Genomic DNA, 57,671 nt, shown 5'->3' with positions numbered 1-57,671 from the left:
CGCGATTTTTCGTCGATCTCGTAATCGCCTTCGCCCAGGGACGGGATCAGTTTGTCGATTGCGACATAGAGATTGGAAGTGTCCTGTGCCGGGCCCGATATGATGAGCGGCGTCCGGGCTTCGTCGATGAGAATGCTGTCGACCTCGTCGACGATGGCGAAATTGAACGACCGTTGGACCATTTCCTCAAGCCGGAACTTCATGTTGTCGCGCAGATAATCGAAGCCGAACTCGTTGTTGGTTCCATAGGTGACGTCGGCCGCATAGGCGGCCCGGCGCTCTTCGTCGCTGAGGCCGTGGACGATGCAGCCGGTCGAAAGCCCCAGGAAACCGTAGATCCGGCCCATCCAGTCGCTGTCCCTGCTGGCCAGATAGTCGTTCACCGTGATGACGTGGACGCCTTTTTCCGTCAGGGCGTTCAGATAGACGGCCAGCACGGCGACGAGGGTCTTGCCCTCGCCCGTCTTCATCTCGGAGATCTTGCCCTGATGGAGCACCATCGCGCCGACGAGCTGGACGTCGAACGGACGCAATCCGAGCGCACGCTTCGATGCTTCCCGCGCCGTGGCGAACGCCTCGGGAAGCAGATCGTCCAGCGTTTCGCCTTTATCCAAACGCTCCCGGAAGAGCCGTGTCTGGTCCTTCAGCGCCTCGTCGCTCATCGCTTCCATGGATGGTTCGAGCGCGTTTATGCGCGCGACATCCTTCTGCAAGCTCTTGACGACGCGATCGTTGGCGGAGCCGAAGAATTTATGGACAATCCCACCGAACATGCAACCCTCGGAGTATTGCGGCGCTATCACCGCTTAAAGCCTAGCAGACGTAAGTGCCCCTCCGCCGCGTTTCAATACGCGCCGAAGCGGCCGCTGTTCCCTTGTGCCGACCGGCGAATGCCGCCGCGCTGTTGTCGTGGCGCATATGGTCGACGGCGAAGACCCGCGACAAGGTTGCGGCACCATAATGCAAACGCACCCATGTGCCAATCGGCCATTCGATGTTGTCGGTCCAGTCTCAGATCGCTACCTGCGCGATTCACAGATCGTCCGTGCAGCGCCTCCTCCCTCCTGATCGCCCCGGGCGCAGCGCGGCACGGGAGTGACGCGCTGCAGACCCGGGGCCTCGCGCAGTAACTTTCCGGTCTGTCAAATGCGAACTGGGCTCCTGTGGCCCCGGTTCGCGCTTCTAATTGGGAGAGCTGCTGCTCGGGGTCCCGGTTCTGCATTGCAGCATTTCATGCCGAAATGCGCCCGGGACGATCAGGGTGTAGAAATCATCATTTCCACTATCGATCATTCCGCGGCCGTGGCGCTGGAACGGCGGCGGAAGGTCCGGCGGCGGCCGCCCGGCTTTCCGGCTTTTGCGCCGCCCGTTTCAGAACGATAGCGGGAGCCGGATCTGCCGGTGTCCCTGTTGGTATGATCGTCTTCGGAGCGCAATTGCAGGCGACGCTCGCCGCGCAATATGGCGCGGCACGAGTCGTCCAGACAGAGCCCGCGCTCGTTCTCGCCCGGCCTTATCAACCCCAGCGCCGCCAGTTGCCGGAGAATGCCCAGCCATTCGGAGCGGGCGGTATCCGCGCCAATGCCAAACAGGTTCAGCCGGTCATGGCCGCGCTCGACCACCATGGCGGTCTTCTTGCCCATCAGAACGTCGACGACATGGCCAGTGCCGAAACGCTGGCCGGTCCGATAGATTGCCGAAAGCGCCTTTTGTGCCAGGATGGTGGCGTCTCGCATCGACACCGGCCGGTCGCAGGTGTCGCAGTTTCCGCAGGGTCCGGTTTCGTCTCCGAAATAGGAAAGCAGATACTGGCGGCGGCACCCCGGTGCCTCGCAGAACCCGAGCAGGGCGTCGATGCGCTGGCGCTCGACGGCCTTGCGGTCTTCGGGCTGTTCGCTTTGCTCGCAGAAGGCGCGCAGCCGGTGGATATCGTTCATGCCGTACAGCATCCAGGCATCGCTGGGCAGCCCGTCGCGGCCGGCACGGCCGGTTTCCTGATAATAGGCCTCAAGATTCCGGGGCAGGTCGATGTGGGCGACGAAACGGACGTCCGGCTTGTCGATCCCCATGCCGAAGGCCACGGTGGCGACGACCACGATGCCCGGTTCGTTCAGAAACCGGTCCTGATGCGATTGGCGCATCGGTCCCGACAACCCCGCGTGATAGGCAAGCGCGGTCACGCCCTCGGCAGAGAGCTTGTCGGCGGTGTCCTCGACCTTGGCGCGGGACAGGCAATAGACGATTCCGTTTTCGCCACTGTGGCCGTCGCGGATGAACGACAACAGCTGCGAGAACGCAGAGCGCCGCTGGACCACCTGGTACCGGATATTGGGCCTGTCGAAGCCCGAGACGAATCGCCGGGCATCGCCGAGCGACAATCGCTGCACGATATCGTCGCGGGTCGGGCCGTCAGCCGTCGCCGTCAGCGCGACAAAGGGAACGCCTTTGAACCGTTCGCGGATGTGTCCGATTTCGAGATAATCGGGCCGGAAATCATGCCCCCAGGCGGAAACGCAATGGGCTTCGTCGATGGCCACCAGCGACAGACGGTCCGGGCCGAGACGGTCGATCAGGCCGGTGCCGACCAGTCGCTCCGGTGCGACATAGAGAAGGTCCAGTTCCCCTGACATTGCGGCGCCGATCACGGCACGCTGATGGTCGGGGTCGCCGTTCGAATGCAGGGCGGCCGCATTGACGCCGCACCGGTTCAGGGCCGCGACCTGGTCGTCCATCAAGGCGATCAGGGGCGAGATAACAATGCCGGTGCCCGGGCGGCAGAGGGCAGGGACCTGATAGCACAGCGATTTGCCGCCGCCCGTCGGCATCAACACGAGAGCGTCGTTCCCGTCGATCAGATGGTCGATCACGGAGCGCTGCTGGTCCCGGAATTCCTGGAATCCGAATACGCCGCGCAGGATATCTAGGGGATCGGTCATGAATTGGCGCTAAGCCGTTGGGGTGTCACCGTCCGGCCTATACAACATCTTGTGCGCCGCCGGACAAGATGTTTCCAAGATTCGGGCACCTTACGGTCCATGTATTGCCCCAATTTGGCTTGTATGCTTTATCTCGCATCACATCCGCGGTCTTCGGATCGATGCCCCGCCACCTGGCGAGGCTTCATACCGTTGTCCGGGGTCGATCGGCGGGCGCGTCGGACGTGGCCGCCAAACTGCACCAAGGAGCACTAATGATCGCGAGAACCGTTCGAAACGCCGCCCTCGGTACGCTGATTGCCGGCGCCATGATGGCCGGCACGACCGCTACCCCGGCACTGGCACAGGATGACCGGGTCGTTGCCGAAGTGAACGGCCAGGAGGTTATGCTGTCGGAGGTCGAGGCCGCGATGGCGGGACTGCCGCAGCAGGCTCAGCAGATGCCCCGGGAGATGCTGATCCCGATGCTGGCCGAGCAACTGGCGACCGGCAAGCTGATCGCCGAGCGTGCCTATGCCGAAGGCCTGGAAGACTCCGAGGCCGTTCAGGAACGGCTTCAGCAGGTCGAGGAACAGATCGTTCAAGAGGTATGGATCGATCAGGCCATCTCAGAGCGGATGACCGACGACGTGGTCCAGGAAACCTATGACACGATGATGGAGGCCAGCCCGCCGCAGGAAGAAGTCTCCGCACGGCACATCCTGGTCGAAAGCCGCGAAGAGGCTGAGGCCGCCATCGGCCGGCTGGACGAGGGCGAGGATTTCGCCGAACTGGCAGGTGAACTTTCCACAGGCCCGACAGGCGAAAGCGGCGGCGACCTGGGCTGGTTCGCACAGGGTGACATGGTGCCGGGATTCGCCGAAGCGGCCTTCGGCCTTGAGGCGGGTTCCTACACCGCGGAGCCGGTCGAGACGCAATTCGGCTGGCACGTAATCCTGGTTGAAGACAAGCGCACGGCCGAACAGCCCGCTCTGGACGAAATCCGCGCCCAGGTGGAACAGCAGGCCACCCGTCAGATCATCCAGGATGTGATCGCCGATCTTCAATCAGACTCCGAAATCATTCTCTATGATGGTGAGGGCAACGAAATCGACCAGGACGCCGCGCCGGCTCCGGCACCTGGCGCCGCGCCGCTTCCCTGATCGGGTCGACCGCGTGAAATGGATCCGGTCTGCCATCCGGGGTAGCGTTTCCTCGGTACCGTGATCGTGATCCATTTCCGCCGATAGCCTGCGCCCGGGTCGTTCTCCCCCGGGCGCAGGCATTTTTTTTGTTGAAGCGTTGTCGACAAGGCGCTTCTCTTTCCTGGCTGACCTGTTCGGCAGCACCCCTGTTGTCCAGCGCCCGTCTTATGGAGACCCCGTCATGGCCATGGTTCCACCCCGGTCGCCTCTGGCGCCTGCAAAGATGCCGGATTTGCCTCCAATCGCGGGCGTGACGCTTGCTTCGACGGCATCGGGCATTAAAAAATCCGGCGTTACCGATCTCCTGCTCGCCGTCATGGCGCCGGGCACCTCGCTCGCCGGCGTTCTCACGCGCTCGCTCTGCCCGTCGGCGCCGGTCGACTGGTGTCGGGCATGCCTTGCAAACGGCGAGGCGACAGGCGGGGCCAAGGCGATCGTGGTCAATTCCGGCAACGCCAACGCCTTTACCGGCCGTGCCGGCGCATCGGCCGCACGACGAACCGCGGTTGCCGCGGCCGAGCAGATCGGCTGTAAACCGGAAGATGTCATGCTGGCCTCGACCGGTGTCATCGGCGAGCAATTGCCGGACGAGCGCATCACGGCGGCGCTGCCGGGTCTGGTCGCCGGACAGAGCGGCGAAGCATGGCCCGAGGCGGCCGAGGCAATCCGTACTACCGATACATTCGCCAAGGCGGCGACAGCCAGCGCCGAGATCGGCGGAGTCACGGTCACGATCAACGGCATCGCCAAGGGCAGCGGCATGATCGCCCCCGATATGGCCACGATGCTGGGGTTCCTTTTCACCGATGCCGCAATACCGGCACCGGTCCTGTCCGCGCTGCTGACGGAGCTGACGGATCGGACGTTCAACGCCATCACGGTCGACAGCGACACTTCGACATCCGATACGGTTCTGCTTGCAGCGACGGGGCAAGCCGGCAACCCACCGGCGCAAAGCCCGGGCTCGCCAGCCCTGGCGGGATTTCGACAGGCGCTTGAATCGGTCATGCGCGATCTGGCCCAGCAGATTGTCCGCGACGGCGAGGGTGCATCGAAATTCATCCAGATAGCGGTGACTGGCGCGGATTCGGCGGCTTCGGCCCGCCGGGTTGCCCTTGCGATCGCCAATTCGCCACTGGTCAAGACCGCCATCGCCGGCGAAGACCCCAACTGGGGCCGAGTCGTCATGGCAGTCGGCAAGGCAGGCGAACGTGCCGACCGCGATCGTCTGACGATCGGTATCGGCGGCATCGCCATCGCCCGCGACGGCGAGAGGGTCGAGGGTTATGACGAGGGACCGGTTGCGGCGCACATGAAGGGCAGCGAAATCGAGATCGACGTCGATCTCGGCATCGGCGACGGCTCTGCTACGGTATGGACCTGCGACCTGACCCACGGGTACATATCGATCAACGCCGACTACAGAAGCTGAACCCGGCCATGGTGCAGGATCCATCGCAGCCCCTGCGGGAGGTGCTGGAGACAAGCCGCCTGGTTCTGCGCAGATACAGGCCGTCGGACGCCGAAGCCGTTCACCGTCTCATCGACGACTGGGAGGTGGTCAGATGGCTGGCTCAGGTTCCCTATCCCTATTCTCTGGCCGATGCCCGTGGCTGGATCGACAGGACCGTGCGTGACTGGAACAGTGGCATCGACCATCAATTCGCGATCCTGAAAAAGACCGCCGGCGGTACCGATCTGGTCGGCGCTGTCGGATTGCGGGCGGATCCGGCGCGGTCGCTGAGGGTCCGGGAACTTGGGTACTGGTTCACGCCCAACGTGTGGGGCCATGGCCTGGGTACCGAGGCGGCGCTGGCGATGCTCGACTTCGGATTTGGCGATATTGGCATGGAAATGGTCTGGGCGACGGCACTTCCTGACAATTCGCGCTCGCAACGCGTGCTGATGAAGGCCGGTTTGGTGGCCGACGGCGTTCAGACCGGGCATTTCGTGCCGATCGGCAAGACCGTCGAATGCCCGCGATTCGTGCTGAGCAGGGAGCGTTACGCGCTGTGGGTAAGTACCGACAGCGCCGGCGTATGCCCCACATGATCGGCCGAGCCAAAGAGTCCGATCGCAACGGGGGAACGCCCAGGCCGATGATCCTGGTGTCCGCCGTAGCCCTGGTCGATATCGACGGGCGCGTTCTGCTTGCGCGGCGTCCGCCCGGCAAACCCATGGCCGGACTGTGGGAGTTTCCCGGAGGCAAGGTTCACAACGGTGAGACGCCCGAACAGGCGCTGATCCGCGAACTGCACGAAGAATTGGCGATTGACACGAAAGAGAGCTGTCTGGCCCCACTGACATTTGCGTCGCATGCTTATGACGACTTTCATCTGCTCATGCCGGTGTTTGCCTGCCGACGCTGGTGGGGTACCCCAACGCCGTGCGAAGGGCAGGAACTGGCCTGGGTCAGACCCGCAAGGATGGGGGACTATCCCATGCCCGCGGCTGATATCCCGCTGGTGGCCATGATCCGGGACATGCTCTGAGACTCTGGTCGGTCCTGCTCGTTATTCCGTCATTCCCGGTCGCGGGCCGAGCGGATCGCCTGCTGGTATCTCCGTGGTCCTCAGCGCATCGGCCAGGCGGGAGCTTGCGGTTCCCGGCTGCAGGGGCTTGGGCTGGCTTTCATCGGGCGCCCAGCCGGTCAGGTAGAGGATCTGGAACGTCGCCGGGATGCGTCCGTCGGACCCGGCGAATTGTTCGGTGTAGCGCCGGGCGACCTCGGGCCAGAAAGTTCGGGGCGGAATGGCGGCATTGGCATGCAGACCCGCCTGCGTCTCGCCCATGCCACGCAGATCCCGGAACAAGGCGAACGCATTTTGATAGGTGACGGTCACGGTTTCGGCGTCGGCAACGGGCAGAGCGAATCCGCCCCGTTGAAGCAGCCCGCCGGCGTCCCGTATTTCCGCCAGGGGTGACAGACGCGGACTGACGCCGCCCAGCATGTCCATTTCGGTCCGAAGGATCGTCTCGCGCAGCTCGATCAGGGTGTCACCGCCGAGCATCGCGCCCATGAACAAACCGTCGGGTTTCAGGGCGTGATTGATCTGGACCAGGGCGCCGGGCAGGTCGTTGACCCAGTGTAGCGACAGCGCACTGACCGCGAGATCCATGGATTCGGGGGCAAACGGCAGCCATTCCTCGTCGCCGACGACGGTTGGCCGGCCGGTGGCGGCCGCGATCCCGGCCATCTTTGGAGAAAGATCGATCTGGAAGACGGTCTCGATGCCGCGGTGGCCGGTGAGCGCCTCTCCCAGGCCGCCATGCCGGGACCCGATATCCAGGGCGCGCCGGAAATCGCGGCGCACATCCAGAAGGCGATCCTTCAGCGCGTCGGCGACATGGTCGAACAGAAACGCAAAGCCATCGAACCCGGCTGCGGCCCGGTCACGATGGTGACGGACGCGACGACGGTCGAAGACGGCCATCTGAGCATCGGCCATCATGGAGTATGGGTCGGAAGATTGATCATGACGCCACTATGGTCAGTCGCGAGCACGCTTTCAATCATCTGCTCGGCAACAGCCGTAAAGATGCGCGTTAAACGCGAAAAACAATTTCGTAGCGAGAAAAAATGGTCGATATTCGACACCGGTGGCGATCGGAGGGAGGCGGATTGGAAAGGGGGCAACGAATGTTGTTGCCGCGCCGATGGGCGTGGGCTGCGATCGATTTTCTCTTTCCGGTTCGCTGTGCCATGTGTGCGGCAATCGTGACCGGTGGGCCCGGTGTATGTCCCGCCTGCTGGGGAAGCCTGTCGTTCATAACGTCGCCCTTTTGTGAAAGGTGTGGACTGGCTTTCGAGATCGCGGGCTTCCAGGGCGAGGTCTGCTGTGGCGCTTGCCTGGCCCGCCCGCCGCCCTTTGAGCGCGCACGGGCAGCCCTCAACTATGATGACGCCAGCCGGCGGCTGGTTCTGCCGTTCAAACACGGCGACCGCCCGGACATTGCGGCAACGGTCGCGCCATGGACCGCGGTTGCGGGGGCCGATCTGCTGGCCGGTGCCGACTGGATCGTGCCCATCCCGCTTCACCGATGGCGATTGTTGGCGAGACGCTATAACCAATCGGCGCGGCTTGCGGCGCGAATTGCCGACAAGGCCGGGGTGCCGGTCTGCTGGGGGAGCCTGACCCGCCGTCGGCGAACGACACCGCAGGGAAAACACAGCGCTGCCGGCCGCCGGCGGAACGTTCAGGGCGCCTTTGTCGTGCCCGACCGATATCGTCGTCTGGTCACGGGCAGCAGGATCGTGCTGATCGATGACGTCATGACGACCGGCGCGACGGTCGAGGCCGCAACACGAGCCATGCTTGCGGCGGGCGCGTCCGCTGTTGACGTTCTGACGGTGGCACGGGTGCCGCTGGCCAGCGGTTGAGCCCGGCCATTCGACGGGACCCGGCGCGGACACTCTTATGGCCACTGTTCCCGACCGGCGGTGTTTATTTGCCGGCCCATCGCGCCTATATATCGTAAGAGCAACCGATTTGACGAAAATGGAAAACCGACCTCATGGTACCTGTTACTGTCTATTCCAGCCCGTTTTGTTCCTTTTGCGCACGGGCAAAGAAACTCCTTTCCGACAAGGGCGTGAGTTTTGACGAGATCGATGTCTTCAGCGATGCCGGACGCAAGAAAGAGATGATAGACCGCGCCGGCGGCAAGCGGACGGTGCCGCAGATATTCGTCGGTGATGCTCATGTCGGTGGCTGCGATGAATTGTTCGCACTGGACCGGCAGGGCCGCCTGGATCCCTTATTGGCCGGCAGCACTTTGGCCGGCAACGCTCAATAGGTCCTGGTGCCAGGAAACGGCCAGGACGGGTGGATGTGGAATGATCAAGTTCTCGCTGAAATGCCGGCAGGATCACGAGTTCGACGGTTGGTTCCGCGATGGTGCCACCTACGAGACTCAGGCTGCGGCCGGTGTCATAGAGTGCCCGTCCTGCGGCGACCGGTCGATCCGAAAGGCGCCGATGGCGCCGAGCATAGCACGCCGCATGACACAGGACCGCGATTCCGGCCCGCCGTCTGATCTGCAGTCCGGCCATGAAGTGGCGGCGAGCCAGACCCCGGATGAAGGACGGCGATCGACCGGCCACAATACCGACTCCGTTCCTTCTTCGGGCGAAAAATCGCTGCGTGAGGGGGAAAGCGCGCGTTCGATGGTGTCTGGTGATCGGCTTCGCGAGATGCTGTATGCGATCAAGCGCCACGTCGAATCGAACTGTGACTATGTCGGCGACCGCTTTGCGGACGAGGCGCGGCGAATTCACCACGGGCAGGCCGACAAACGCGGGATCTATGGCGAAGCGTCCGCCGACGAGGCTGAGGAACTGGCAGACGAGGGAATCGAGATCTCGCAAATTCCATGGCCGACCAGGTCTGACTCCTGACGGCGGGCTATTGATGGCGTTCAGTAATCGCTGATCACGAGTGCGCCGCATAAGATGTCAATCGACGCGACATCTTATGCGGCATATTTTCGTATTTTTCGCGGTCTCGCAATCAGGCGGCGTCTGTCGATGCTTCTCTGACCACACGGTTGAGCGTTTCGCGCAGAACTTCGATATTGGCCTCGACGTCGCGGCCAATGCTCTTTGCGGTTTCGGCCCATTCCGTATTCCGCTCGGCCTCGCGAGCAACCTCGGCGATCCGGGTCGACACATCCGATGACGATGCGGCGGTTTCCGCAATTGTGCGGGCGATTTCGCTGGTGGCGTTGTCCTGCTCGCGCACTGCCGCTGCGACAGAGGCGCTGACATCGTCTATCTGACGAATGCCATCGATCATGGCCTTGACGGCATCGACGGCCTCCTGCGTTGTCGTTTGCACTTCGGCGATCTGGCGGCTGATTTCCTCGGTCGATTGCCCCGTCTGAGTCGCCAGGTTCTTCACCTCCTGTGCGACGACCGCGAAGCCCTTGCCGGCTTCGCCAGCGCGTGCCGACTCGATTGTGGCGTTCAGGGCCAGAAGATTGGTCTGCCCGGCAATATCCCCGATAATCGACGCGACTTCGCCGATACGTCCGACAGCCGATTGCAGCGACGCCATCGTCTCTTCCGCCGTCTGTCCGGTATGCGATGCCCTGCTGGTGAGTTGTGTCGTCTGCTCGATCTGGCGCGTGATCTCCCTGATCGAGGCCGTCAATTCCTCCGAGGCGCCGGACACGGTCGAGGCATTGGTGATCGACGTCTGCGAGGCGGCCGACACGCTCTCGGCATTGGTCGAGACTTTCTGCGCCGACGCCACCATCTCGTCGGCAGAATCGTTCAACCGGTTGGTCTTCTGAGCGATCTTGTCGACCGCCTGCCGGGTTTCCTGTTCGACGGTCGCCGCCATTCGTTCCATGGCTGCGGCCTTCTGTTCCTCGGCCTGTTCCTGCTGCAGGACCTGCTGGCGCCGCATTTCCTCGGCTTCGACGGCGTTGCCCTTGAAGATGTGGACCGCGCCGATGATCTCGCCGACCTCGTCCCGGCTGGTCGATGCCGGCACATCAACGGAAAGATCACCGCGGGCGAGACGGAGCACACTGGCCGTCAATTGCCGCAACGGCGTCACGGAGTGAATGATCCACCAGGCCAGCAAGCCGCCGACCGCGAGCGCCAATGCGGTGGCAACGATCATCAGGAACAGGAAGTTCTGCGCCACCGACCGTGTCTCATCAGCGATTGTGGCGTTCATGTTTTCCTGAAGATCGATGAACCGGTTGATGGCAGCCAGCCAGTCCACGAATGCCGGGCGGGCATCATCGATGAGAGTGGCGTGCGCGGTATCATGGTCTCCGCCGAGCCGCGCATCGATGACGGTCTCGATCAACGGCAGCGTCCTGGCCTCGATGGCTTTGATATCACCCAGAATGGCCCGCTCCCCGGCGGTCACGTCATCACGCTCGGCAAACATGCGGTCGAGGGAGACTGCGGCGTCGGCGTAGTTGGAGGCGAGGGCATCGATTTCGTCCAGAGCAGCCTGCCGGTCGGCTCCGTCCTCCATCAACACGACATCCCGCAATGCGATGGCGCGGTCGTGAACGCTGCCACGGAAATTGATAGCGTAACGCTGTTTTACGCTGTTGACGTCGTTGACGACCGCAAGACTGGTGGAAATCTGATTGACTTGCGAGATAGCGACGATCGTCAGAACAATCATCAGTGCGAGTATTGTGCCGAAACCGATCAGCAACCGTGCCCGGATTCGCAAATTTTTGAGGGCCTGCATCTTCTGGTCATTTCCTCTGCCGACGGATTGAACGGGTATGGCCTGACCCTGCCATTGGGAATTTCTGACAAGGAACACCCAGGATCGCTTTAGCGCCGAATTCGTTGAAAAAGAGATAATATCCAACGCGTTTCGGTGCGGTACCGCCCCGTTCCACACCCTTAGGCTAATCCGGCCTGGCCGCGGAAATCAGGTAGTTGACCGACATCGACGACCGCGAAAGCCGCCACTGGCGCCCGGTCGGCGTATCAGGGCGAAGCCCGGCCGTATCCTCCACCACAAGGCCACTGCGGCGCAGCATGGCGGCAAGTTCGCTCGGCTTCAGGAATCTGTTCCAGTCGTGGGTGCCGCGCGGCAGCCATCCCAGCGCGTATTCGGCCCCGACGATGGCGGTGAGAAAGCTGGTCCGGGTCCGGTTGAGCGTGCTCATGACGACCCGCCCGCCCGGCCGCACCAGCGACGCCAGTTCGTTGCAGAACCGGGCGGGGTCCGGGACGTGTTCGATAACCTCCAGGGCGGTGACGCCGTCGAAGTTGCCGTCCTCTTCGGCCAGAACATCTGCGGTCAAGCATCGGTAGTCGATCGCAAGCCCCTGATCCTGCGCGTGACGGCGTGCGACGGCGATCGCCTCGGTGCCGGCGTCGATGGCGACGACGTCGGCCCCCCACCGGGCAAGGCATTCGGCAAGCAGTCCGCCGCCACAGCCGACGTCCAGAAGCCGCAAGCCCGACAACGGCTGCGCGACGCCGGGTTCCGCACCCTCCGGCGAAAGGGGCGACAAGCGATCGCGCACATAGGCGGCCCGGGTCGGGTTCATGGCGTGCAGCGGCCGGAATTTGCCGCGCGGATCCCACCATTCTGCGGCAATGCGGTCGAATCGGTCGATCTCATCCTTGTCGACGGCGCCATGGAGCGGCGGCGCGCTCCTGGTTCTATGTGGGCGATCGGACGACATGATTTCGTATCTCCAGTATTGGGGGATGACGGCGGCGCTCGTCGCCGAATTTGCGTCGGCATTCCTTGTCACGCAGTGCGCGAACGGGTATGGATGAATCCCATCATTGCAGCGATGGATCACATTAGCGCAGTGGAGGCCGCATCGCATCCCACAGTGTCGGCTGGGATGCGTTGGTGAAGTCGTGCCGGCCGGTAGGGCATTGATCCTCCCGAACGTGAACCCGAACCAAGTCAGCGAAGTCCATGCCCCGTGTCGTGATGAAATTCGGCGGAACCTCGGTCGGCGATCTCGACCGGATACGCAATGTGGCGGCGCGCGTGAAGCGCGAGGTCGCCGCCGGCAACGAGGTCGCCGTCGTCGTGTCGGCAATGTCCGGCGAAACCAATAAACTGGTCGACTATTGCACCAGCATTGCACCGGTTCATGATGCGCGGGAATACGACGCCGTCGTCGCGTCGGGCGAACAGGTGACCGCAGGACTGACAGCCATGGCCATTCAGGCCGAGGGTGTACCCGCCCGATCGTGGCTGGGCTGGCAGATCGCGATCCGCACCGACGAGGTGCATGGCAAAGCGCGAATCCTTTCCATCGACAGCGAGGACCTGCTGAGCCGGATGGCAACCGGCGAGGTCGCGGTCGTCGCCGGTTTCCAGGGCGTGGCGGGCCGCAACCGGATTGCCACCCTGGGGCGCGGCGGGTCCGACACCTCGGCGGTGGCGCTGGCTGCCGCACTGGGAGCGGACCGATGCGACATCTACACGGATGTCGACGGCGTCTATACCTGCGATCCCAGGATCGTTCGGGCCGCGCGCAAGCTCAACAAGATTACATACGAGGAAATGCTGGAAATGGCGTCCCTGGGCGCCAGGGTGCTGCAGACCCGCTCGGTCGAAATGGCGATGAAGAACCGGGTTCGGCTACAGGTTCTTTCCAGCTTCAGCGATGCCCCCGGCACGTTGGTCGTTGACGAGGATGAAATCGTGGAACAGGAAATAGTAAGCGGAATCGCCTATAGCCGCGACGAGGCGAAGATCACCCTGGTGCAGGTGCCGGATCAGCCAGGTGTCGCGGCCCGGATATTCGGGCCGCTGGCTGAACACAATATCAATGTCGACATGATCGTGCAGAACGTCTCGGAGGACGGACGGTCGACCGACATGACGTTCACCGTTGGGGTGGAGGATTGCCAGAGAACGGTTGACCTGCTTCAGGGCCTTCAGGGCGACCTCGGATTCGCCCGGGTCGTACCGGATGAGCATGTGGTGAAAGTATCCGTCATCGGTGTTGGCATGCGCAGCCATGCAGGTGTCGCCAACAGCATGTTCCGGGCGCTGGCCGAGAATGGCATCAACATTCAGGTTATTTCGACTTCGGAGATCAAGATCAGTGTTCTGATTGCCGACAAATATCTGGAACTCGCGCTGCGAGCCTTGCACACGGCCTACGGACTGGACAACACTTGATACTTCAGGGGCTTGCCAGCCAGGATTCGGTAGCGAGGTTTGGTCAGGGGGAATTCCGGGACCAGGACAGCTCAATCAAGCGTACTGTCTTGCGGCAGACGTCCCGACCTCTCGATCCAGCCTATCTTTAAGGTTGCTTTTTTCCGGACGCGCCGCTTCTTTCGGTTGTTCTGCCCCGGCGAGTCCGGATGGCGTTCGGACGTAGCGAAGTGATGTCGGGGTAATCGACCAGCGGACGGGAGAAGCCTAATGATCCAGCTCGGCGGCGCCCGGTCGGGGCACGCGGTCGGCGGCAGAGCCAAAGCCAGGAGGCGCGGCGCCGTCCCGGCACCCGACATCGGGTCTGGCGCGGGATCGGGCGGCGGTTTCCCGACTGGCAGTGGTGCCGGTGGCAGCGGTTCGGGGGGCGGTTCCGGAGGCGGCGCGGGTGGCGGAGGCCATGGGCCCACGGCATCTCGCCGTCTGCTGGCGAGATTGCGCGACATCATGGCCGGATCCGGTTCCGCTCAGGAACGGCTCGACAAGATTGTCCGGATGATCGCTGCCGAAATGGTGGCCGAAGTCTGCTCTTGCTATGTCATGCGCCCGGGCGAAGTGCTGGAGCTGTTCGCGACGATCGGCCTCAATCCCGACGCGGTTCATCGAACGCGGCTGCAGGTCGGGCAGGGGCTGGTCGGTGAGGTTGCCGCGACCGCGCGTGCCCAGGTCATCGCAAATGCGCCGCAACATCCGAAATTCGTGTACCGCCCCGAGACAGGCGAGGATCCGTATCAATCCTTCATGGGCGTCCCGATACTGCGGGGCGGAAAGGTCCGCGGTGTGCTTGTCATCCAGAATCAACAGCGCCGGACCTATAGCGAGGAAGAAGTCGAAACGCTTCTGACGATCGCCATGGTCGTGGCCGAACTGGTCGCTGCCCGCGGGCCCTCGGGACCGGATCAGGCCGGCGGTATCGACGCCAACGAAGGAATGATGCCAGCCCGCATTGAGGGGGTCACGCTGAATCCGGGCCTGGCAATGGGAACTGCGGTACCTCACCGGCCGCAACTGACGATCCGCCAGATGGTTGCAGAAGACGCGGATGTCGAGCATAGCCGGCTGCGGGATGCATTGGCGGCGATGCATTCCTCGATCGATCATCTCGTGGCTGTTACCGAAGCGCGGGGCGACCCCGAAAGCCGCGATATCCTCGAAACCTATCGAATGTTCGCCGAGGACAGAGGCTGGCTGAACCGGATCAACGAGGCCATCAGCACGGGCCTGACGGCCGAAGCATCTGTGCAGCGGGTCCAGAACGACATGCGCGCCCGGATGGCGCATATGACGGATCCGTATCTGCGCGAGCGAATCAACGATTTCGAGGATCTGGCCAACCGGCTCTTGCTGCATCTATCCGGCAAAACGTCGGTTGCGTCGTCCGGTACGCTGCCGGAAGCCATCGTCCTGGTGGCCCGGTCGCTCGGCCCGGCCGACCTGCTTGATTACGATCAGGAAAAGCTGGTTGCGGTCGTGCTTGAGGACGGCTCGTCCGCCAGCCATGTGGCCATTCTTGCCCGGGCTCTCGGGCTTCCGATGGTGGCGCGGTGCGCCGACGTCATGCAGATTGTCGAGCCGTTCGACCAGATCATCGTCGATGGTGACAACGCTCAGGTTTTCGTCAGGCCCGCCGAAGACGTCCAGGATCTGTTCGCTCAGACGCTCGCCCTCAGGGCTGAACGGGCGAAGGAATACGCCGGTCTGATCGACAAGCCGGCGCTCAGCCGCGACGGCGTTTGCGTCAGCCTGCAGATCAACGCGGGGTTGATGGTCGATCTGGCCCATCTGCACGAGGTGGGGGCTGATGGCGTAGGGCTGTTCAGAACGGAAATTCCGTTCATGGTCCGATCGAGCTATCCCGATGTCGAGGCGCAGACGGATCTGTATACCGATGTTTTCGACCGCGCCGACGGAAAGCTGGTGAGCTTTCGGACCCTTGATATCGGGGGTGACAAGGCGCTGCCCTACTTCCCGCATGACGACCGGGAGAATCCGGCGCTGGGCTGGCGGGCGATCCGCATCGGCCTCGACCGACCGGCAATGCTGCGCCAGCAGATACGGGCCCTTGTCGGCGCTGCGCGTGGCCGCCCGTTCCGGCTGATGTTTCCGATGGTGGCCCATTGCGGCGAGTTCGATGCGGCGCGGAAGCTGGCGGTCATGGAATGCGAAAGGGCCAGGCGGCGGGGCCAGCCGGTATCGGCGTATATGGAAATCGGCGTCATGCTCGAAGTGCCTGCGCTGATATGGCAGCTCGACGATCTGCTGGCGCGGGCGGATTTCGTGTCCATCGGGTCCAACGATCTGATGCAGTATCTTTTTGCGGCCGATCGCGGCAATCCGCATATGGCAACTCGGTATGACGCACTTTGCGCGCCGATGATCGATGTACTGGAGGGTCTCGCGGCGCGCGCGGCGGCTGCGGGTGTTCCCATTTCCGTATGCGGGGAAATGGCTGGCCGGCCTCTTGACGCCATGGTCCTGGTGGCTTTGGGTTTCAGAACGCTTTCGATGTCATCAGGTTCGGTCGGCCCGGTCAAGGCAATGATCCGCAGCCTTGATGTTGCCGCGCTTCGGGCGTATCTCGAAACCATAAGGCGATTGCCGGGCCAGGGACTCAGAGAGAAGCTGCGTTCCTATGCTCGGGATAGTAAGATCGCGATATAGCCTTACTCGAATGGCCAACCGGCGTACACTCTTGCGCCGGGACCAGTTGGCGTTTATGAACGTGCCTGACCGCAGTTGGAAAGGCCTACTGATTCCTCGGTGCGGTTTTGGCCGTATCCTCACTCTACCCTTCATCCCAGCGTGGGGACGAACGGTACTCTGCTACTACGACGGCAAGGATCATGGCGCAGAGCAGGCATAATTTCAGCCATCGAGATGGCGGCGGTCATCAGTCCACCGGTTCCCGTAGCGGACGCGGCATCCATATCGAGCCCGTCAACGGGGCGGCGCGTCAGTATTATGACGATGGTCACGATCATGCGGGCAGTGATGTCGAGCCGGATGACGGGTATCATCATCCTTATGAAAGCGAGCGGCATCAGGCGAATGGCCATGGCAGATATGATCGCATCAACGAGGGCGACGTCGGCGGCCCACCGCGACACGAGACCGGATACCCCGAAACCGGATACCCCGAAACTGGATACCCCGAAACTGGATACGAAGTGAGCGGCGACCACCGCGACTACGAGGGACCGCAGCCGGCTGGCGGCCGCACCTCTGTCAGCGTTTTGCTCCGCGAAGCCCGCGAAGATGCCGGATACAGCTTGCGTGACGTATCCAGTATTCTGCGAATTCGCCTGGCACATCTCGAATCGATCGAGGACGGACGTTTCGATGATCTGCCGGGTACAGTCTACGCTGTGGGTTTCGTGCGTGCTTTCTCTGACCTCGTCGGTCTCGATGGCGAAGCGATGGTCAAGCGCTTCAAAGATGAAGTATCCGGTATACCCGACCAGACGGAGCTTCACTTCCCGACGCCGACATCGGACGGCCGGCTTCCGGGCATCGGGCTTGTGACGATCGCGGTCCTGCTGGCCGGGGTCGCCTATGGCGGCTGGTACTATGTCTCCGAGAGCGATCGCAATGTCGGCGATTTCATCCCGGCCATACCCGACAGATTTGCCGGCCTGCTCGAAGGCTGGAGCGGCGAGACACCTCCGATTGACGAGATCGGCGAGACAGCGGACGAGCCCGGTACGGACTCTGGACCCGATTCTGGCATCGGCCTTGCCGACACGGGTGACACATCAGCCGGACAGGCGTCGACCGGCGACGATCTGGGGCCAGGCATCGATTCCTCGGCTGTTGATGGGCCGGTGGCAGGACGTGACGTCGCACCACAAGACACGGGCGCGGGCGTCGCGGCCGGATCGTCGGAAGCCGGGCAATCGGACACGGGCCAATCGGACGCTGGCGAGACGGATTTGGGAGAGACTGCTTCCGAAGATTCGGGGCCTCAGGGGGCGTCGGCCGAAGAAATCCCGAACGAATTGTCGATTGTTGCCGATGACGAGGCGACGCAATCCCCTTCGGTTCTGACTGACGATACGCCATCGGACACGGCCTTGGCCGTTCCCGGGTACGACGAGCCGCCGTTGCCGGAGACCGCAGCAGAGTCCGGGCCAGATGCTGGTGGGGCCGGAGATGCCACCCCGGACAGAGGGCAAGAGGGGGGCTCGGATGGCGATCTGGAGGAGCAGCAGACCGCTTCGGCCGATGGCACTGCAGCGTCTGACGGCGCCGCGGGTGAGGGCGGTCGGCAGGTGACCATTCGGGCGGAGTCGGACAGCTGGGTGCAGATCAGGGACTCGCTGGGCTCGCTGCTGATGACGCGAGTGATGCGCGCCGGCGAGCAATACGAGGTGCCGGATGAATCGGGACTTACAATGGTGACCGGCAATGCCGGCGGCCTCTATGTCACAGTCGGGGGTGAGCCGGCCCCGCCGTTGGGCGGGGCGGGAGATGTCGTGCGCGGCATCAGCCTTGAACCCGAGGCCCTGCTCGAGGGGACGGCCGCACCATAGTAGCCAGCATCGGCGACGCTTGCCGGCTGCGGAGATGGATCGTTCCGGGAATCGGAGCGCGCGCGCCATCAAAGAGCCGGCTCCAGGCAGGTTAAGGGGCCAATTCCAGAATGTCGGTAAGACCTTATCGCGATATCGAGCGCCGCAAGAGCCGCCAGATCCATGTTGGCGCGGTACCGGTCGGCGGTGATGCGCCGATCACCGTGCAATCCATGACCAACGTCCTGACGACGGATGTTCAGGGCACGATAAACCAGATCCGGGCGCTTGAAGACGTCGGCGCCGACATCGTTCGCGTTTCATGCCCGGACGAAGAGAGCACGGCGGCATTGAAAGACATTGTTGCCAATGTTTCGGTGCCGATCGTCGCGGATATTCATTTTCACTACAAACGCGCGATCGAGGCGGCTGCCGCCGGCGCCGCTTGCTTGCGTATCAATCCCGGCAACATCGGTTCTTCCGCACGGGTGGCGGAAGTTGTCCAGGCCGCCAAGGATCACGGATGTTCGATCAGGATCGGCGTAAATGCGGGGTCGCTGGAACGGACTATACTGGAAAAATACGGCGAACCCTGTCCGGAAGCGATGGTCGAGAGCGCGCTCGGCCATCTCCGCATTCTCGAAGATCATGATTTCTTCGAGACAAAAATCAGCTGCAAAGCATCTGATGTGTTTCTGGCGGTCGCGGCCTATCAGCAACTCGGGGATGCCTGCGATTACCCGCTTCATATCGGCATCACCGAAGCTGGCGGTCTGCGATCGGGAACGATCAAGAGCAGCGTGGGACTGGGCATGCTGCTGTGGTCGGGCATTGGTGACACCATCCGTGTTTCCCTGTCGACGGACCCGATCGAGGAGATCAAGGTCGGTTTCGACCTGCTGAAATCACTCAACCTGCGGCATCGCGGCGTGAACATCATCTCGTGTCCGTCCTGCGCCCGCCAGCAGTTCGACGTCATCGAGACGGTCAAGGTTCTGGAGGAGCGCGTCAGCCATATCACGACGCCGATGACGGTCTCGGTCATCGGGTGCGTGGTCAATGGACCGGGCGAGGCTACCATGACCGATATCGGGTTCACTGGCGGCGGCAGAGGCACGCACCAGGTCTATATCGGCGGCGTGTCCCATCACCGGCTTCAGGACGCCGATGTCGTCGACCATCTGGTCGGCCTGATCGAGACCAAAGCCGCCGAAATTGAGGCCGCCGAAACTGAGGCCAATGAAAGAAAGCGCACGGCAGCCGAATAGAAAATTGCCTGTGCCGATGCGAACGTGAAAGCAGAACACTTATGAGCCTTGAAGAAAGCCTGGACCGCGTCCTCGTGCGGTTCAGCGAGTTGCGCGATACCTTGGCCTCGCCGGATTTGAAGCCGGACACGCTGGCTTCGCTCTCCAAGGAATATTCGGATCTGGAACCGATTGCCGACGCGATTTCACGGTTGCGGGCAGCGCGCGAAGAACTGGCGGATCTGGGCGCCATGGTTGCCGACACGTCCGGTGATCCCGAGATGCGCAATCTGGCTGAAGAAGAATTTTACGCTCTGAAGGCGCGGCTCCCCGAGATGGAGAAGGCCGTTCACAAGATGCTGATCCCGCGCGATGCGGCCGACAGCCGCAACGCGATTCTGGAAATCCGGGCCGGGACGGGCGGCGACGAAGCAGGATTGTTCGCGGCCGATCTGATGGAAATGTACCGCAAATATGCCGGCCTGAAAGGGTGGAAGTTCGAACTCATGGACTACCACGGCAGCGAAGTTGGCGGGATCAAGGAAGGTGTTTTCAAAATCGCGGGCGCGTCCGTCTTCGCCCGGCTCAAATTTGAAAGCGGTGTTCACCGGGTTCAACGGGTGCCGGCGACGGAGACCCAGGGACGGATCCATACGTCGGCGGCGACCGTTGCGGTGCTGCCTGAAGTGGCTGAGGTCGATATCGACATCGACGAAAAGGACCTGAGGGTCGACACCTTCCGCGCTTCCGGCGCGGGTGGGCAGCACGTCAACAAAACCGACAGTGCGGTACGCATTACGCATGTTCCAACCGGAACCGTCGTGGCCGTTCAGGAAGAAAAATCGCAGCACAAGAATCGCGCCCGCGCGATGACGATCCTGCGTTCGCGCATCTATGACGAGCAGCGCAGGGCGCTTGACCGGGAACGAGCGGACGAGCGCCGGGCGCAGGTCGGATCTGGAGACCGATCCGAGCGGATCCGAACCTATAATTTTCCGCAGGGCCGCGTGACTGACCATCGGATCAATCTCACGCTCTACAAGCTGGAGCAGGTTCTTAGCGGTGAGGCGCTGGACGAGGTTATTGACGCCCTCATCCGAGAAGACGAAGCCGCTCGGCTGTCGGAAATGGTGTGAGCGATACACTCGACAGCGTCGTGACGACGGTGTGCGACCGGCTCGCCGACACCCACGGTGCCGATGCGTGGCGGTTCGGACGCCGGCTGATCGCGGCCGTCCTTGATATCGACGGTGCTGTCCTGATCGCGGCGGGCGACATGGCGCTGCCGTCCGACAGGGTCGCGATGGTGCTTCAGGCGGTGGAGCGTGCTGCCTTGGGAGAGCCGATTTCGCGGATCGTTGGCCGCCGCGGTTTTTGGGATTTCGATCTGGAGATCTCGGCCGACACTCTGGACCCGCGTTCGGACACCGAGACCGTCGTTGAGGCCGCGCTTTGCCGGATTCCGGCTGACCGCCCGGCAACGGTCGCCGATCTGGGAACCGGTAGCGGCTGTCTGCTTCTGGCGGTGCTCGCCGAACGTCCTTTGGCGACGGGAATTGGCATTGATCTGAGTGAGGGGGCCGTTCATCAGGCGCGGCGCAATGCGGTGGCCCTTGACCTCGATAGACGGGCAAAGTTCATTGTTGGCGACTGGGCGGACGCGCTGTGCGGCTCGTTTGATGTCGTGCTGTCGAATCCGCCCTATATTCGAACAGATGCGATGGTCGCGCTTGACGAGGTGGTGCGTCGATACGACCCGCCGTCCGCGCTGGATGGCGGGCCGGATGGGCTGCAGGCCTATCGCCGGCTGATGCCGGGTACCGCTGAAATTCTGAAAGAGGGCGGCATGGCGGTCGTTGAAATCGGCTTCGGTCAAGCCTTCTCGATATGCCGGATTTTTCATGACGTCGGGCTGACGCCGATCGCTATACGAAGCGATCTGTCAGGGATACAAAGAGCGGTCACTGCAAAAAAATGTTGGAATTCCGATCTTTCGACGGTACGGTGCCGTAGATCGTGATAGGGAATAGCCATTATCCGATTGCTTCCCGTTCATACCGCATCGTCGACAGCTTTCGATCCGATCGGTAGAGCCTCTTGTCCGACCGATTGGACGAGACGCAGGAGGCGCGACGGCCGTCAACGGTTTCGGCCAATTGTTCGTCTTTAACGGTTCTGGGCTTAGCCGGTGCAAGGCTGAGGCGCAGATCGATTGCGGCAAAAAAATCGACCGCACATGGCGCGAATGGTGCCATCAGGCGTGTTTTGGATCTGGAAACACAGCGTTAAAAAGGCTTTCATGAGGCAAGGTCCCAACTCAAGACGATCACGCGGCCGCGGCGGCAGTGGTGGCAGCAGCGGTGGTGGTGGCGGTGGCGCAAATCGCCGTTCGAACGTTCCAAACCGAAACCAGACGTTCGACAGCAACGGTCCGGACGTCAGGATCAGGGGGAACGCGCACCAGATTTTCGAGAAGTATGTGGCGCTGGCCAGAGACTCCCAGAGTGCTGGCGATCGCGTGATGCTTGAGAACTATCTTCAGCACGCCGAACATTACCAGCGCGTTATTAACAGCTTTAACGAATCCCAGCAGACCGCGCCATCCCAGGCCGGCGCTCATCAGAACGCTTCCCAGCAGAACGGCTCGCAGAGCGGAGGCGGTCAGCAGCACGGGAATGGCCAGAACGGCCATGGACAAAGCGGCGGCAACGGCTACGGCTATGATTCCGACGGGGATGACGACGCCGGCAGTCCAGGCAATGACGATTACAATCGTCAGCAGAACCGCGCACGTAACGGCAACGACGACCGACAAGGCCGCAACGACCGCGGTGGCCGGTCTGACGGTCAGCGACGCCAGTCTTCCGACCGCAACGACAACGGTGATGGCAATGGCCGTGACCAGAGTCAGCGCGATCAGGGAAGCGCCGATCAGCGGACCCACTACCAGGGTGGTGGGCAGGGCAATCATGAAGCTGGGCAGAATTCCGGCAATCAGTCTGGAAACGGTGACGGTCGACACGGACGTGACGACGGAGCCGGTCGTAATCGGGTATCGAACCAGCGGGATGGCGAACGGACGCCGGAACGCCGGCGAGCTCAGCGCCGGCCTCAGCCGGTCGATGCGGGCAGCGACGAGGGTGGATCCGGAGGCCCGGGCGATACCGCATCCAATCGCAGAGCGAACGATCGGGGAAATGAATCCCGAGGCGAGGGGCTCTTCGATGATCCCCGGGATTCGGCACCCGACGACGATGATTTCGGCAACGACCTTGGCTCCAGCAGCGACCTTGGCTCCGGCGGCGACGATCAGCCTTCGGCCCCGACAGTAGCCGCGCCGCGCAGATCAAGGGCTGCGCGCCAGGAGACAGCGCCAGCCGTAGCGTCCAGCCCGAATGACGTGGCGGAGGGCGAGACGGGCGCGGGTGGCAGCCCCGATGAAGACGAGCCGGCGACGCCCCGCAAGCGTGCCAGCCGGGCCAAGTCAGCAAAACCGGCGACGAGAGCAAAAAAGCCCACTACGGTCGAGCCTGATGCTGACGACGCTGGCTCTGGTTCGGAACAGGCCCCGGAAGCGGCCGGCGCTGAAGGCGAAACCGCAGCTCCGAAGAAGCGAACGCGGCGGCCAGCAGCGGCAGCGACGCGCACCCGCAAGGTCAAGACTGCGGAGCCTGATGACGACGAGACAGGCAAGCCGGGGGATCTGGGACTTTAGCCGGGGCGGGCGGCATCGCCTAATAAGTGATGGTGTCGCCTGCCAATAGGGTCCCGCCCTTTTCTATGACCGCATAGACCCCACAGTTCGTGTGGCCGAAATTGGCCTGAAGCGTCTTGAGGAGATTGCGGTCGCGATGGGCGGAGTTCGGATCGACATGCGTGGCGACGCAGCGGCCGATGGGTTCGATGACACGCAGACGAACGCTGCCGACGGTCAGGCATTTGCCCGGCAGCGACCCTTCTTCCCAGGGTTTCCAGCCGTCGACCAACAGATTGCCCCTGAATCGCAAGGGGTTGATCAGCGAAGCGGTGAGGGATGGTCGCCCATTGTCGCGGGGCTTGTCAGTCGGGTATTGGCCAGGCAGGGAACTATCGGGCAGGGGTATGCTGTCGACACTGGCCTGATTGATGATCGATATGTACGGGGTTTGTTTGTCCGCGAAGTGTCGCCCCCGGCCAGCATCCATTAGCCAGGGCCGTGAGGCCGACTGATCCGGCAGAGCCAGAAAATCAGAAACGAACAAGCTGATTCGGGCCCGCCCTGCGGCGGTTTCCATATCCGCCTCTACGCCGGCACCGTCGGGACCCGTTATCTGCACTCTTGCCGAGGCACCACGGTCGAATTTCGCGGTGAGCGCCGCCAGAGATGCGTGACGCTTCAGCGTGAAGAAGTTACCGGGCGGCTGCCATTCACAGGCGCCGGAAGGTTCCCACTCCGCTTGTCCATCCATGATCGCTCCGGCATCGCCGAGTTGCCCGGGCGCAACGCGGCCAAAGGCGAATCGGCGATCGAACGGCAGCGTCGCCCCCGTCGAGACCTCGATCCTATCGAGGTCTTCGGCAGACAGGGCTTTTATCGGAAAGCGGCAAATACGTGCAATGCGGGCCATAAGCCAGCGTTATCCCGTCGCCCGCCGGGCGTGTCAAGCCGCGCGCTTATGTCCGGATACACTGTCAGCCGGAGCCGGAATGTCGGAGTTGGCGGGAGCAACCGCCGGGACAGTCGGCTTGCTGGTCGACAGCGCCGCTGCGACATCGACGGGCTCGCCGGATCCAATCTGCCTGGATAGATACGGGATGTCTCCTCGACTCAGTCCGATATCGGCCAACTCACGATCCGAAAGCGATTGCAGCTCTGTTAGAATGCGATTGGTCCTGACGCGCCCAAGCATCGCGGTCCAGCCTGCGCCCACGACACGGGCGGCGCGTGCAAAAAAAGACCGGACATATTCTGCACGCATATTATTAGCCCGCCTCAAGACAGCGTCGATACGGTCTGTTTCAATTGCGGAAAAATCATCACGGTACATCGATTCTCTCCATTTTCCTTTTGGGCTCAGCGGCACCATTGTTCATGATCGAAAGATAAGCGCAGTCAGCAAAGTTCACCACTCCTATGGGTGCAGCGCAGCAATGCATTTATGTTGAAAATAAGCGCGCTTTATATTCGCTGATGGTATTCGGGTTGCTGTCTCGCCTGTCTTGTGAGGCGAATGGTGGCTGCCCATATGTCGTTTATGGATCGGAGCAACCGCACATCTTGTGGGTTGCAGCGGCCCGCGCCTCGATTTGGGCGGGCAAAACGACAGCTGGAGAGGAATCAAGGCTCATGAACCTCGATAAATTCACAGAACGGTCGCGTGGCTTTCTGCAGGCGGCCCAGACCATCGCCGTCAGGGATGGAAACCAGCAGTTGACGCCTGAGCATTTGCTCAAGGCGCTGCTGGACGATGATCAGGGACTGTCCGCGAATCTCATCCGTTCAGCCGGCGGCGACCCTACGCGGGCCGGCACGGAAACGGCACTTGCGCTTGGGAAACTGCCCACAGTCGAAGGCGCCGGGGCCGGTCAGGTTTACATGGGCCGTGACTTGGCTCGTGTGCTGGATGAGGCCGAGAGCCTGTCGAAAAGGGCCGGAGACGAATTCGTGGCTGTGGAGCGTCTGCTACAGGCGCTTGCATTGTCGAAATCGGCACCGGCCGGACGCATTCTGGCGGATAGTGGTGTGTCGCCGCAATCGCTTGAACAGGCGATCACAGGGCTGCGCAAGGGACGTACGGCGGATTCGGCGACTGCGGAGCAATCATACGACGCCATGAAGAAATATGCCCGCGATCTTACAGAGGCTGCCCGCGACGGCAAGCTGGATCCGGTCATTGGTCGGGACGACGAAATTCGCCGCACAATCCAGGTTCTCAGCCGGCGCACGAAGAACAATCCGGTGCTGATCGGCGAGCCGGGTGTCGGCAAGACGGCAATCGTTGAAGGACTCGCAACCCGGATCGTGAATGGCGACGTGCCGGAAAGCCTGAAGGACAAGCGGCTTCTGGCGCTCGATCTCGGTGCCTTGATCGCCGGTGCGAAATATCGCGGCGAGTTCGAGGAACGTCTGAAAGCCGTTCTGGAGGAGATTGAATCCGCCGCCGGCGAAATCGTTCTGTTCATCGACGAGTTGCACACCCTTGTCGGCGCGGGCAAGGCGGACGGCGCGATGGACGCGTCGAACATGCTGAAGCCGGCTCTGGCGCGGGGTGAATTGCACTGTGTTGGCGCAACGACGCTCGATGAGTATCGCAAGTACATCGAAAAGGATTCGGCATTGGAGCGGCGGTTCCAGCCGGTCCAGGTGTCCGAACCCAGTGTCGAGGACTCGATCTCGATCCTGCGCGGACTGAAAGAGAAGTACGAGTTGCACCACGGCATCCGTATTACCGACGGTGCATTGGTGGCCGCTGCCACCTTGTCCAATCGTTATATTACCGACCGTTTCCTGCCGGACAAGGCGATCGATCTCATGGACGAAGCCGCAGCGCGGCTGCGGATGGAAGTCGACAGCAAACCCGAAGAGATCGAGCATCTCGACCGCCGGATAATGCAATTGAAGATCGAGCGCGAGGCCTTGAAGCGCGAGACGGATACCGCGTCGCGTGACCGGCTGTCCAAGCTGGAACACGAATTGTCGGAATTGGAGGAAAACTGCGCTTCCATGACGGCGGCCTGGTCGGCCGAGAAGGAAAAACTGACCGAGACGCACAAGGTCAAGGAGCAGCTGGATCAGACCCGCGTTGAGCTGGAGCAGGCGCGGCGGTCAGGTGATTGGGAACGGGCCGGCGAGTTGATGTACGGAGTGATCCCAAAACTCGAAGCGCAACTCGACGGACCGGCCGAGGCCGGGGAGCATCTGCTCAACGAAGAGGTGCGCAGTGAAGACGTCGCCAGCATTGTCTCGCGGTGGACCGGCATCCCCGTCGACCGGATGCTCGAAGGCGAGCGCGAAAAGCTGCTGCGGATGGAAGAAGCGCTCCACCGGCGTGTGATCGGCCAGGACGCCGCAATCGCTGCCGTCTCGAATGCAGTCCGGCGGTCAAGGGCGGGTCTGCAGGATCCCAACAGGCCGACGGGAAGCTTCATGTTCCTGGGGCCAACGGGTGTCGGCAAGACGGAACTGACCAAGGCCGTTGCCCAGTTCCTGTTCGATGACGAGCATGCGATGATCCGGATCGATATGTCCGAGTTCATGGAGAAGCATTCGGTTGCCCGGCTGATCGGGGCACCGCCCGGCTATGTCGGTTATGACGAGGGTGGCGCATTGACCGAAGCCGTTCGCCGGCGGCCGTATCAGGTGATCCTGTTCGACGAAATCGAGAAGGCACACAACGACGTGTTCAACGTTCTGTTGCAAGTGCTCGATGACGGGCGTTTGACCGACGGTCATGGCCGAACGGTTGATTTCAGGAATACACTGATAATCATGACCTCCAATCTGGGCTCGGAACATCTTGCCAGCGATGCCGGGGAAGTCGATCACCGTGCACGCGACCGGGTTTTGAAGACGGTGCGCGAGCATTTCCGGCCGGAGTTTCTGAACCGCCTGGACGACATGATCGTCTTCCAGCGGCTGACCCGCGACCAGATGGCCGGGGTCGTCGACATCCAGCTCAGCGGGCTGGAGAGACTGCTGGCCGATCGAAAGATCGTTCTGGAACTGGGCGACGAAGCCCGGCAGTGGCTGGCCGAGGCCGGCTACGATCCGGCTTACGGCGCCCGGCCGCTGAAGCGCGTAATCCAGCGCACGCTTCAGGATCCGCTGGCTCAGAGGATCCTCGACGGCACCATCCGTGACGGCCAGACGGCGCGCGTCACGGTAGGCGACGAAGGACTGGTGATCGAACCCGTCGAAACGGCAGCAGAGGCCGCCTGAGGCCTAACCTGCCTGCACAAATGGAAACGGGGGCGCAATCCGCGCCCCCGTTTTTTTATGGCCGCGGTGACGTGGTGCGCAACATTATTTGACAAAAGTCGGGTTCGGAAAATCGATTTCCGGAGACTAATTGACGTAGATCAACGCCGTTACCGAGTTTGTTGGTTAACCTCCCAGCTATACCAAATAGAATTCCATCCTTTTGGGGGAGGGTATCATCATGCAACGGCTAAATGTAGGTACGGCGCTGGGCGTCGGGTTCGGTCTGGTTGCACTATCCGGTGCCGGTCCGGCTCAGTCCGCCGGAACGGTTGAGGTGCTTCATTGGTGGACCTCCGGCGGAGAAGCCAGAGCAGTGGGCGAGTTGAAAGCGTCCTTCGAGGAGCAGGGCGGCACCTGGATCGACTCTCCGATTGCAGGCGGGGGCGGCGATGCCGCGATGACGGCATTACGGGCACGGGTTGTTGCCGGAAATCCGCCGACCGCCGTTCAATTGAAAGGCCCGGGTATTCATGAGTGGGCGGCGGAGGGTGTGCTTGCGGATGTCGACGATGTCGCGATGCGCGATGGGTGGAATGATGTCCTGCCGCCGGCGCTGGCCGAAATCATGCAGTATGAAGGTCGCTATGTTGCGGCACCGGTGAACATCCACCGTGTCGACTGGATCTGGGCCAATCCCGACCTTCTCGAAGAAGTCGGCGCGGAGATGCCGACGAGCTGGGAAGAATTCAACGCCACGGCAGAGAGCCTGATGGAAGCGGGCATCACACCGCTGGCCCATGGTGGGCAACCCTGGCAGGACGCGACGATCTTTGAAGTGGTCGTGCTGGGGCTGGGGGGCGCCGACTTCTATCGCCAGGCCCTGGTCGATCTGGATATGGATGCTCTCCAGAGCGACACGATGATCGCCGTTTTCGACCAGATGCGCATCATGCGCGGTTTCGTCGATCCGGGCTTTTCTGGCCGCGACTGGAATCTTGCGACATCGATGGTGATGAATGGCGAAGCCGCGTTTCAGATCATGGGCGACTGGGCGAAGGGTGAGTTCCTGGCCGCCGGACAGGTGCCCGGCGAAGACTTCCTCTGCGCCCCGGCTCCGGGACAAGCGTTCATTCTGAACACCGATTCCTTCGCATTCTTCGAGGTCAGCGGCGATGATCGCATTGAAGGGCAACAGGTCTTGGCCGGTCTGATCATGTCACCGGAGTTCCAGCGCTCTTTCAATCTTGCCAAGGGGTCGATCCCTGCGCGGGTCGACGTGTCGCTGGAGGAGTTCGACATGTGCGCCCAGCAATCGCAGGCCGATCTGACCGCGGCGATCGAAGCCGACACTCTGGTTCCGAGCATGGCGCATGAGATGGCGGTTCCGCGATCGGTCCGGGGCGAATTTCTGGACGTCGTGACAGAACATTTCAATTCGGACATGTCGTCCGAAGAAGCGGTCGAACAACTCGTCAGTGCTATCGAGCGGTCGCTGTAGATCGTTTCTCGTCGGCGGACGGGCGGGTGCTGGTACGTGGCCCCACCCGTCCGCTTTCTTCCGCCCGCCCATCGGAGACGAAAGATGGCCCGTCCGAGCGTATGGCTCGCGCGTGTGCGGCGCGTGGATGTGTGGCTGCCCAAGGTGGTCGTTGCCCCCTCTTTTGCCGCCAGCCTGTTCTTCGTTTACGGCTTCATCGCCTGGACCGTCTACATCTCGTTCACCGGTTCGCGTATGATGCCGAACTACGACCTGGCGGGTCTTGCGCAGTATGAGAGACTCTGGAACACGCCGCGCTGGTTCGTTGCTCTTGAGAACCTCTTCATATTCGGCGTCCTTTTCATGGTCATCTGCCTGGTGATCGGGATCGTGCTGGCCATCCTGCTCGATCAGCGCATTCGGGCCGAAGGGGTCCTGCGCACCATTTATCTGTATCCGATGGCGTTGTCCTTCATCGTTACGGGTACGGCCTGGAAGTGGATTCTCAATCCGACGCTCGGTCTGGAGAAGCTGATGCACGATATCGGCTTCACGAGCTTCGAGTTCGCCTGGCTGGTCGACCGCGATATGGCGATCTATACAGTCGTGATTGCCGGTGTCTGGCAGTCGTCGGGCTATGTCATGGCCCTGTTTCTGGCCGGGCTGCGATCGATCGATGACGAGATCATCAAAGCCGCGGCGATCGAAGGCGCCGGTCCGTGGCGGACCTATGTCGGCATCGTCCTGCCGATGCTGCGGCCCGTTTTCCTGTCGGCGTTCATTGTTCTGGCTCATCTCGCCATCAAGAGCTTCGATCTGGTTGTGGCGCTCACCGCCGGCGGACCCGGCATCGCCACCGATCTGCCCGCGACATTCATGTATTCGTATGCGTTCCAGCGCAGCGAACTCGGTCTCGCCGCCGCCAGCGCCGTCATGATGCTGATCACGATCATGGCGATCATCGTGCCGTATCTGTATTCAGAATTGCGGAGCGAACGCAAATGAACGGCAGCATGAGACGTCGCCAGACACACGGGATCGTCCGTCCGAAATCGGCCTCCAACACGTTTCTTCGCTGGCTGCTCTTCTCCATCCTCGGCCTGTTCGCCCTTTATTACCTGATGCCCATGATCGTCATGGTGATCACCGCACTGAAGCCGCTGGATGAAATCCGTACCGGAACACTCTTGAGTCTGCCGCAGGCGCCGACTCTGGAGCCGACATTTCGGGCGTGGGGCTCTGCGTGTGTCGGCGTCCGTTGCGCCGGGCTCAGCCCCTATGTCCTGAACTCGGTCATGATGGTCGTGCCGGCGGTTGCGATTTCCACGATGCTTGGCGCCATCAACGGTTACGCGCTGACCAAATGGCGGTTTCGCGGGGCCGATCTCATTTTCGGGCTGATGCTGTTCGGCGCCTTCATCCCCTTTCAGGTCGTGCTGCTGCCGATGGCGCGAACGCTTGGAGTGCTGGGGCTGGCCGGTTCGGTGTGGGGCCTGGTTCTGGTCCATACCGTTTACGGGCTGGCGTTCACGACGCTGTTCTTCCGGAATTTCTTCGTCGGTGTGTCCGACGGGATCGTGCAAGCGGCCAAGGTGGACGGCGCCGGTTTCTTCGGCATCTTCTTCAGGGTGGTGCTGCCCATGTCGCTGCCGGCGATCGTCGTCACCGTCATCTGGCAATTCACCCAGATCTGGAATGATTTCCTGTTCGGCATTGCCTTTACCGTCGGCGATTCCAATCCGGTCACTGTGGCGCTCAACAACCTCGTGGCGTCGTCTACGGGCGTCAAGGAGTACAATGTTGACATGGCGGCGGCTATCATTGCGGCCGTTCCGACATTGATCGTCTACATCTTTGCTGGAAAATACTTTGTTCGCGGCCTGGCCGCCGGCGCAGTCAAAGGATAGCCCGATGGCGACCGTCAAGCTCGATACCGTCACCAAATTTTTCGGCGCCAATGAAGTGATCAAGGGTATCGACCTGGAGATCGACGAGGGCGAGTTCGTCGTCCTGATCGGACCGTCGGGCTGCGGCAAGTCGACGTTGCTCAACCTCATTGCCGGGCTGGAGACATTGTCGGCTGGCGACATCTTCATCGCGGATCGCAAGGTGAACGATATCGCGCCAAAGGATCGCGACATCGCCATGGTGTTCCAGTCATATGCGCTCTATCCGACGAAGACCGTTCGCGACAACATTACCTTCGGCATGGTTACGCGCCGCGTCGCCAGGGACGCCCGCGAAAAGGCCTTGGCGAACGTCACGAACCTGCTGCATATCGAAACATTGCTCGATCGCAAGCCGGGGCAGCTCTCCGGTGGGCAGCGCCAGCGCGTTGCCATGGGCCGTGCCCTGGTCCGCGATCCGGACGTGTTCCTGTTCGATGAACCATTGTCCAATCTGGACGCAAAGCTTCGGGTCGAAATGCGCACCGAAATCAAGAAACTGCATCAGCGGCTTGGCAAGACGGCTGTCTATGTGACCCACGATCAGGTCGAGGCAATGTCCCTGGCCACCCGTATCGCTGTCATGGACAACGGAACGATCCGCCAGATCGCGGGGCCCGAAGAGATCTATGAAGACCCGATCGACCTGTTCGTGGCCAGCTTCATCGGGTCACCCTCGATGAACCTGATCACGGGCACGCTGGTGCGCGACAATGGCCTGATCCTCGACGTGATTGACGACTACGGTACGGTCCGCTTTCCACTACCCGCGACGATGGAAGCATCCGCCGGCTCCCATGTCGGCCGAGAGCTCGTTCTCGGGTTTCGCCCGGAAATCGTCAATCGCGAGGGCACCAACCGGCCCGGTTCCGACCCTTTCGTCTTTGAACGGGAGATAACGGTCGTCGAGCCGACCGGGCCGGACACGCTGCTGATTTTCCCACTGGGCGACATCGAAGCGATAGCGCGCGTTCATCCCCAGGACAAGGCACCGGTCGGAAGCCGCTATCGTTTCGAAGTCGACATGGCGCGCACCAAGCTGTTCGACCCGGCAACCGGGTTGAGGATCTGAGGTCCCTCCGAATTGCCCGAACAGCAAGGGTGCTCGCATGCACCGGCGCGCCAGAGAGGCTGACGCACGGCGGTCGGTCAGAACAATCCTTCAATCTCGCCCTTGTCGTTCAATCTGATCACATTGGCGGCCGGTGTGCGTGGCAGGCCGGGCATCGTCATCATTTCCCCGCACAGCGCGACCACGAAGCCGGCGCCGGCGGAAAGATGCACGTCGCGGATCGGTATGATATGCCCCTCCGGCGCTCCGCGCAGACCGGCATCAGTTGAAAAGCTGTACTGGGTCTTCGCCATGCAGACGGGCAGCCGGCCATGGCCGTCGGCTTCGAACTGGGCCAGCTTCTTCGTGACCCGGCTATCGATGGCGACGTCGGCGGCGCCATAGAGATCGCGTGCGATCGTCCGGATCTTTTCGCCGAGAGGCATGTCGTCGGGATAGAGCGTCCTGAACCGCGCCTGATCACCGTCGGCCAATTCGCCGACGCGGGTGGCCATTGCCTCGATCCCGGCGCCACCGTCGGACCAATGGGCGTTGATAAAGGCTTCGACACCGCGTTCGTTGCAATAGGCGACGACAGCATCCAGTTCGGCCTTGGTATCCTTGACGAACCTGTTTATGCCCACGACGACCGGCACACCGAACCGCGCCATATTGTCGAGATGCCGGCCGAGATTGCTGCATCCCGCTGTGACGGCCTCGACGTTTTCTTCGCCCAGCTGCGCCTTATCCACACCACCATGCATTTTCAATGCCCGGACCGTGGCGACGATCACGGCGGCGGACGGTGCCAGGCCGGCCTTGCGGCATTTGATGTCGAAGAACTTTTCCGCGCCGAGATCGGCGCCGAACCCGGCTTCGGTCACGACGTAATCGGCCAGTTTGAGCGCCGTTCTCGTCGCTGTCACGCTGTTGCAGCCATGGGCGATATTGGCGAATGGGCCACCATGGATGAAGGCCGGGTTGTTTTCGAGTGTCTGCACCAGATTCGGCATGAAGGCATCGCGCAAAAGCGTGGTCATGGCGCCGTTGGCGTTCAGGTCGCGCGCCAGAATGGGTTGGCGGTCGCGTGTATAGGCGACAACGATGGCGCCAAGGCGTTCTTCGAGATCCTTCAGATTGTTGGCGAGGCAGAAGATCGCCATGACTTCGGATGCGACGGTGATGTCGAAACCGTCCTCGCGGGTATATCCGTTGCCGACGCCGCCCATGCCGACCGTGATCTGACGCAGCGCGCGGTCGTTCATATCCATGACCCGCTTCCACGAAATGCGGCGTGAATCGATGCCCAGTTCATTACCCCAGTGGATATGATTGTCGATCAGGGCACTGAGCAGATTGTGGGCCGTGCTGATCGCATGAAAGTCGCCCGTGAAATGAAGGTTGATCGTCTCCATCGGAACGACCTGCGCATATCCGCCGCCGGCTGCGCCGCCCTTCATTCCGAAGCAGGGCCCCAGCGATGGTTCCCGAAGGCAGATCGCGGCGCGTTTCCCGATTCGATTGAGCCCGTCGCCAAGGCCGACGGTCGTCGTCGTCTTACCTTCTCCGGCGGGAGTCGGGCTGATGGCCGTGACCAGGATCAGCTTGCCTTCGGGCCTGCCCTGCAGGCTGTCCACGAAGTCGGGTGTCAGTTTCGCGATGTGCGGTCCGTAGTTGAACAGCGCATCCGCCGGAATATCCAGCCCGGCAGCGACCCGGGAGATCGGAAGCATCTTCGCCTGCCGGGCGATCTCGATATCCGACCCCATGACGGGCGCTTCGGCTTTCTGAACGTCCTTGACCTCAGCATCCATAAGTAAAGTTCCTTGATTGAAATGTGCCATCATCGGGTCGCGGCACTGCCGATTCGCCTATCGCCGCCAGGACGTGACTATATACACATCCGTCCAGTTGGAAAACGTGGCACGAGTGCCGCCTTGATGATCCTGAAATCGCGACGCCTCGTGCACCGGGCGCGACACTTTCCGATAGCGACCTGAACACCCTCCTATGCTTTCGGTTTCTTTCCAATAGATGTTGTGCCGGGCGATATTAGCTACTCGCGCAGGGGCTGCGGCTGTGATACCGACTAGTTGAATCGCTGCCTCACGGAACGTCCGGTCGGCATGCGGGTTGCACCTGAGCGCAATCGTCAGAAATAGGCCGATCGACGACATGATCCCGCAGTCCCCCGACCTTGAGCGCCCGGAATCGGTCGCATTTCTGCTAATACCGAATTTCTCGCTGATCGCGTTCTCTTCGGCAATGGAGGCGATACGCATCGCCAACCGTGTTGCGGACCGCACGCTTTACGAGTGGACGCTGGTCAGCAAGGATGGCGGCACCGTGAAGGCCAGCAATGGGACGGTCGTGTCGGCCGATATGTCCATGTCAGAGGCCTTTCGCCAGCAAGGTCCGCGGCGGCGGCCCGACATGGTGGTCGTCTGCTCGGGTCTGGGCGTCGAACGGTATCGCGACCCCGAAGTATTCGGCTGGCTCCGCCTGCTGGAGCGTCAGGGAACGATGCTCATAGCCGTGTGTACCGGTGCGCATGTGCTTGCCCGGGCAGGGCTGCTCAACGGATACAAATGCGTCATACACTGGGAAAACCTCGGCAGCTTCCGGGAGACTTTTCCCGAAATCGTCGTTTCTTCCGACCTGTTCGAGATCGACCGCACCCGATGTACCTGTTCCGGCGGCACGTCGGCCCTGGATATGATGCTCTATCTGATTACGCGGCGGCATGGACAGACCATCGCCACCCGCATTTCAGAACAATGCCTGATGGACCGGATACGCAGTCCGGACGACAAGCAGCGTCTGCCGTTGCGGGCGAGGCTCGGCATCCACAATCCCAAGCTCATCGCGTCGATCGAGATGATGGAAAGCAATCTGAGCGAGCCGCTCGACCAGGATACGCTGGCTGGCTATATCGGATTGTCGCGTCGGCAATTGGAGCGCCTGTTCAGAAAGCATCTCGGCAAGGCCCCCGCGCACTACTATCTGGAGCTGCGGTTGGAGCGGGCAAAGCACCTCTTGTATCAAAGCGAAATGCCGATCGTGGACATCGCCCTGGCCTGCGGCTTTGTCTCCGCGTCGCACTTCTCCAAATGCTATCGCGAGCAATACGGCCGATCGCCGAGAGAGGAGCGGGTACGGGTCAATATCGGTTGATTGGTCGGACGGCGGGTCCGGGGCCTGGATGCCCGGCGTCAGGGTTATCCGGATGCGGCAATCCGGGCAATCGACCAGCCCTGATGTTGGCGCGCATCCCAAAGGCGGCGATAGCCGAGGCTACCGCCGCGTCAATGGTTCAGCCGAGGCTTCGCTCTACGGTGAAGCCGTCGCGGGTGAGACTGAATTCGCCAGCACGTGCGGCTTCCAGCCAATCCGCCGCCCGTCGCAGGCCGCCGAAAGTGAACAGATGGGCGCCGACGATCCCGGCGTCCGGATCCTCGGCTCGGTAGGTCGCCAGCGCGCGGGTCATTTGATCCGGGGCCGACACGCTGGCCATCCGTGCAAGATTGAATGCCTGCTTGCTGAACATTCGGGCCGATGTCGCCACACCGCACATAGCAGCGTATTTGATCAGTGACTGGAGCTTGGCCGGGCCGGCCATGCCGATATGAATCGGCAGCCGGATGCCCGAGGCCCGCAGCGACCGATCCCACGCGACGATCCGGTCGGGATCGAAACTGAACTGCGTTACGATATGGACATCGATGCCGGTCTCATCCGCGAATGCCTGCTTGTCGGCAAGGGCGCGCGCCACGATGTTGGCGGGGATGGCGCGGTTGCCGTCAGGATGACCGGCTACGCCGATGCGCCCGATGCCGAAGCGTTGGAACAGCCCCGTGCGCAGCATGTCCATGGTTTCGGTGAAGGGTCCTGCCGGCCTGTCCGCGTCGCCGCCCAGCGCGAGAACGCGGGTGACGCCGGCCTCCTCGACCAGTCTCCCCAGATAGCGCTCGAACTCGACAAGGCTCTCGAAACCGCGCGACGGCAGGTGAGGGACGGGAACCAGGCCCTCGTCGGACAAACGGCGGGCCGTCGCTATCATCGCGTTCGGATCGGTGCCGGGAATACAGGCGATGTAGACTGCGGTGCCCTGAGGTACCAGCGCCCGGAAGCAGTCTGTTTTTGCCGCGACGGCGGGCAGCGTTTCGATCGACGTCCCGTCGAGGAACGAGCGAATGCGCTCGTTTTCCGTCACGACGAATGACTCTGCGACGGTGCTCGCGCTGCCCCAGCCGGCCCGGATCGTTCCCAATGATACCATTCCTGCTCTCCCCCTCGAAACGCGCTGAATTGCGGGACGGGGCGCGGTGCCGGCCGCGAAGCCCTTGTCCTTTCCTCAGGTTAGGGGATGGCGGGTGTGATGCTATGGCGTCTGCGACACGCGATATCACCGAGACGACAGCGACACTCATGCCACGGATATTTGCCGCTTTCGATCCGTAAAGGACCGCTGCGGGTATCATCGGGCTGGAGTGTCACCGGGCCGGAGCGGGATCAGCGCGGCGGCGTCTCGGTTTCCGGAATATCGGTGGGTGTCAGTTGAAAATCCGGCTGCAGGTCGCCACCGGCTTCGCCGCGATCGCACGCGGCCTGATATTCGTCGATCACGGTCCTGTTCGTCAGCTGAATGCCGGTCTTGTATGCGGCGCGGCCGATCATATGCGCCGCGACCGGTGCGGTGATAAGCAGGAAGACGATCGCGGCAATCGACCGGGATGCGACACTGAGTTCGCCGAAATACAAGGCCAGACCGAGAAAGATCAATCCGACGCCCAGCGTTCCGGCTTTTGTGGATGCGTGCATCCGCATCAGAATGTCCGGCAGCCGCACGACGCCGACACCGGCGACGAAGGTGAAGAAGCCACCGGAGACCAGCAGAACTGCGGTCATTATCTCCAGAACGATTGTCATGGCGCTCTCCTTGGCTGATCGGGGGGCCGATCGGGGGGCCGATTCGGGTCAGTCATCCAGGTCCTGATGGGATGCGCCCTTGGCGGCGCGCCGCTCCGCATAGCGGGCGAATGCGACAGTGCCGAGAAACCCGACCAGCGCAAGGGTAATCGCCACGTCAAGGAAGGCGTCCTGATGCGCGGCCAGCGAAAACAGCGCCATGAAGCCGACCGATATGATCGTGACCAGATCGAGCGCCACGACCCGATCGGCCATGGTCGGACCCTTGATGAGACGCAGGACGGCAAGCGCCAATGCGGCCAGCACCAGGATGAATGACACGACCAGGGCGCCGGCGACGATCGGACTTTCGACGATTATCATCGCGTTACCTCCAGAATTCTGCGCTCCATGCCGCCCTTGATCTCGGCCTTGGCGGCTTCGATGTCGTCCAGAAACATTGCGTGGACATACATCGTTTGCCGGTCATGCGAGACCTCCAGCGTCAAGGTTCCGGGGGTCAGCGAGATCATGTTCCCGAGCAAGGTGATTTCAACATCCGTCCTGGCCTCAAGCGGGATGGCGATGATGCCGGGACGGTTCCTGGGGGTTGGCGTCAGCACATCCTGCGCCACGCGGACGCTGGAAACGAGCAGTTCTTTCAGAAAGAACAGGATCAGGCCGATGACCCGCGGGATGACGGTGAAATGATCGGTGTCGCCATAGAGCGGCCGCGTGGCCCAGAGGCCGAGAAATCCGACCAGCAGCCCGAACACCAGGTTGAGTATCGAGAATGAGCCTGTGACCAGCGCCCAGCCAAGCATGAACAGGATATTGAGAATTGCCAGATTCATTGTGCACTCCCCAGTGGCGCGTCCCCGAGTACCGCGGCAATGTAGGGCGCCGGATCCAGCAACTCTGCCGCCGACGCGGCTGCGAAATCAACGAAAGGCGCGGCATAGAGCCCAATGATGACCGTCATCGTCGCGAGCACGGCTATGGGCGCGATCAGGATGGCGATATCGCGGCGGCTGATCGTGGGCACACCTGCGGCCGATCCGGCGACGCCGCTCATATCCGGGTCGAAGCCCTTGGGATGCGGCTTCCAGAAAGCCTCGGCCCAGATCTTTGTCATCGAGTAGATCGTCAGCAGGCCGACCACCAGAGCGACGGCGACGATGGCCCAGGATTGTATCTCGATCGCGGCCTGCACAAGAATCAGCTTGGCCCAGAAGCCGGAAAGCGGGGGGAATCCGGCCAGGCTGAATGCCGGTATCAGGAACAGGACAGCCAATAGGGGGCTGGATTTGTAGAGGCCGCCGATCTTCTTGAGTTCGAATGATCCGGCCAGTCTGTTGGCAACGCCGGCGACCAGGAACAGATTGGCTTTCACGATGATGTGGTGAACCAGATAGAAGACGGCCCCCAGAAGCCCGAGCGGCGTATAAAGGGCCAATCCCATGATCATGTAGCCGATCTGGCTGACGATATGGAACGACAGGATGCGCCGCATTTCGTTCTGCGCTGCAGCGCCGAGAACGCCCGTTATCATCGTCAGCCCGGCGACCCACAGCAGCACTGTGTGCGTAAACGCGACGTCCTCGGTGAAGATCAGCGTGAACATGCGGATCATGGCGTAAACGCCGACCTTGGTCAGCAGTCCGGAAAAAACAGCCGATATGGCGACCGGAGGGGTGTGGTAGCTGGCAGGCAACCAGAAGAACAGCGGGAACACGGCAGATTTGATACCGAACGCGATCATGAACATCATCGCAACGACGGTCAGCAATCCGCCGTTTTCGACCTCCTGCACGCGCAGGTGCAGGTCGGCCATGTTCAGCGTGCCGGTCATTCCATAGAGAATGCCGATGGCGCCGAGGAACAGCACGGTGGAGATGAGGTTCAGCGCAACATATTTGATGCCGCCGTCAAGCTGCTCGCGCGTGCCGCCCAGAACCAGCAGCCCGAACGAGGAAATCAGCATTACCTCGAACCAGACATACAGGTTGAAGACGTCGCCTGTGGTGAAAGCGCCACATACTCCGGCCAGCAGAAGCTGCAGCAGGGGATGGAACCCGAAATGGACATGGCCTTCGCTGATGTCGGCAAAGGCATAGATCAGAACGGCCAGACCGGTGATGGCCGTGATCAGGACCATCACGGCGCTGAGATGGTCGACGACCAGCGTGATGCCGAATGGCGCCTGCCACATGCCCATCTGTGCCGCGACGATGCCGTTGGTCATGACCTCTGCCGTCAGGACGACCGAAACGATCAACAGGGCGGCGGCGCCGATCAGCGCCACGAGGCGTTGGAGTGCTGGCGATCCGCCGGCCAGGAAGGCGAGGACGCCGGTCGCCATCGGGATGACGATCGGAAGAACGGGGAGCCATGTCATACGTGCAGTCCCTCCGGCGTCGCATCAGACGCCCGGTCGGCGGTCAAGTGGCTGGTTTCCTGCTCCAGCATCGGCGCCGGCCTGGTCTCGGGCTCGCGGATCGGCGCGCTGGCAGCCGTGGCCGGCGCCGTTTCCGGCTCGGCGACACGCATGCTGTCTGTGTCGACGGTGCCCAGTTCCTGGTAGGCGCGGTAGACGAGAACCATGGCGAAGGCGAGCAGCCCGAACGAGATGACGATTGCGGTCAGGATCAATGCCTGTGGCAGGGCATTGGAGACCGGGCCGTCCGGGACCGACATCCCGTCCGGCACGAGAGGCGGAATGCCCCAGGTCAGACGTCCGGCAGTGAACAGGATGAGGTTGGCGGCGTTGGAAAGCAGGATCAGGCCGAAGATGAAGCGGATCATGTTGCGGCCGAGCATGAGATAGGTCGACGCGGCGATCAGCACACCGGTCAGAAGTGAGAAGATGATTTCCATGCTATGTGCTTCCTTCCTCAACGGCCAGCAGCAGGGTGAGGACGGCACCCAGCACAACGAGATAGACGCCGATATCGAACAGGAGAACGCTGGAAAGGGGAATGTACCCGCCGCCTTCGAGCTCTATCGGAAACCAGACGCCCGTCAGGAAGTTCGCGTTGTCGATCAAAGCCATCAGTCCGGACAGCAGGGCTGCTCCCAGTCCGCCCATCGACAGATACCGCGGATCGACGCGCAGCGCCTTGCGGACGTCCGCGGGGCCATAGGCCAGGGAATACAGCGCGAAGGCCGTTGCAGCGACCAGGGCGCCAATAAAGCCGCCGCCCGGTTCGTCATGACCGCGAAGGAGCATGAAAATCGAATAGACGATCATCAGTGCCGCCAGGAAGCGGGTGGCGGTCTGAAGGATCACGCTGTGCATGTCAGCCCCTTCCTGTCGAGGTCGCGTCGGTCTCAGTGGCGGTGCCGGCTGATCGTGACCGAGTGGAGCGGAACTTGATCAGGGCGAAGCAGGCGAGACCCGCTATCCCGACGACGGCGATCTCGCCGAACGTATCCAGCGCGCGGAAATCGACGAGAATGACATTGACGATATTGTGACCCCGCGCCTCGGGATAGCTGGCCGCGGTGAAGAATTCCGTCAGGCTCATGTCCATCGGCGCGGCAACCATACTGATCATGATCAGGGTGACGACAGCGCCGATGGAGATCGCGACGACCGCGTCCCGTGCGCGCCCCCGATGGTCGGTGCCCTTGAAATTCGGCAGCTTCGGCAGTACCAGCGCGATGATGACGACCACGAGGATTTCGACCATCAACTGGGTCATGGCGACGTCCGCCGCGCCGAAGATCATGAACAGCAGTGCAATGGCGGTTCCGACGACCCCGAGGGCGCAAATGGCGGCCATCCGTGAATTGGTCCGCAGAACGGCCACGGTCGCGACCACGATCATTGCCGCGATCGGCCATATATAGAAGGCAACCGGGGTCAGGTCGCTTGGCCAGGCCAATGGCGACCGGAAGATCATCGTGGCAATCAGTACGGTCGCCATGGTGGCGAATACGGTCAGCAGGTAACGGCGCATGATGCCGCTCTGAAGCAGTCGGGTCTGACGGTCGGCCAGCAGAACCAGTCCGACCAGCACCCGGTCGAACTGGTCGTCGCCGATGGGAAGCCGGCCGAGCGTTCTGTTCAGCCAGCGCCTGATGCCGGGCCAGAAATGGTAGATCGCGTAACCGACGGCGATTGTCAGCGCCGAGAGTAGCAAAGCGGTATTGACCCCGTGCCACAGGGCAAGCCCGTACGCCCCCGCCTCGCCGCGAATGGCCTCGACGGTCGGCGTGACGATCCCACGGTCGAGGCGTCCGGGCAGCAGCCCCAATACGAGACCCAGAATCGCGAGCGATGCCGGCCCGATCCACATGCGTATCGGCGCCTCGTGTGGCTTCTTCGGCGTCGGCTTCAGCCCGCCCAGGAACGGCCGGACCGTCAGCAGCAACGCGACGGCCACCATCATGGCATTGGCGGCAAAGGCCGCGATCCCGATGAACCATCCAGGAGTGCCGGCGTAGAGCGCGCTTTGATACAGCAGTTCCTTGCCGATGAACCCTATGAAAGGCGGAAGGCCGGCCATGGACAGTGCGATAACGGCGGTCGCGGCGGCCGTGATTGGCAGCAAGCCGCGCAGGCCGCCGACCTCTTCGATGTCGCGCGTGCCGGTTTCGTGGTCGATAATGCCCACGACCATGAACAGGCCGGCCTTGTAGAGGCTGTGAACGACGATAAAGGTCGCCACCGCGGTGATCGCGGCCTCGGATGACGACGCCAGGAAAAGCGTAAGCGTCCCCAGTGCCATCAGCGTTGTATAGGCGAGCATCGTCTTCATATCGGTCTGGCGCAGGGCCATGATCGACGCCCATACGGCGGTGATGGCGCCGAGAATCGTCAGCGTCCACATCCATAGCGACGTTTCCGACAACGAGGGATGCATGCGCGCCATCAGATAGATGCCGCCTTTGACCATGGTGGCCGAGTGGAGATATGCGCTGACAGGCGTCGGCGCCGCCATGGCATTTGGCAACCAGAAATGGAACGGGAATTGCGCCGATTTCGTGAGCGCGCCGAGGAGAATCAGGATCGCAATCGGCACATAGGCCTGGTGATTGCGGACCGCATCGCCCATGGCGTTGATCTCGGAAAGCTCATACGTGCCCATCGCTTCGCCGAGGATGATGAAGCCGGCCAGCATCGCCAGGCCCCCGGCGCCGGTGACGACAAGGGCCTGAAGCGCCGACCACCGGCTTCTGGAATCGTCATTATTGAATCCGATCAGGAGATAGGACGTGACGGTGGTCAGCTCCCAGAAGACGAACAACGTAATCATGTTGTCGGCCAAAACCAGGCCCAGCATCGAGAGCATGAACCCCAGCAGATAGAGATAGAATCGGCCGAGTTGAGGGTGACCCGCGAGATAGGCGCCGGAATAGATAAAGATAAAGGTGCCGATTCCGCTGATCAGAACCGCAAACAACAATGACAGCCCGTCGATATAGAAAGAGAGGTCGACACCCAGCGCTGGAACCCATTGCCAGGCGAATCGCACGGGCTCACCGCGGGCGATGGCCGGTTCGAAACTCAGAAACGCGATCGTCAGCGCGAACGGAATCGCCGCCATGGCCCAGCCAAGCGGGGTCGTTCTGGTGTCAGTGCCAGTCGAGGCACCCATCAGCCGTTCTCCTTACGTGGTCGCCGCTTCTGTCTGCGCCCGGCACCGGGCTTCGTGGGGCTGGCCGGTCCGTACCCCCCTGCGTGACGTCGGCGGAAGGCGATTCGTCATCACGCATACATCTGGTCCGTACCGAACAGCGGGGCGGTTATACCGGAATGGGGCTGTTGTCACAAACTGAACCGGAGTCGCATCCGTCGATTTTCACTGAACAGCATCCCTTGAGGGCGTGCGGAGTTTAAAAATCTACTTAAAAGGGTTTTCAGGCCGACCGGTCAGGAGCAGCCGGGGGTTGTCGGAAGCGGACGGTCATGTAAATAAAGGACAATCTTTGCAAACGACATCAGGGGCGCCAGCCATGAATGACCGGCCGACGGAAGATGCGAAAGACGCCGTGGGATCCGGGACGAGCGGTCCTCGGCTGCTGGAGGACGAAACTGCGGCCATCGTTGAATGGTGTGCGGGCGTGCTGAGGGAGCGCACGACGCCATTCGCGGCGGCCCGGACGCTGGCCCAACGCTTCGGCGCGCATTGCCGTCCCGATGGTTCAGTGGCATTCGGGTTCTGGGCACCGGAGCTGGCGGAGCAGCGGGTGTCGCCGGAAGACGCCTATCTGGAAATCCTCGACCCGCCCGACGACCTCAGTCTTCGCGCGCGCCGGCAGCAGGTCCGGTTCCGGCGGCATGCCGTCCCGATTGCCCGGCATGAAGAGTTTGCCTGGGCCGTGGTGGCCGATGTCCGCGCCGGAACGCGCGACAGAACCGGCAGCTTCTACCGCTTGCGCTATCGCAGCCGTGACGGCGAATGGCGGACCGTCGCCGACTATCTGGCCCATAGTGTACCGTTCGGGGCATTTGCACCGGCCGAAGTCTATGACGTTGCGACCATGCAGGAGCAACGTACGGACAGCGACTATTACCGATCGCTCGGTGCTTCGATTGACAATGCGGAACCCTTACGCATGTCGGCGCCGCTCAATATACTCCAGATACACGTCCCGACGGCGTCCGCCGCGGGTACGATTTCCGGCCTCGACCGCATTTACACGGTCATTGCCGACAAACTGCGCAGCGGCATCGATCTGGTCGCCGAGGAAGAACCGTTTGTCGGCTATGACGCCGTTCAATTGCTGCCGGTGGAACCGACGATCGAATATGAAGCGGGGCCGAGCTTCTGGTCGGAGGTCGCCGTCGAGAGCCCCGGGGTTGACCGGAAGGATGACCGGGAGGGTGCCCCGGGGGACATACCGGAGGATATTGACGGGGCAGACCGCTCGGATCACCTCGCCGTCGATCTTCTGCGCCCGGATATGACCAACTGGGGATACGACATTCTGATTTCGGCGTCGTCGGCGGTCAATCCGACCTTGCTGGAAACGGCACGACCCGACGAACTGGTCGATTTTTCTGCAACGCTGCACAACTTTCCAACCGGCCCGATCAAGCTGATCTTCGACGTTGTTTTCGGTCATGCCGACAATCAGGCGGTGCCGTTGATTTCACGGCATTTCTTCACCGGCCCGAACATGTACGGCCAGGATATGAACTATCGCCATCCGGTGGTGCGGGCGATCATGCTGGAGATGCAACGCCGGAAGATCAATCTCGGCGCGGACGGCGTGCGGATCGATGGTGCGCAGGACTTCAAATACTATGACCACGAGAACCATGTGTTGCGCCATGACGACGAATATCTGGCAGAGATGGGGGATGTCGTTCAGGAGGTCTGCGGCGTTCGCTATCGCCCGTGGATGATTTTCGAAGACGGCCGGCCATGGCCGCAGGAAGATTGGGAACTTTCTTCGACATATCGGGATGTGGTCAAGAATCAGAAGGGCGAGGGTGACGCGGTCCAGTGGGGGCCCCTGACCTTCGCGCACAATACGCCGTTTCTGTATACCTTCTGGATTTCCAAGTTCTGGCGCATCCGTGAAATCATGTCGGTCGGAGACCAGTGGATTTCCGGTACGGCGAACCACGACACGCTGCGGCGCGGCTATCAGGTCGAGACGACCCAGCGCATCAACACACGGTTGGGGGACACGCTTCAGGACATCATCGAGACGGCCTACGACAATCCGGCGGCCAGCCTGTTTACCTATGCGATGATGCCGGGCATTCCCATGGATTTCATCAATGCCTCCATGCGCGCCTCCTGGGGCTTCATTCGCAATACCGACGACGCCTATGGAGTAAAGGTGGTCTCCGAAGAGGCGGGTTTCATGGATTGGCAGGTCGATGAAGACCACTACAGCCATCCAGGCAATTTCCGTCGGCTGAAGGACCATGGTTTCGCGGAACTGTCGGAGATTCGCCGCTTTCTTCGGATGCTTCAGGCTGCCGTCGTCACCACCGACTACGATCTGCAATCGATCGTGACCATTCTGTCGGTCGTCGATCCGAAACTTGCCGGACCCGAGAACCTTGACGTTCCGGCGCTGAAAACGGTCGCACGCGCATTCATGGACGACCTTCACGACTACTGTAATATCAGCTACTACAAGACCGCGTTGAGCAGCAGCCAGACGGCGTTCAACCGGTCTCTTCGCGCATTCCGGCGCGAGCGTCCATGGTTGCGCCGGGCCTTGTCAGCCAAAGACGTCTTTGATGTCCGCTGGCCCGTCGACGGCACCGTGCTGTTTTATGGCCTGCGCAACAGCCCCGATGGCAGCGAGCAGATGCTGTTCCTGTGCAATATGGAGGGAGGGCCGGTAACGCTGACACCGGCAAGGGATCTGCCAATTGATGGCCTGAGTTCGACAGCGTGGCAGATTGCTCTTTGCACGCGGGGCCTGGAGCAATGCGAGGCCGCACAAAGCATCGTGCTGAGCGATAGCCAGGGTCTGGTTTATACTCGCGCGGTGTGACCGCCTGGGCGATCTCACAAAACAAAAACGCCCCCGACAAGATCGGGGGCGTTCAGTATAGCCAAAAAGGCTATGAAAAAGGTTGGAAGACTAGATTAGCTCAAGGCTTTCGGCCATCGGTCCTTTTTGACCCATACGGGTGCTGACCCGCACGCGCTGCTCTGTATCGAGACCCATGACGCCGGCCCGTTCAAGGACCTTGGCCGAAACGAACACATCGCGGCTGCCATCATCGGGAGTGATGAAACCGAAGCCCTTGGCGGCATTATAGAATTTCACGGTGCCGGCGAGACTCTCGGTCGGTCCGCTATTGAAATCACCGCCATAGGACGATCCGCCACCATACGAACCGCCGCCGCCGTAGGACGATCCACCGCCGCCATAGCCGCCGCCGCCGTAACCATCATTGCCGCGTGGGGCGCCGCGAGGCGCGCGCGGTTGCGAGGGGCCGGCCGTGGAGAGATCGACAGTATGTATGGATGCAACCTGGGCGCCCTTGGGGCCGCTGGCGAGGTCGCATTCGATCGTCGCCCCTTCGGCGATATCGTTGTAACCCGCTGCTTCGACCACGGAAACATGCAGGAATGCGTCCGGCGATCCGTCTGAGGGTTGTACGAACCCGAACCCTTTTGACGCATTGTACCACTTTACGACGGCCGAAACGCCATTTTGAGACGGATCGGGCCGTTTGGAAAAACGACGCTCGTTCATCAAAGAAACCAACTCCACTGGGGGACTCTTGTAAGCCCCATTCGCCTAAAACCGACGTTGTTAGGGCACAACTGGCGTGTACCCCGGCCGACGGCCAAGCAAGTGTACACTTCATGCGGCGCGATTGCGACTCTCAACAAGCGCGGCAAGAAAAATTTGATCATTGTCCGGCTTCGGTATTCGGCTTGGTTTCCATCCGCTCGAAAACCGGGTCCGTCTGCAGGTCTTCAAGCGATTCCGCCGTCTGGTCCGGGAAGTCGCCGACAGGTCCGAGCGCTTTGCGGTCGCGCTTGAACAGCATGTCGCTCTGGACGTAACAATCGATCAGTCGGGCCACCGAAATGACGGCGTCCATGTGGGTGCGCTCGTAGCCGTGAGAGGCATCGACTCCGAAACAGACCAGAGCGCTGCGAATATCGTTGCCGGCCTCGACCGCCGACGCGCTGTCGCAGAAGTAGTGCCGGAAAATATCCCGCTGGAACGCTATGCCGTTGTCGCGGCACAGATTGATCAACCGGTGCGTCAGGTGATAGTCGAACGGCCCGGAACTGTCGGCCATTGCGACAGTAACGCCGAATTCCTGAGAGTTCTGGCCCGGCGCGACGGTGCCGTTGTCGATCGACAGCATCTCGGCGACATCGCCGTGGAGCACGGCCGATGCGCCGGACCCGACTTCTTCGGAGATGGTAAAGAGAAGGTGGCAGTCGACGGGCAGTGTGGCCTTGTTGGTGACCAACGACCGGGCGGCGCCAAGCATGGCCGCGACACCTGCCTTGTTGTCCAGATGGCGCGCGTTGATGTAACCGTTCGCCAGAAATTCGGGCTGGCTGTCCACGGCGACGAAATCCCCGATATTGAATCCGAGGCGTATCAGGTCGCGATGGGAATGGATGGTCTCGTCGACGCGGACCTCGACGTTGTCCCAGGAGACCGGCTGTTTGTCGATCTCATCGTTGTAAGTATGCCCCGATGCCTTAAGCGGCAGAATGGTGCCGCGGTGGGTTTGGTGATCGGTGAAGATCGTCACGCGCGCCCCTTCGGCGAAGCGCGCGGACCACGTACCCACCGGCACGAGGGCCAGACGTCCATTGTCCTTGATGTCCTTTACCAGCGCACCGAGCGTATCGAGGTGACTGACGACCGCCCGGTCAGAGGAAGACTTCTTTCCCTTGAGGTTTGCGCGGATCGCACCGCGCCGGGTCAGTTCGAACGGAATGCCGAGTTGTTCCAGCTCCTGACATACTATGTGCACGATATGATCCGTAAAGCCGGTGGGGCTGGGTATCTCGAGCAGTTCGTGCAGGATTCGCTTTACGTAGCCCTGATCGATACCGGATTTCACGGGCAGCCTCCTCGTATGTCGGTGTTCGGGCCGGATGGTGGCAGCAGGGCTGCCGTCCGACCCGGTTTTCGCTGGACTCCTAGCCCAGTTTGCCGATCGGATGCGATACCAGATCGTCCATCGGGCTCAAAAGAAGTTGGCAATAAATGTTGTTCTCAAGCGGCCGGCTCATCCGCAGGTGGTGCGACGGCCAGATTGTCGATCAGCCGGACGTCGCCGAGCCACGCCGCCGCCAGAAGACGGACGGGGCTGTTCGGTGGGCCCGGGAAGCGTGCAGGAACCCGCAGGTCGTCGGCTGAGCGGCATTCCACATAATCCACTTTTCGAAAGCCTTCGGCAATGAGCGCGGCCTTCGAGTCGGAAAGTACCGTTTCGACAGCATCGCCGGCCGCTATCCGGTCGCCGGCGGCGCGCAGGTGCCGGACCAGTGATGGGGCGATACGCCGATCGCCGGGCGAGAGCCGGGCATTGCGTGAGGAGAGGGCGAGACCGTCGGCTTCGCGGATGGTCGGGCAGCCGATCACCTCGATCGGAATGTCGAGGTCGCGCACCATACGGCGGACGACCAGTAGCTGTTGATAGTCCTTTTCACCGAAAAAGGCCAGATCCGCGCCCGATTGAAGGAAAAGCTTGGCGACCACGGTCGAGACGCCATCGAAATGGCCCGGCCGTTGCGCACCGCACAAATCGCAGCCGGGGCCCGCTACAGAAACCGTAGTCGAAAAATCTGACGGATAGACCGCTTCTGCTGTCGGTGCGAAAACGAGATGCGGGCCGACCGATTGCAGGGCCGCAAGGTCATTGTCCAATGTCCGGGGATATGCGGCAAGATCGTCGCTACGGTCGAATTGCTTCGGATTGACGAAGATCGAGACGATGACCCGGTCGGCGCGGTCAAGCGCCGCCCGTACCAGACTGAGATGGCCGTCATGAAGGGCCCCCATTGTCGGCACGATGGCGACAATGGCCTTGCGATCGCGCCAGGGGGCCGTCATCGCCCGCAATTCTGCAACGTTGTGAACGACGGGTATCGTCACCGGTCGCCATCCTGCGAAGCACCGGTGCCGAAAGCGTGTTCCTCGGCAGGAAAACGCCTACGCCGGACATCGTCGGCATAGGCGGCGACGGCCTCATCCGTCTCGGCCCCGATCGTGGCATAGCGTTTGACAAAGCGAAGGGAAAGTTCCGGCATCGTGCCGAGAATATCGTCCACCACCAGTATCTGTCCGTCGCAGTTTTCCGAAGCGCCGATGCCGATCGTGGGCACCGGGACAGTGTCGGTGATCGAACGGGCCAGCGGTGCCGGTATCTTTTCCAGCACGACAGCGAACGCGCCGGCGCGTGTGGCGGCGGCGGCGTCCCGGGCCACGCTCTCGGCCTCCTCATCCTGACCGCGAACCCCGTATCCGCCAAAGCGATGGACGGATTGCGGCGTCAGGCCAACATGGGCCATGACCGGGATGCCCCGGGCGGACAGGAAGGCAATGGTTTCGGCCATCGGGATGCCGCCTTCGAGCTTGACGGCAGCACAGCCGGTTTCAGCCATGATCCGGGCTGCGGTGTCGAAAGCCTGCTGCGGACTTTGCTCGTAGCTGCCGAACGGCAGATCGACCACCATCAGCGCCCGCTTCAAGCCGCGCCTGACCGCCTGACCGTGCAGGACCATCATGTCGACCGACACCGGCAGCGTCGACGGCAGCCCGTGCAGCACCATGCCCACGCTGTCACCGACAAGAACAATGTCGCAGTGACGGTCGACGATTCGCGCCACAGGGGTAGTATAGGCAGTCAGGCATACAAGGGGCGTCCTGCCCTTGCGGCTCGCGACCGCCGGTATCGTCAATGGTGGGGAGGGCTGTTCCGTCCGCATCCATCCATCCTCATCGCCGCTTTCGATTATCAGAGGGCGTTTGGCACGGATTGCTGCGGATGAAAAGCCGGAAATGCTACCTGAACGGGTTTATCGTTCCCAAGACAATGATCAGGGCGAGTAGGGATCACGCTCCTGACGTCTGGCCGCGATGTCGGCTGGCCGGACTACGGTCTGCGGAAACAGCAGGTCGACGAATTTCTGCGCCGTCGGCTGCGGCTCGTGATTGGCCAGTCCCGGACGTTCATTGGCTTCGATGATGACGTAGTCGTCCTTTTCGACGTCCGGGACCATCAGATCCATGCCGACAACGGGAATATCGATCGCTTCGGCGGCACGCAACGCGGCCTCGGCCAGGGTTGGGTGAATGCGGTCGGTGACGTCGTGGATGGTTCCGCCGGTGTGCAGATTGGCGGTCTTGCGGACCCGCAGCTCCTTGCCGTCCGCCAGCACCGACTCCATGGAATAGCCGGCGAGTTCGATGCAGCGCTCGGTCTCCTGATCCATCGGGACCGTGCTTTCGCCGGAGGTCGCTTTGGCCCGCCGCCGGCTTTGCCGTTCGATCAGCGTGCGGATCGGGTCATTGCCGTTGCCGAAAATGGTCGCTGGTTTGCGAATGGCGGCCGCGACCATCTCGCGGCCGATGACGATGATTCGCAAATCGTCACCTTCACAATACTGTTCCAGGAGCACCTTGTCGGAGAAGGCTTTTGCGGTCTCGATCGCGGCCTCAAGGTCATCCGGGGAGCGAATATCGACCGAAATTCCCATGCCCTGTTCGCCCCGGGCCGGTTTGACGACGACGGAACCGTAATTCTCCAGAAACCGGATGTTCGATTCAGACTGCCCGGCCACGGTCTGCGCCGGTACGCGAAGCCCCGCCTCGGCACAGAGGCGCCGGGTCACGGCCTTGTTGTCGCATCGACTCATGGCGATCGCGGTCGTCAGTTCGGTCAGGGCTTCACGGCAAATGACGGCCCGCCCGCCCAGCGAAAGACGGAAATACCCTTCGGCCGGATCGATCGGCTCGACCGCGACGCCGCGACGTCGGGCCTCGTCGATGATGATCTGCGCGTACGGGTTGAAGGTTTCCTCGATCTCGGGGCCGGTGTAGAGCCGTTCGTTGATCATGTTGCGCTTCTTGACCGTAAAGGCGGGGATGCGGCGAAAGCCGAGTTTCTCGTACAGGGCCTGCGCCTCGACATTGTTGTGCATGACCGACAGGTCGAGAAACGTTCGGCCCCGCGCCTTGTAGCGTTCGGCAAGCCGGCGGACGAGGGCTTCGCCGATGCCGGGGTGGCGGGCCTGCGGATCGACGGCGAGCGACCACAGGCTGGAACCGTTCTCGGGGTCATCGAAGGCGTATCGATGGTCTGCGCCCATGACGACGCCCAGCACGTCTTCAGTGTTCTCGTCGATGGCGACCAGATAGCAGAGTTTGCGCGACCGGCGATTGTTCCACAGGAACGTGGGATCGACGGTCATCATCCCGTGATGGGCATAGATGCGGTTGATCGATTCGATTTCCTCGCGCGTGGAAACCGGACGAATATAGAACCCCTTGCTGCGGCGCCGGGCGGGCCGGTACTCCGACATCCAGAGCCGATAAGTGTGGGACGGATCCAGAAACAGTTCCAGCGGTGCGAACGAGAGTACGACATGCGGCTCGCGCACATAGAAGCCGATATCGCGGTGGCCTTCACGCTCACGCGACAGGGTTTCGGCAACCGCCTTGTTGTCGGCAAATGTGTGGGCGAATACCAGACGCCCCCAGCCGCAATCCAGCACGGCGTTGGGGCGGGCGCCCGTTCCGCGCTCCGGGCGGCTGAGATTGCCCTGACCGACGACCGTTCCCACCGCCATCTTTTCCAGGCGATGGGACGCCGGCGGAGTGGATCGGGACTGGCGGCTACTGCTCATCGGCATGGGTTCCGTTTCGAAATCATGGACACCCGCCCTCCGGGCGCGGCGGTTTGGCTCACAAGCCGTGTTCGTCCAGCCAAAGCTGCAAGAGGCCCAGTTGCCAGAGTTTCGACCCCCGCAGCGGCGTTATATGCGCATCGGGATCGTCGAGCAGGGTGTCGAGCATGTCGCGTCGGAAGAGGTCGCGCGACACCGCGCGCTCGGACGATACAGCGTCACGCACCATATCGAGATAGGGGCCGCGCAGATATTTCAGCGCCGGCATGGGGAAATATCCTTTTGGCCTGTCGATGACTTCGGACGGGATGATGCGGCGTCCGATCGCCTTCAGAACTCCCTTACCGTCATCGGCCAGCTTCAGTTCCGCCGGCATGCGCGCGGCGAGTTCGACCAGCTCGTGATCGAGGAACGGCACGCGGGCTTCCAGGCTGGCGGCCATGGTCATGTTGTCGACGCGCTTGACCGGGTCGTCGACCAGCATGATCGTCGTGTCCATGCGCAGCGCCTTGTCGACCGGGCGGTCGGCGCCCGGCGTCGCGAACTGTGCCTCGATGAAGGCGCGGGCGTGATCATCGCCATGGAAGCGGTCGGCGACGGTCCGGCGGTATTCATCGTGGCTGCGATCCATGAAGACGGAGGCATATTCGCCGATCGCGTCATTGGTTTCCATCATCGGCGGATACCAGTGATAACCGCCGAAAACCTCGTCGGCGCCCTGGCCGCTCTGGACGACCTTGACGTGTTTCGCGACCTCCTGCGACAGCATGTAAAAACCGATGACGTCATGGCTGACCATGGGCTCGGCCATTGCGCCGATGCATTTCGGCAGGTTGGGCAGCACCTGATCGGTCTCTACCGGGATCTTGTGGTGGGTGGTGCCGAAATGCTCGGCGATCAGGTCTGAGTATTTGAATTCGTCGCCGGATTCGCCGCCGACGGCCTCGAAGCCGATCGAGAACGTTTCGAGGCCGGTGACCCCCTGTTCGGCCAGAAGTCCGACGATGAGGCTGGAATCGAGGCCGCCGGACAGCAACACGCCCACCGGGACATCGGCCACCAGCCGCCGCTTCACGGCCAGCCGCAGCGCCTCAAGCGTCTTGTCTTCCCAGTCCGCCGCGCTCAGCGCCTCGTCGCCCGGCTGCGGTCCGAACGACAGCGACCAGTATGTCTCGGACTTGCGCTGGCCGTCGGGCTCAATGACCATGACGGTCGCGGGCGGTAGTTTGCGCACGCCTTTCAGGATCGTGTAGGGCGCCGGAACGACGGCGTGAAAGGAAAGATAATAGTTCAGGGCAACGGGATCGATCGAGGTATCGATGCCGCCGGCCGCGACCAGTGCCGGCAACGCCGAGGCGAAGCGCATCCCGCCCTGCTGATCGGAATAATAGAGCGGCTTGATGCCAAGGCGGTCCCGGGCAAGTACCAGCCGTCCGGATTCCCGTTCCGATATCGCAAAGGCGAACATGCCGTGAAAGCGCTTCACGCAGTCCGGTCCCCACGCATGATAGGCTTTCAGAATGACTTCCGTGTCGCCCTTGGCGAAAAACCGATAGCCCTTGGCCTCAAGCTCTGCGCGCAGTTCCTTGTAGTTGTAGATCGCCCCGTTGAATGCGATCGCAAGCCCCAACTCGTTGTCGACCATGGGCTGGGCGCTGGCCTCGCTCAGATCGATGATGCGCAGACGGCGATGGCCAAGGACTGTTCCGTCCTTCTGGAACAGGCCCGCGCCGTCGGGCCCCCGCGCGGCCATGGCGCGGCCGGCCTTGAACAACGGCCCTGGATCGACCGCCTGGCCGTCGAAGCGAATTTCACCGAAGAGTCCACACATTGTCCTGGCCGCTATCGTTGTTGGGGAAGAACAGTCCCGCCGCATCCGGAGTTCCTGTCAAGCGATGCATCCGGTGATGCAAACTCCGATCCGGGTCGACACGCGTCATGCTCTGACCGTCAATCCAATGGTAAACGCCGGTGCACCCGGGTCTCAAGGGCTTCTCGCCACCTATTGACGGATTTCGGTCCGCCGGGCCCATAATGGCCGCTCGACAGGGGCGACGTTTGGCCGGGACCGGGGAGCATTCTTTCATGTGGGAACAACTTTGGCTCGACCTCAACGTGGCGACCATGGCCAGTGAGGGACCCCCCCTAGGAGTCGACGAGGGATCTGCCGACGGAATCCCGGAGGCTGGGCCGCTGGGCATCATCAGGGACGCTGCGATCGCCGTCGACAACGGGCGGATTGCATGGGTCGGGCGTCGTTCCGACCTGCCGGGCGCGCCAGAGACGCTGGCGCGGCAGACGCGGCGGATGAGTGGGATGTGGGTCACGCCGGGGCTGATCGACTGTCACACCCATTTAGTATTCGGCGGTGACCGGGCGCGGGAATTCGCACTGCGCCTTGCCGGCGCCAGTTACGAGGAAATTGCCCGCGCCGGCGGCGGTATCGCGTCCACCGTCGCGGCGACCCGCGCCGCCGACGAAGATACGCTGTTCCAGGGCGCCATGAAGCGGGTCGGATCCCTGGCCGCAGAAGGCGTGACGACCGTCGAGATCAAATCCGGCTATGGCCTGGATCTGGCAACCGAGCGGCGTATGCTGGCGGTCGCCAGCCGGATTGGTGCGCCGACTCTGGTCGATGTCCGCCGGACCTTTCTGGGCGCGCATGCCGTCCCTCCGGAATACAGGGATCGCGCCGACGCCTATATCGACCTGGTGGTCGAAGAAATGCTGCCTGCGATCGCCAGCGAGCGGCTGGCCGATGCCGTCGACGCCTTCGGCGAGTCGATCGCGTTTTCCCCCAGCCAGGTCGAGCGTGTGTTCGAGCAGGCAACGGCATGCGGCCTGCCGGTCAAGCTGCATGCCGATCAGCTTTCCGATCAGGGCGGGGCCGCCCTGGCCGCGCGGTTCAATGCGCTGTCGGCCGATCATCTGGAGTATACGACCGAGGCTGGCGCCGAGGCCATGGCGGCCGCCGGCACAGTCGCGGTCCTCCTGCCCGGCGCCTTCTACACGCTGCGGGAAAGTCAGTGCCCGCCAATCGCCGCGTTCCGCCGACACGGCGTGCCGATGGCGGTCGCGACCGATTGCAATCCCGGCAGTTCGCCGATCGAGTCATTGCTGACCACCATGAACATGGCCTGCACCCTGTTCCGGATGACGACCGAAGAAGTGCTGACCGGCGTGACCCGACATGCCGCCGCCGCGCTGGGACTGCACGACCGTGGTGTGGTTGCGCCGGGCATGCGGGCGGATCTTGCGTTCTGGTCGGTCGCCGATCCGGCCGAGCTATGTTATCGGATCGGCGGCCGCGTCTCGGCCGGTCGTCTGCTGGCTGGCCGGGCGCTGTGGTCCCGTGACGGTTGACGGGCGTATGCGCGGGGCACGCGCTACGTGGATTGGCAGAGTCGGCAAGCCGTGCTATTGCCACAGCCGAATTTCGGAATGAATGAACCGCCCCATTCGGCGCCGATTGCCAGACAATAACTGCGCCAGACAACAACTTCGGAAGCCCGCGTCATGACCAGTAAAAGCAATGATCGTCGTCCCGCCCCGATTTCGCGTACCGGTGCGCGGCATCTCGTCGATACATTGATCCGAAACGGCGTCGATACGGTCTTCTGCGTTCCTGGTGAAAGTTATCTGTCGGTGCTCGATGCCCTGCACGACGTCGGCGATGCCATTCGCCTGGTCGTTTGCCGACAGGAGGGCGGGGCCGCCGTCATGGCAGAGGCCTATGCCAAGCTGACCGGGCGGCCTGGTATCGTCTTCGTGACCCGTGGGCCGGGCGTGACGAACGCGTCGATCGGTCTGCATACCGCGCAGCAGGACAGCACGCCCGTCATTCTGTTCATGGGGCAGGTCGGTACCGGCGAGTTCGAGCGCGAGGCGTTCCAGGAACTCGACGTCCGGCGGGTATTCCCGTCGATGACCAAATGGGCCGCCCAGATCGATCGGGCCGACCGGGTGGTCGAGATGGTCGGGCACGCCTTCAGCACCGCGATGAACGGCCGCCCGGGTCCCGTGGTGCTGGCCCTGCCGGAGGATATGCTGATCGACGAGGCGGAATGCCGCCCAGCCGCGCCGGCGCGCAAGGCCGATGCCGCACCGTCGGCAGCCGATCTGGCCGAATTGCGCGACCGTCTGGCCGAAGCAGACAAGCCGTTCCTGATCGTCGGCGGCGGCGGGTGGTCGCCGGCGGCGCGCGATGCGGTCTGCCGCTTTGCCGAGGCATGGTCGCTGCCTGTGGGCACGTCTTTCCGCTGCCAGGACTATATCGACAACGATCATGCCTGCTACGCGGGTGACGTCGGCATCGGCGCGAACCCGGCGCTGGTCGATCGCGTCAAGGAAGCCGATCTGCTGATCGTGCTCGGGCCGCGATTGGGCGAAATGACCACGGGCGGCTACACCGTCGTCGAGGCGCCGCTGCCGCGCCAGTCGATCGTTCATATCCATGCCGATCCCGAAGAACTGGGCCGGGTCTACCACACCGCCCTGCCGATCGCGGCCAGCCCGCTGGCGGCAGCCGAGGCGCTTGCCGCACTGCCGCCGCCCGCTGGCGATCCGGCCTGGTCCGGCGACGCGGCGACGATGCATCAATCCTATCTGTCGTGGCAGGACGAACAGCCGATGGTCGGCGACGTGAACCTGTCGGCGGTCGTGCGCCATCTGTCGGAAACCGAGGGTCCGGACGCCATCTTCGCAAACGGTGCCGGCAATTTCGCCGCCTGGCTGCATCGCTTCTATCGGTACCGGGGCTATCGCACGCAACTTGCCCCGACCAGCGGCGCGATGGGTTACGGCCTGCCGGCCGCGGTGGCCGCCGCCATCGTCGATCCGTCGCGGCGGGTGACCTGCTGGGCGGGCGACGGCGACATCATGATGACGATCCAGGAACTGGCCACCGCCGTTCAGTATGGCGCTAGTCTGACGGTGATCATTGTCAATAACGGCATGTTCGGCACCATCCGCATGCACCAGGAACGCGAATATCCGACAAGGGTTAGCGGCACCGCCTTGGTCAACCCCGATTTCGTCGCCCTGGCGCGTTCGTTCGGTGCCCGTGCGGAACGGGTGACCCGGACCGACATGTTCGCCGATGCGCTCGCCCGTGTGCGTGATGGCGACGGCGTCGGCCTCATCGAACTGGTCACCGACCAGGAAACCATCTCCCCGCGTGCCACGATCAGCGGCCTCCGCGCTGCCGCGAAATAGGGGCGGCTCAAGGGGATAGCGACCCCGGCTCTGCGGAGCGGTATTTCATACCGCACCGCGTCCGGGGATTGGAATGGGGGGTGTGGCGCGCTTCCACCCTAACCGATTCCCGTGCGCAGCGCGGCGCGAAGTGACGCGCTGCCGACCCGGGATATGGTGCCGTGGCTCTCGGCGGAGAAACGCGAAACGGGCTCATCCGGATCGGAACCGATGACCGGGTCGGGGGCGGCGATCAAGGGGAGGCGGAACCCGGTCCTGCCAGAGCAATGCAGGCTTCAGCGTTTATTCGGACCCTCCGGCGGGTTTTCGAACACTTTGCCGGACAGAACATCCTCGGGCTGAGGAATGGCCATAGCATAATAATCTCGGGTGCTGGCGTAATAGGGGCCATGGAGCCGACCGATCAGCCCCAGCTTTTCGCCGTCGACGCGCAGTGTTTCGCGGTCGATCATGTCGTCGCGCACATGAACGGCGATCACCTGGCCCATGACGATAGTGCGCCGGCTCCCCGGTTCCAGCATCATGTATCGGCGGCATTCCAGCGAAACGGGGCATTCGGCGATGCGCGGCGGTTTCACATGGGTCGATGGCGCGGTGGTGAAGCGGGCGAGGGGAATTTCATCGACGTCCTCGGCCACCGCCGAGCCGCAGATAACCATGTTCCAGGCATGGGTGTCGTCGGCCAGATTGACAACGAACTCGTCGGTCGTCCGGATATTCGTGGTCGTATCCTTCGGGCCGCCCGTTTTCTTGTTCTGAATGCCGATTGCCACCAGGGGCGGATCGTCGCTCAACACATTGAAAAAGCTGTAGGGTGCCGCATTTACGATGCCGTCAGCCGAGACGGTCGTGATCAGGGCGATCGGTCGGGGGACGACAACCCCGGAAAGGACCTTGTAGATCTGGTCGGGGTCGAGGTCAGTGAGATCGAGCCGCATGTGAGTTATGCTTCCATATTGTTCTGGTGAGCTTTGTGAGGGATCGGCCTGCGGGCCGCGGCAATCGCCCGGTCGATCATGGCGTCCGCCGTTCCCAGATAGTTTGCCGGGTCGAGGCAGGCCCCAAGGGCGTCCGGCGTCAAGACGTCTGTCACGGCTGTTGTCTCCGCCATGACATCGTAGAGCGGCCGGTTCTCGGCGATGGCGCGGTGGCATACGTCCTTCATCAGGACATGGGCCTTCTGGCGTCCGGTCCGCTGTGCCAGTTCCATCATCACGGCCTCGGCCAACAGCAGACCCTGTGTGATATCGAGATTGGCGCGCATCCGGTCGGCGTCGACGATCAGATCTGCCAGGACAGACTTGATCA

General features: G+C 62.2%; 47 protein-coding genes (2 of these 47 only partly in view). 23 read left to right on the top strand and 24 right to left on the bottom strand.

Annotation, left to right across the window (positions count from 1 at the left end; all coding sequences use genetic code 11):
• Together secA and recQ are read right to left on the bottom strand one after the other, a co-directional pair.
• Positions 1-773, bottom strand: the start of a protein-coding gene (secA, locus tag ABZ728_RS05790) for a preprotein translocase subunit SecA (protein WP_366654991.1). Its footprint begins 1,993 nt before the window's first position; only the first 773 of its 2,766 coding nucleotides appear in the window; it begins with the start codon at positions 771-773; the stop codon falls past the left edge of the window.
• Between the two features lie 516 nt (positions 774-1,289).
• Positions 1,290-2,936, bottom strand: a complete 1,647-nt coding sequence (gene recQ / locus ABZ728_RS05785; RefSeq protein ID WP_366654990.1) for a DNA helicase RecQ — start codon at positions 2,934-2,936, stop codon at positions 1,290-1,292.
• 254 nt (positions 2,937-3,190) lie between these two features.
• On the opposite strand from recQ, the gene ABZ728_RS05780 reads away from it, so the two are divergent.
• From ABZ728_RS05780 to ABZ728_RS05765, 4 genes are all read left to right on the top strand, one after another.
• Complete coding sequence (locus ABZ728_RS05780) at positions 3,191-4,078, top strand: peptidylprolyl isomerase (RefSeq protein WP_366654988.1); 888 nt, start codon at positions 3,191-3,193, stop codon at positions 4,076-4,078.
• Positions 4,079-4,301: 223 nt separating this feature from the next.
• The gene (gene argJ / locus ABZ728_RS05775; protein ID WP_366654986.1) at positions 4,302-5,552 is read left to right on the top strand and encodes a bifunctional glutamate N-acetyltransferase/amino-acid acetyltransferase ArgJ; all 1,251 of its coding nucleotides are present in this window, start codon (positions 4,302-4,304) and stop codon (positions 5,550-5,552) included.
• Positions 5,553-5,560: 8 nt separating this feature from the next.
• Positions 5,561-6,172, top strand: coding sequence for a GNAT family N-acetyltransferase (locus ABZ728_RS05770; RefSeq protein ID WP_366654984.1), 612 nt, complete (start codon positions 5,561-5,563; stop codon positions 6,170-6,172).
• A 47-nt stretch (positions 6,173-6,219) separates the two neighbouring features.
• On the top strand, positions 6,220-6,612 hold the full coding sequence (locus ABZ728_RS05765) for a (deoxy)nucleoside triphosphate pyrophosphohydrolase (protein WP_366654983.1): 393 nt from the start codon (positions 6,220-6,222) through the stop codon (positions 6,610-6,612).
• Between the two features lie 21 nt (positions 6,613-6,633).
• Here the strand turns inward: ABZ728_RS05765 and ABZ728_RS05760 are convergent, their stop codons facing one another.
• Complete coding sequence (locus tag ABZ728_RS05760; RefSeq protein ID WP_366654982.1) at positions 6,634-7,572, bottom strand: methyltransferase domain-containing protein; 939 nt, start codon at positions 7,570-7,572, stop codon at positions 6,634-6,636.
• A gap of 128 nt (positions 7,573-7,700) precedes the next feature.
• On the opposite strand from ABZ728_RS05760, the gene ABZ728_RS05755 reads away from it, so the two are divergent.
• The 3 genes from ABZ728_RS05755 (at position 7,701) to ABZ728_RS05745 (ending at position 9,518) form a co-directional block, all read left to right on the top strand.
• A complete protein-coding gene (locus ABZ728_RS05755) occupies positions 7,701-8,501 on the top strand; it encodes a ComF family protein (protein ID WP_366654980.1) in 801 nt (266 codons plus the stop codon).
• A 134-nt stretch (positions 8,502-8,635) separates the two neighbouring features.
• Positions 8,636-8,917, top strand: coding sequence for a glutaredoxin 3 (grxC, locus tag ABZ728_RS05750; protein WP_366654979.1), 282 nt, complete (start codon positions 8,636-8,638; stop codon positions 8,915-8,917).
• 40 nt (positions 8,918-8,957) lie between these two features.
• On the top strand, positions 8,958-9,518 hold the full coding sequence (locus ABZ728_RS05745) for a DUF1178 family protein (RefSeq protein ID WP_366654978.1): 561 nt from the start codon (positions 8,958-8,960) through the stop codon (positions 9,516-9,518).
• A gap of 112 nt (positions 9,519-9,630) precedes the next feature.
• On the opposite strand, the gene ABZ728_RS05740 is transcribed toward ABZ728_RS05745, so the two are convergent.
• Positions 9,631-11,340 carry a methyl-accepting chemotaxis protein gene (locus tag ABZ728_RS05740; RefSeq protein WP_366654977.1) on the bottom strand — a complete coding sequence of 570 codons (1,710 nt, stop codon included), beginning with the start codon at positions 11,338-11,340 and terminating at the stop codon, positions 9,631-9,633.
• Positions 11,341-11,506: 166 nt separating this feature from the next.
• Positions 11,507-12,295, bottom strand: coding sequence for a bifunctional 2-polyprenyl-6-hydroxyphenol methylase/3-demethylubiquinol 3-O-methyltransferase UbiG (gene ubiG, locus ABZ728_RS05735; RefSeq protein ID WP_366654976.1), 789 nt, complete (start codon positions 12,293-12,295; stop codon positions 11,507-11,509).
• Positions 12,296-12,540: 245 nt separating this feature from the next.
• Between ubiG and ABZ728_RS05730 the strand changes: the two genes are divergently transcribed.
• The 7 genes from ABZ728_RS05730 to ABZ728_RS05700 all read left to right on the top strand — a co-directional run bounded on the left by ABZ728_RS05730 (position 12,541) and on the right by ABZ728_RS05700 (position 23,270).
• Positions 12,541-13,761: an aspartate kinase gene (locus ABZ728_RS05730; RefSeq protein WP_366654975.1), complete on the top strand. Its 1,221-nt coding sequence runs from the start codon at positions 12,541-12,543 to the stop codon at positions 13,759-13,761.
• 249 nt (positions 13,762-14,010) lie between these two features.
• On the top strand, positions 14,011-16,461 hold the full coding sequence (gene ptsP, locus ABZ728_RS05725) for a phosphoenolpyruvate--protein phosphotransferase (protein ID WP_366654974.1): 2,451 nt from the start codon (positions 14,011-14,013) through the stop codon (positions 16,459-16,461).
• 182 nt (positions 16,462-16,643) lie between these two features.
• Positions 16,644-18,329, top strand: coding sequence for a RodZ domain-containing protein (locus ABZ728_RS05720; protein ID WP_366654973.1), 1,686 nt, complete (start codon positions 16,644-16,646; stop codon positions 18,327-18,329).
• Positions 18,330-18,439: 110 nt separating this feature from the next.
• Complete coding sequence (gene ispG, locus ABZ728_RS05715; RefSeq protein WP_366654971.1) at positions 18,440-19,576, top strand: flavodoxin-dependent (E)-4-hydroxy-3-methylbut-2-enyl-diphosphate synthase; 1,137 nt, start codon at positions 18,440-18,442, stop codon at positions 19,574-19,576.
• 41 nt (positions 19,577-19,617) lie between these two features.
• Positions 19,618-20,691, top strand: a complete 1,074-nt coding sequence (gene prfA / locus ABZ728_RS05710) for a peptide chain release factor 1 (RefSeq protein ID WP_366654970.1) — start codon at positions 19,618-19,620, stop codon at positions 20,689-20,691.
• Entirely contained in the window at positions 20,688-21,575 is an 888-nt protein-coding gene (gene prmC, locus ABZ728_RS05705; protein WP_366654969.1) for a peptide chain release factor N(5)-glutamine methyltransferase, read from the top strand. Before prfA ends, prmC begins: the two co-directional genes overlap by 4 nt.
• 216 nt (positions 21,576-21,791) lie before the next feature.
• Positions 21,792-23,270, top strand: a complete 1,479-nt coding sequence (locus ABZ728_RS05700; protein WP_366654967.1) for a DUF4167 domain-containing protein — start codon at positions 21,792-21,794, stop codon at positions 23,268-23,270.
• A gap of 19 nt (positions 23,271-23,289) precedes the next feature.
• Here ABZ728_RS05700 and ABZ728_RS05695 read toward each other — a convergent pair whose 3' ends face one another.
• Both ABZ728_RS05695 and ABZ728_RS05690 read right to left on the bottom strand, forming a co-directional pair.
• Positions 23,290-24,162 (bottom strand): MOSC N-terminal beta barrel domain-containing protein, encoded by an 873-nt coding sequence (locus tag ABZ728_RS05695; protein WP_366654966.1) that lies wholly within the window; start codon positions 24,160-24,162, stop codon positions 23,290-23,292.
• A 33-nt stretch (positions 24,163-24,195) separates the two neighbouring features.
• On the bottom strand, positions 24,196-24,582 hold the full coding sequence (locus ABZ728_RS05690) for a DUF1127 domain-containing protein (protein ID WP_366654965.1): 387 nt from the start codon (positions 24,580-24,582) through the stop codon (positions 24,196-24,198).
• Between the two features lie 299 nt (positions 24,583-24,881).
• Here ABZ728_RS05690 and clpB point away from each other — a divergent pair, with 299 nt between their 5' ends.
• From clpB to ugpC, 5 genes are all read left to right on the top strand, one after another.
• Positions 24,882-27,473, top strand: coding sequence for an ATP-dependent chaperone ClpB (gene clpB / locus ABZ728_RS05685; protein WP_366654964.1), 2,592 nt, complete (start codon positions 24,882-24,884; stop codon positions 27,471-27,473).
• 220 nt (positions 27,474-27,693) lie between these two features.
• Positions 27,694-28,953: an ABC transporter substrate-binding protein gene (locus ABZ728_RS05680; protein ID WP_366654963.1), complete on the top strand. Its 1,260-nt coding sequence runs from the start codon at positions 27,694-27,696 to the stop codon at positions 28,951-28,953.
• 84 nt (positions 28,954-29,037) lie between these two features.
• Complete coding sequence (locus ABZ728_RS05675) at positions 29,038-29,937, top strand: sugar ABC transporter permease (RefSeq protein ID WP_366654961.1); 900 nt, start codon at positions 29,038-29,040, stop codon at positions 29,935-29,937.
• 8 nt (positions 29,938-29,945) lie between these two features.
• A complete protein-coding gene (locus ABZ728_RS05670; protein ID WP_366654960.1) occupies positions 29,946-30,839 on the top strand; it encodes a carbohydrate ABC transporter permease in 894 nt (297 codons plus the stop codon).
• Positions 30,840-30,843: 4 nt separating this feature from the next.
• Entirely contained in the window at positions 30,844-31,950 is a 1,107-nt protein-coding gene (gene ugpC / locus ABZ728_RS05665; RefSeq protein ID WP_366654959.1) for a sn-glycerol-3-phosphate ABC transporter ATP-binding protein UgpC, read from the top strand.
• Positions 31,951-32,027: 77 nt separating this feature from the next.
• Here the strand turns inward: ugpC and ABZ728_RS05660 are convergent, their stop codons facing one another.
• Positions 32,028-33,698 (bottom strand): formate--tetrahydrofolate ligase, encoded by a 1,671-nt coding sequence (locus ABZ728_RS05660; protein ID WP_366655100.1) that lies wholly within the window; start codon positions 33,696-33,698, stop codon positions 32,028-32,030.
• Positions 33,699-34,104: 406 nt separating this feature from the next.
• Between ABZ728_RS05660 and ABZ728_RS05655 the strand changes: the two genes are divergently transcribed.
• On the top strand, positions 34,105-35,103 hold the full coding sequence (locus ABZ728_RS05655) for a GlxA family transcriptional regulator (RefSeq protein WP_366654958.1): 999 nt from the start codon (positions 34,105-34,107) through the stop codon (positions 35,101-35,103).
• Positions 35,104-35,242: 139 nt separating this feature from the next.
• Here ABZ728_RS05655 and ABZ728_RS05650 read toward each other — a convergent pair whose 3' ends face one another.
• From ABZ728_RS05650 to ABZ728_RS05615, 8 genes are all read right to left on the bottom strand, one after another.
• Entirely contained in the window at positions 35,243-36,208 is a 966-nt protein-coding gene (locus tag ABZ728_RS05650) for a methylenetetrahydrofolate reductase (protein ID WP_366654956.1), read from the bottom strand.
• A gap of 233 nt (positions 36,209-36,441) precedes the next feature.
• Positions 36,442-36,858 carry a monovalent cation/H(+) antiporter subunit G gene (mnhG, locus tag ABZ728_RS05645; RefSeq protein WP_366654955.1) on the bottom strand — a complete coding sequence of 139 codons (417 nt, stop codon included), beginning with the start codon at positions 36,856-36,858 and terminating at the stop codon, positions 36,442-36,444.
• Positions 36,859-36,906: 48 nt separating this feature from the next.
• Positions 36,907-37,221: a monovalent cation/H+ antiporter complex subunit F gene (locus ABZ728_RS05640; RefSeq protein ID WP_366654953.1), complete on the bottom strand. Its 315-nt coding sequence runs from the start codon at positions 37,219-37,221 to the stop codon at positions 36,907-36,909.
• Positions 37,218-37,691, bottom strand: a complete 474-nt coding sequence (locus ABZ728_RS05635; RefSeq protein WP_366654951.1) for a Na+/H+ antiporter subunit E — start codon at positions 37,689-37,691, stop codon at positions 37,218-37,220. Before ABZ728_RS05635 ends, ABZ728_RS05640 begins: the two co-directional genes overlap by 4 nt.
• Positions 37,688-39,235 carry a Na+/H+ antiporter subunit D gene (locus tag ABZ728_RS05630; RefSeq protein ID WP_366654949.1) on the bottom strand — a complete coding sequence of 516 codons (1,548 nt, stop codon included), beginning with the start codon at positions 39,233-39,235 and terminating at the stop codon, positions 37,688-37,690. The genes ABZ728_RS05635 and ABZ728_RS05630 overlap by 4 nt, the downstream gene beginning before the upstream one ends.
• Positions 39,232-39,714 carry a Na+/H+ antiporter subunit C gene (locus ABZ728_RS05625; RefSeq protein ID WP_366654947.1) on the bottom strand — a complete coding sequence of 161 codons (483 nt, stop codon included), beginning with the start codon at positions 39,712-39,714 and terminating at the stop codon, positions 39,232-39,234. Before ABZ728_RS05625 ends, ABZ728_RS05630 begins: the two co-directional genes overlap by 4 nt.
• 1 nt (position 39,715) lies before the next feature.
• Entirely contained in the window at positions 39,716-40,135 is a 420-nt protein-coding gene (locus tag ABZ728_RS05620; protein WP_366654946.1) for a Na+/H+ antiporter subunit B, read from the bottom strand.
• A gap of 1 nt (position 40,136) precedes the next feature.
• Positions 40,137-42,440, bottom strand: a complete 2,304-nt coding sequence (locus ABZ728_RS05615) for a putative monovalent cation/H+ antiporter subunit A (protein WP_366654944.1) — start codon at positions 42,438-42,440, stop codon at positions 40,137-40,139.
• 358 nt (positions 42,441-42,798) lie between these two features.
• On the opposite strand from ABZ728_RS05615, the gene gghA reads away from it, so the two are divergent.
• Positions 42,799-45,306 (top strand): glucosylglycerol hydrolase, encoded by a 2,508-nt coding sequence (gene gghA / locus ABZ728_RS05610; protein WP_366654943.1) that lies wholly within the window; start codon positions 42,799-42,801, stop codon positions 45,304-45,306.
• Positions 45,307-45,396: 90 nt separating this feature from the next.
• On the opposite strand, the gene ABZ728_RS05605 is transcribed toward gghA, so the two are convergent.
• The 6 genes from ABZ728_RS05605 to ABZ728_RS05580 all read right to left on the bottom strand — a co-directional run bounded on the left by ABZ728_RS05605 (position 45,397) and on the right by ABZ728_RS05580 (position 52,980).
• Complete coding sequence (locus tag ABZ728_RS05605) at positions 45,397-46,017, bottom strand: cold-shock protein (RefSeq protein WP_366654941.1); 621 nt, start codon at positions 46,015-46,017, stop codon at positions 45,397-45,399.
• A gap of 160 nt (positions 46,018-46,177) precedes the next feature.
• Entirely contained in the window at positions 46,178-47,359 is a 1,182-nt protein-coding gene (locus ABZ728_RS05600) for an osmoprotectant NAGGN system M42 family peptidase (protein WP_366654939.1), read from the bottom strand.
• Positions 47,360-47,514: 155 nt separating this feature from the next.
• Positions 47,515-48,396 (bottom strand): pantoate--beta-alanine ligase, encoded by an 882-nt coding sequence (panC, locus tag ABZ728_RS05595; protein WP_366654938.1) that lies wholly within the window; start codon positions 48,394-48,396, stop codon positions 47,515-47,517.
• The gene (gene panB / locus ABZ728_RS05590; RefSeq protein ID WP_366654937.1) at positions 48,393-49,229 is read right to left on the bottom strand and encodes a 3-methyl-2-oxobutanoate hydroxymethyltransferase; all 837 of its coding nucleotides are present in this window, start codon (positions 49,227-49,229) and stop codon (positions 48,393-48,395) included. The genes panC and panB overlap by 4 nt, the downstream gene beginning before the upstream one ends.
• Positions 49,230-49,340: 111 nt before the next feature.
• Positions 49,341-51,149: an N-acetylglutaminylglutamine synthetase gene (gene ngg, locus ABZ728_RS05585; protein ID WP_366654936.1), complete on the bottom strand. Its 1,809-nt coding sequence runs from the start codon at positions 51,147-51,149 to the stop codon at positions 49,341-49,343.
• Between the two features lie 58 nt (positions 51,150-51,207).
• Complete coding sequence (locus ABZ728_RS05580) at positions 51,208-52,980, bottom strand: N-acetylglutaminylglutamine amidotransferase (RefSeq protein WP_366654934.1); 1,773 nt, start codon at positions 52,978-52,980, stop codon at positions 51,208-51,210.
• Between the two features lie 254 nt (positions 52,981-53,234).
• On the opposite strand from ABZ728_RS05580, the gene hutI reads away from it, so the two are divergent.
• Together hutI and ABZ728_RS05570 are read left to right on the top strand one after the other, a co-directional pair.
• Positions 53,235-54,512 (top strand): imidazolonepropionase, encoded by a 1,278-nt coding sequence (gene hutI, locus ABZ728_RS05575; protein ID WP_366654933.1) that lies wholly within the window; start codon positions 53,235-53,237, stop codon positions 54,510-54,512.
• 153 nt (positions 54,513-54,665) lie between these two features.
• Complete coding sequence (locus ABZ728_RS05570; RefSeq protein WP_366654932.1) at positions 54,666-56,363, top strand: thiamine pyrophosphate-binding protein; 1,698 nt, start codon at positions 54,666-54,668, stop codon at positions 56,361-56,363.
• 275 nt (positions 56,364-56,638) lie between these two features.
• Here the strand turns inward: ABZ728_RS05570 and ABZ728_RS05565 are convergent, their stop codons facing one another.
• Complete coding sequence (locus tag ABZ728_RS05565; protein WP_366654931.1) at positions 56,639-57,301, bottom strand: flavin reductase family protein; 663 nt, start codon at positions 57,299-57,301, stop codon at positions 56,639-56,641.
• Positions 57,302-57,306: 5 nt separating this feature from the next.
• Positions 57,307-57,671: the 3' portion of an adenylosuccinate lyase family protein gene (locus tag ABZ728_RS05560; protein ID WP_366654930.1), read on the bottom strand. 1,003 nt of this gene lie beyond the right edge of the window; 365 of the gene's 1,368 nt are visible here — the last part of the coding sequence; its start codon lies beyond the right edge, outside the window; it ends in the stop codon at positions 57,307-57,309.

The sequence above is a fragment of the Fodinicurvata sp. EGI_FJ10296 genome (genome assembly GCF_040712075.1).
Taxonomy (GTDB): domain Bacteria; phylum Pseudomonadota; class Alphaproteobacteria; order DSM-16000; family Inquilinaceae; genus JBFCVL01.
This window is presented reverse-complemented; position numbering and strand designations above follow the sequence as displayed.

What these genes read in the sequence shown, in the direction of transcription:
- ABZ728_RS05615 (WP_366654944.1), bottom strand. Translation starts at nt 42,440, where the DNA reads ATGGGTGCCTCGACTGGCACTGACACCAGAACGACCCCGCTTGGCTGG.
- ABZ728_RS05730 (WP_366654975.1), top strand. Translation starts at nt 12,541, where the DNA reads ATGCCCCGTGTCGTGATGAAATTCGGCGGAACCTCGGTCGGCGATCTC.
- mnhG (WP_366654955.1), bottom strand. Translation starts at nt 36,858, where the DNA reads ATGACAATCGTTCTGGAGATAATGACCGCAGTTCTGCTGGTCTCCGGT.
- ABZ728_RS05670 (WP_366654960.1), top strand. Translation starts at nt 29,946, where the DNA reads ATGAGACGTCGCCAGACACACGGGATCGTCCGTCCGAAATCGGCCTCC.
- ptsP (WP_366654974.1), top strand. Translation starts at nt 14,011, where the DNA reads ATGATCCAGCTCGGCGGCGCCCGGTCGGGGCACGCGGTCGGCGGCAGA.
- ngg (WP_366654936.1), bottom strand. Translation starts at nt 51,149, where the DNA reads ATGAGCAGTAGCCGCCAGTCCCGATCCACTCCGCCGGCGTCCCATCGC.
- ABZ728_RS05650 (WP_366654956.1), bottom strand. Translation starts at nt 36,208, where the DNA reads ATGGTATCATTGGGAACGATCCGGGCCGGCTGGGGCAGCGCGAGCACC.
- ABZ728_RS05655 (WP_366654958.1), top strand. Translation starts at nt 34,105, where the DNA reads ATGATCCCGCAGTCCCCCGACCTTGAGCGCCCGGAATCGGTCGCATTT.
- ubiG (WP_366654976.1), bottom strand. Translation starts at nt 12,295, where the DNA reads ATGTCGTCCGATCGCCCACATAGAACCAGGAGCGCGCCGCCGCTCCAT.
- clpB (WP_366654964.1), top strand. Translation starts at nt 24,882, where the DNA reads ATGAACCTCGATAAATTCACAGAACGGTCGCGTGGCTTTCTGCAGGCG.
- ispG (WP_366654971.1), top strand. Translation starts at nt 18,440, where the DNA reads ATGTCGGTAAGACCTTATCGCGATATCGAGCGCCGCAAGAGCCGCCAG.
- ABZ728_RS05765 (WP_366654983.1), top strand. Translation starts at nt 6,220, where the DNA reads ATGATCCTGGTGTCCGCCGTAGCCCTGGTCGATATCGACGGGCGCGTT.
- ABZ728_RS05660 (WP_366655100.1), bottom strand. Translation starts at nt 33,698, where the DNA reads ATGGGGTCGGATATCGAGATCGCCCGGCAGGCGAAGATGCTTCCGATC.
- ABZ728_RS05630 (WP_366654949.1), bottom strand. Translation starts at nt 39,235, where the DNA reads ATGACATGGCTCCCCGTTCTTCCGATCGTCATCCCGATGGCGACCGGC.
- ABZ728_RS05770 (WP_366654984.1), top strand. Translation starts at nt 5,561, where the DNA reads ATGGTGCAGGATCCATCGCAGCCCCTGCGGGAGGTGCTGGAGACAAGC.
- argJ (WP_366654986.1), top strand. Translation starts at nt 4,302, where the DNA reads ATGGCCATGGTTCCACCCCGGTCGCCTCTGGCGCCTGCAAAGATGCCG.
- ABZ728_RS05625 (WP_366654947.1), bottom strand. Translation starts at nt 39,714, where the DNA reads ATGGAAATCATCTTCTCACTTCTGACCGGTGTGCTGATCGCCGCGTCG.
- ABZ728_RS05720 (WP_366654973.1), top strand. Translation starts at nt 16,644, where the DNA reads ATGGCGCAGAGCAGGCATAATTTCAGCCATCGAGATGGCGGCGGTCAT.
- gghA (WP_366654943.1), top strand. Translation starts at nt 42,799, where the DNA reads ATGAATGACCGGCCGACGGAAGATGCGAAAGACGCCGTGGGATCCGGG.
- ABZ728_RS05680 (WP_366654963.1), top strand. Translation starts at nt 27,694, where the DNA reads ATGCAACGGCTAAATGTAGGTACGGCGCTGGGCGTCGGGTTCGGTCTG.
- panB (WP_366654937.1), bottom strand. Translation starts at nt 49,229, where the DNA reads ATGCGGACGGAACAGCCCTCCCCACCATTGACGATACCGGCGGTCGCG.
- ABZ728_RS05640 (WP_366654953.1), bottom strand. Translation starts at nt 37,221, where the DNA reads ATGATAATCGTCGAAAGTCCGATCGTCGCCGGCGCCCTGGTCGTGTCA.
- ABZ728_RS05690 (WP_366654965.1), bottom strand. Translation starts at nt 24,582, where the DNA reads ATGTACCGTGATGATTTTTCCGCAATTGAAACAGACCGTATCGACGCT.
- ABZ728_RS05760 (WP_366654982.1), bottom strand. Translation starts at nt 7,572, where the DNA reads ATGATGGCCGATGCTCAGATGGCCGTCTTCGACCGTCGTCGCGTCCGT.
- ABZ728_RS05570 (WP_366654932.1), top strand. Translation starts at nt 54,666, where the DNA reads ATGACCAGTAAAAGCAATGATCGTCGTCCCGCCCCGATTTCGCGTACC.
- prfA (WP_366654970.1), top strand. Translation starts at nt 19,618, where the DNA reads ATGAGCCTTGAAGAAAGCCTGGACCGCGTCCTCGTGCGGTTCAGCGAG.
- ABZ728_RS05780 (WP_366654988.1), top strand. Translation starts at nt 3,191, where the DNA reads ATGATCGCGAGAACCGTTCGAAACGCCGCCCTCGGTACGCTGATTGCC.
- ABZ728_RS05635 (WP_366654951.1), bottom strand. Translation starts at nt 37,691, where the DNA reads ATGAATCTGGCAATTCTCAATATCCTGTTCATGCTTGGCTGGGCGCTG.
- ABZ728_RS05700 (WP_366654967.1), top strand. Translation starts at nt 21,792, where the DNA reads ATGGCGCGAATGGTGCCATCAGGCGTGTTTTGGATCTGGAAACACAGC.
- ABZ728_RS05755 (WP_366654980.1), top strand. Translation starts at nt 7,701, where the DNA reads ATGGTCGATATTCGACACCGGTGGCGATCGGAGGGAGGCGGATTGGAA.
- ABZ728_RS05695 (WP_366654966.1), bottom strand. Translation starts at nt 24,162, where the DNA reads ATGGCCCGCATTGCACGTATTTGCCGCTTTCCGATAAAAGCCCTGTCT.
- ABZ728_RS05745 (WP_366654978.1), top strand. Translation starts at nt 8,958, where the DNA reads ATGATCAAGTTCTCGCTGAAATGCCGGCAGGATCACGAGTTCGACGGT.
- ABZ728_RS05675 (WP_366654961.1), top strand. Translation starts at nt 29,038, where the DNA reads ATGGCCCGTCCGAGCGTATGGCTCGCGCGTGTGCGGCGCGTGGATGTG.
- ABZ728_RS05740 (WP_366654977.1), bottom strand. Translation starts at nt 11,340, where the DNA reads ATGCAGGCCCTCAAAAATTTGCGAATCCGGGCACGGTTGCTGATCGGT.
- ABZ728_RS05580 (WP_366654934.1), bottom strand. Translation starts at nt 52,980, where the DNA reads ATGTGTGGACTCTTCGGTGAAATTCGCTTCGACGGCCAGGCGGTCGAT.
- recQ (WP_366654990.1), bottom strand. Translation starts at nt 2,936, where the DNA reads ATGACCGATCCCCTAGATATCCTGCGCGGCGTATTCGGATTCCAGGAA.
- hutI (WP_366654933.1), top strand. Translation starts at nt 53,235, where the DNA reads ATGTGGGAACAACTTTGGCTCGACCTCAACGTGGCGACCATGGCCAGT.
- ABZ728_RS05620 (WP_366654946.1), bottom strand. Translation starts at nt 40,135, where the DNA reads ATGCACAGCGTGATCCTTCAGACCGCCACCCGCTTCCTGGCGGCACTG.
- ABZ728_RS05565 (WP_366654931.1), bottom strand. Translation starts at nt 57,301, where the DNA reads ATGCGGCTCGATCTCACTGACCTCGACCCCGACCAGATCTACAAGGTC.
- ABZ728_RS05605 (WP_366654941.1), bottom strand. Translation starts at nt 46,017, where the DNA reads ATGAACGAGCGTCGTTTTTCCAAACGGCCCGATCCGTCTCAAAATGGC.
- ugpC (WP_366654959.1), top strand. Translation starts at nt 30,844, where the DNA reads ATGGCGACCGTCAAGCTCGATACCGTCACCAAATTTTTCGGCGCCAAT.
- grxC (WP_366654979.1), top strand. Translation starts at nt 8,636, where the DNA reads ATGGTACCTGTTACTGTCTATTCCAGCCCGTTTTGTTCCTTTTGCGCA.